51 protein-coding genes, 2 tRNA genes and 1 pseudogene are annotated in these 46,792 nt (G+C 62.4%); 24 read left to right on the top strand and 30 right to left on the bottom strand.

All coding sequences use genetic code 11. The annotated features are described in order from the left end of the window. Positions 1-10: 10 nt before the first annotated feature. Both C5J26_RS31360 and C5J26_RS31355 read right to left on the bottom strand, forming a co-directional pair. Positions 11-87 (bottom strand) — tRNA-Arg (locus tag C5J26_RS31360). 54 nt (positions 88-141) lie between these two features. Continuing rightward, entirely contained in the window at positions 142-1,305 is a 1,164-nt protein-coding gene (locus C5J26_RS31355) for a M20 aminoacylase family protein (RefSeq protein WP_105405326.1), read from the bottom strand. 158 nt (positions 1,306-1,463) lie between these two features. Here C5J26_RS31355 and C5J26_RS31350 point away from each other — a divergent pair, with 158 nt between their 5' ends. Beyond that, positions 1,464-2,561, top strand: a complete 1,098-nt coding sequence (locus tag C5J26_RS31350) for a D-alanyl-D-alanine carboxypeptidase family protein (RefSeq protein ID WP_046637196.1) — start codon at positions 1,464-1,466, stop codon at positions 2,559-2,561. 13 nt (positions 2,562-2,574) lie between these two features. After that, positions 2,575-3,762 (top strand): GTP-binding protein, encoded by a 1,188-nt coding sequence (locus C5J26_RS31345; protein WP_105405325.1) that lies wholly within the window; start codon positions 2,575-2,577, stop codon positions 3,760-3,762. Positions 3,763-3,768: 6 nt separating this feature from the next. On the opposite strand, the gene C5J26_RS31340 is transcribed toward C5J26_RS31345, so the two are convergent. The 5 genes from C5J26_RS31340 to C5J26_RS31320 form a co-directional block, all read right to left on the bottom strand. Further along, complete coding sequence (locus C5J26_RS31340) at positions 3,769-4,002, bottom strand: sulfurtransferase TusA family protein (RefSeq protein ID WP_105405324.1); 234 nt, start codon at positions 4,000-4,002, stop codon at positions 3,769-3,771. Then, a complete protein-coding gene (locus C5J26_RS31335) occupies positions 3,999-5,306 on the bottom strand; it encodes a murein L,D-transpeptidase family protein (RefSeq protein WP_105405323.1) in 1,308 nt (435 codons plus the stop codon). The genes C5J26_RS31340 and C5J26_RS31335 overlap by 4 nt, the downstream gene beginning before the upstream one ends. A 181-nt stretch (positions 5,307-5,487) precedes the next feature. Beyond that, a complete protein-coding gene (locus C5J26_RS31330; protein ID WP_105405322.1) occupies positions 5,488-6,441 on the bottom strand; it encodes an acetyl-CoA carboxylase carboxyltransferase subunit alpha in 954 nt (317 codons plus the stop codon). Positions 6,442-6,504: 63 nt separating this feature from the next. After that, the gene (gene xerD / locus C5J26_RS31325; RefSeq protein ID WP_105405321.1) at positions 6,505-7,449 is read right to left on the bottom strand and encodes a site-specific tyrosine recombinase XerD; all 945 of its coding nucleotides are present in this window, start codon (positions 7,447-7,449) and stop codon (positions 6,505-6,507) included. Between the two features lie 10 nt (positions 7,450-7,459). Then, the gene (locus tag C5J26_RS31320) at positions 7,460-7,618 is read right to left on the bottom strand and encodes a hypothetical protein (protein ID WP_037081678.1); all 159 of its coding nucleotides are present in this window, start codon (positions 7,616-7,618) and stop codon (positions 7,460-7,462) included. Between the two features lie 134 nt (positions 7,619-7,752). Here C5J26_RS31320 and C5J26_RS31315 point away from each other — a divergent pair, with 134 nt between their 5' ends. The 3 genes and pseudogenes from C5J26_RS31315 to C5J26_RS31305 all read left to right on the top strand — a co-directional run. Beyond that, entirely contained in the window at positions 7,753-8,361 is a 609-nt protein-coding gene (locus C5J26_RS31315) for a shikimate kinase (RefSeq protein WP_105405330.1), read from the top strand. Continuing rightward, positions 8,358-9,500: a 3-dehydroquinate synthase gene (gene aroB, locus C5J26_RS31310; protein ID WP_206051243.1), complete on the top strand. Its 1,143-nt coding sequence runs from the start codon at positions 8,358-8,360 to the stop codon at positions 9,498-9,500. Before C5J26_RS31315 ends, aroB begins: the two co-directional genes overlap by 4 nt. A gap of 11 nt (positions 9,501-9,511) precedes the next feature. Next, positions 9,512-10,384, top strand: a pseudogene (locus C5J26_RS31305) (HlyC/CorC family transporter); the annotation flags it as partial. 200 nt (positions 10,385-10,584) lie between these two features. On the opposite strand, the gene C5J26_RS31300 reads toward C5J26_RS31305, so the two are convergent. Next, the gene (locus tag C5J26_RS31300; protein ID WP_007753730.1) at positions 10,585-10,866 is read right to left on the bottom strand and encodes a BolA family transcriptional regulator; all 282 of its coding nucleotides are present in this window, start codon (positions 10,864-10,866) and stop codon (positions 10,585-10,587) included. Between the two features lie 103 nt (positions 10,867-10,969). Here C5J26_RS31300 and C5J26_RS31295 point away from each other — a divergent pair, with 103 nt between their 5' ends. The 4 genes from C5J26_RS31295 to C5J26_RS31280 all read left to right on the top strand — a co-directional run bounded on the left by C5J26_RS31295 (position 10,970) and on the right by C5J26_RS31280 (position 15,569). Then, positions 10,970-11,605 carry a J domain-containing protein gene (locus C5J26_RS31295; RefSeq protein WP_105405319.1) on the top strand — a complete coding sequence of 212 codons (636 nt, stop codon included), beginning with the start codon at positions 10,970-10,972 and terminating at the stop codon, positions 11,603-11,605. A 61-nt stretch (positions 11,606-11,666) separates the two neighbouring features. After that, positions 11,667-12,659 carry a cobaltochelatase subunit CobS gene (gene cobS / locus C5J26_RS31290; RefSeq protein ID WP_038546380.1) on the top strand — a complete coding sequence of 331 codons (993 nt, stop codon included), beginning with the start codon at positions 11,667-11,669 and terminating at the stop codon, positions 12,657-12,659. A gap of 14 nt (positions 12,660-12,673) precedes the next feature. Then, a complete protein-coding gene (gene cobT, locus C5J26_RS31285) occupies positions 12,674-14,569 on the top strand; it encodes a cobaltochelatase subunit CobT (RefSeq protein ID WP_105405318.1) in 1,896 nt (631 codons plus the stop codon). A gap of 10 nt (positions 14,570-14,579) precedes the next feature. After that, entirely contained in the window at positions 14,580-15,569 is a 990-nt protein-coding gene (locus C5J26_RS31280) for an esterase-like activity of phytase family protein (protein ID WP_245441341.1), read from the top strand. A gap of 24 nt (positions 15,570-15,593) precedes the next feature. Here the strand turns inward: C5J26_RS31280 and C5J26_RS31275 are convergent, their stop codons facing one another. Both C5J26_RS31275 and rpmB read right to left on the bottom strand, forming a co-directional pair. Next, positions 15,594-16,232, bottom strand: coding sequence for a queuosine precursor transporter (locus C5J26_RS31275; RefSeq protein ID WP_105405316.1), 639 nt, complete (start codon positions 16,230-16,232; stop codon positions 15,594-15,596). A gap of 116 nt (positions 16,233-16,348) precedes the next feature. Then, positions 16,349-16,648 carry a 50S ribosomal protein L28 gene (gene rpmB, locus C5J26_RS31270; RefSeq protein WP_037081685.1) on the bottom strand — a complete coding sequence of 100 codons (300 nt, stop codon included), beginning with the start codon at positions 16,646-16,648 and terminating at the stop codon, positions 16,349-16,351. Between the two features lie 250 nt (positions 16,649-16,898). Between rpmB and C5J26_RS31265 the strand changes: the two genes are divergently transcribed. The 3 genes from C5J26_RS31265 to C5J26_RS31255 are packed head-to-tail and all read left to right on the top strand — an operon-like array spanning position 16,899 to position 19,284. Continuing rightward, a complete protein-coding gene (locus C5J26_RS31265; RefSeq protein ID WP_105405328.1) occupies positions 16,899-17,672 on the top strand; it encodes a DUF3108 domain-containing protein in 774 nt (257 codons plus the stop codon). A gap of 35 nt (positions 17,673-17,707) precedes the next feature. Continuing rightward, the gene (locus C5J26_RS31260) at positions 17,708-18,595 is read left to right on the top strand and encodes a DMT family transporter (RefSeq protein WP_105405315.1); all 888 of its coding nucleotides are present in this window, start codon (positions 17,708-17,710) and stop codon (positions 18,593-18,595) included. A gap of 35 nt (positions 18,596-18,630) precedes the next feature. Continuing rightward, positions 18,631-19,284 (top strand): lysoplasmalogenase family protein, encoded by a 654-nt coding sequence (locus C5J26_RS31255; RefSeq protein WP_105405314.1) that lies wholly within the window; start codon positions 18,631-18,633, stop codon positions 19,282-19,284. Here the strand turns inward: C5J26_RS31255 and C5J26_RS31250 are convergent. Both C5J26_RS31250 and gloB read right to left on the bottom strand, forming a co-directional pair. Continuing rightward, positions 19,250-19,699 (bottom strand): cupin domain-containing protein, encoded by a 450-nt coding sequence (locus C5J26_RS31250; protein WP_105405313.1) that lies wholly within the window; start codon positions 19,697-19,699, stop codon positions 19,250-19,252. The two genes, C5J26_RS31255 and C5J26_RS31250, sit on opposite strands and share 35 nt — an antisense overlap. After that, positions 19,700-20,470, bottom strand: coding sequence for a hydroxyacylglutathione hydrolase (gene gloB, locus C5J26_RS31245; RefSeq protein WP_105405312.1), 771 nt, complete (start codon positions 20,468-20,470; stop codon positions 19,700-19,702). 88 nt (positions 20,471-20,558) lie between these two features. Between gloB and C5J26_RS31240 the strand changes: the two genes are divergently transcribed. The 3 genes from C5J26_RS31240 (at position 20,559) to C5J26_RS31230 (ending at position 23,509) form a co-directional block, all read left to right on the top strand. Next, positions 20,559-21,299 (top strand): class I SAM-dependent methyltransferase, encoded by a 741-nt coding sequence (locus tag C5J26_RS31240; RefSeq protein WP_105405311.1) that lies wholly within the window; start codon positions 20,559-20,561, stop codon positions 21,297-21,299. Positions 21,300-21,473: 174 nt separating this feature from the next. Beyond that, positions 21,474-22,583, top strand: coding sequence for a histidinol-phosphate transaminase (gene hisC / locus C5J26_RS31235; RefSeq protein ID WP_105405310.1), 1,110 nt, complete (start codon positions 21,474-21,476; stop codon positions 22,581-22,583). Next, positions 22,580-23,509 carry a prephenate/arogenate dehydrogenase family protein gene (locus tag C5J26_RS31230; RefSeq protein WP_105405309.1) on the top strand — a complete coding sequence of 310 codons (930 nt, stop codon included), beginning with the start codon at positions 22,580-22,582 and terminating at the stop codon, positions 23,507-23,509. The genes hisC and C5J26_RS31230 overlap by 4 nt, the downstream gene beginning before the upstream one ends. 6 nt (positions 23,510-23,515) lie before the next feature. Here C5J26_RS31230 and C5J26_RS31225 read toward each other — a convergent pair whose 3' ends face one another. Beyond that, positions 23,516-24,520, bottom strand: coding sequence for a DUF2125 domain-containing protein (locus C5J26_RS31225; RefSeq protein ID WP_105405308.1), 1,005 nt, complete (start codon positions 24,518-24,520; stop codon positions 23,516-23,518). A gap of 54 nt (positions 24,521-24,574) precedes the next feature. On the opposite strand from C5J26_RS31225, the gene C5J26_RS31220 reads away from it, so the two are divergent. After that, entirely contained in the window at positions 24,575-25,111 is a 537-nt protein-coding gene (locus tag C5J26_RS31220) for a gamma-glutamylcyclotransferase (protein WP_105405307.1), read from the top strand. Here the strand turns inward: C5J26_RS31220 and C5J26_RS31215 are convergent. The 4 genes from C5J26_RS31215 to ftsE all read right to left on the bottom strand — a co-directional run bounded on the left by C5J26_RS31215 (position 25,104) and on the right by ftsE (position 28,495). Continuing rightward, positions 25,104-25,904 (bottom strand): 1-acyl-sn-glycerol-3-phosphate acyltransferase, encoded by an 801-nt coding sequence (locus tag C5J26_RS31215; protein ID WP_105405306.1) that lies wholly within the window; start codon positions 25,902-25,904, stop codon positions 25,104-25,106. The genes C5J26_RS31220 and C5J26_RS31215 overlap by 8 nt on opposite strands. An 84-nt stretch (positions 25,905-25,988) precedes the next feature. Next, entirely contained in the window at positions 25,989-26,720 is a 732-nt protein-coding gene (locus C5J26_RS31210) for a YdcF family protein (protein WP_105405305.1), read from the bottom strand. A gap of 64 nt (positions 26,721-26,784) precedes the next feature. Beyond that, positions 26,785-27,735, bottom strand: a complete 951-nt coding sequence (locus C5J26_RS31205) for an ABC transporter permease (protein ID WP_172724171.1) — start codon at positions 27,733-27,735, stop codon at positions 26,785-26,787. A gap of 100 nt (positions 27,736-27,835) precedes the next feature. Further along, positions 27,836-28,495: a cell division ATP-binding protein FtsE gene (gene ftsE / locus C5J26_RS31200; protein WP_046605317.1), complete on the bottom strand. Its 660-nt coding sequence runs from the start codon at positions 28,493-28,495 to the stop codon at positions 27,836-27,838. Positions 28,496-28,702: 207 nt separating this feature from the next. Between ftsE and C5J26_RS31195 the strand changes: the two genes are divergently transcribed. The 3 genes from C5J26_RS31195 to C5J26_RS31185 all read left to right on the top strand — a co-directional run bounded on the left by C5J26_RS31195 (position 28,703) and on the right by C5J26_RS31185 (position 30,476). Beyond that, positions 28,703-29,362: a hypothetical protein gene (locus tag C5J26_RS31195; protein WP_105405303.1), complete on the top strand. Its 660-nt coding sequence runs from the start codon at positions 28,703-28,705 to the stop codon at positions 29,360-29,362. Positions 29,363-29,424: 62 nt separating this feature from the next. Further along, complete coding sequence (gene hpt / locus C5J26_RS31190; protein ID WP_038546323.1) at positions 29,425-29,967, top strand: hypoxanthine phosphoribosyltransferase; 543 nt, start codon at positions 29,425-29,427, stop codon at positions 29,965-29,967. A gap of 131 nt (positions 29,968-30,098) precedes the next feature. Then, positions 30,099-30,476: a response regulator gene (locus C5J26_RS31185; RefSeq protein WP_037081707.1), complete on the top strand. Its 378-nt coding sequence runs from the start codon at positions 30,099-30,101 to the stop codon at positions 30,474-30,476. Between the two features lie 4 nt (positions 30,477-30,480). On the opposite strand, the gene C5J26_RS31180 is transcribed toward C5J26_RS31185, so the two are convergent. The 4 genes from C5J26_RS31180 to argH all read right to left on the bottom strand — a co-directional run bounded on the left by C5J26_RS31180 (position 30,481) and on the right by argH (position 36,370). Then, positions 30,481-33,234, bottom strand: coding sequence for a TIGR02302 family protein (locus C5J26_RS31180; protein WP_105405302.1), 2,754 nt, complete (start codon positions 33,232-33,234; stop codon positions 30,481-30,483). A gap of 135 nt (positions 33,235-33,369) precedes the next feature. Next, complete coding sequence (lysA, locus tag C5J26_RS31175; RefSeq protein ID WP_105405301.1) at positions 33,370-34,638, bottom strand: diaminopimelate decarboxylase; 1,269 nt, start codon at positions 34,636-34,638, stop codon at positions 33,370-33,372. A 17-nt stretch (positions 34,639-34,655) separates the two neighbouring features. Next, the gene (locus C5J26_RS31170) at positions 34,656-34,862 is read right to left on the bottom strand and encodes a lipoprotein (RefSeq protein WP_038590638.1); all 207 of its coding nucleotides are present in this window, start codon (positions 34,860-34,862) and stop codon (positions 34,656-34,658) included. A 104-nt stretch (positions 34,863-34,966) separates the two neighbouring features. Continuing rightward, a complete protein-coding gene (gene argH, locus C5J26_RS31165; protein ID WP_105405300.1) occupies positions 34,967-36,370 on the bottom strand; it encodes an argininosuccinate lyase in 1,404 nt (467 codons plus the stop codon). Positions 36,371-36,393: 23 nt separating this feature from the next. On the opposite strand from argH, the gene C5J26_RS31160 reads away from it, so the two are divergent. Next, positions 36,394-37,062, top strand: a complete 669-nt coding sequence (locus C5J26_RS31160) for a TlpA disulfide reductase family protein (RefSeq protein WP_105405299.1) — start codon at positions 36,394-36,396, stop codon at positions 37,060-37,062. A gap of 332 nt (positions 37,063-37,394) precedes the next feature. On the opposite strand, the gene C5J26_RS31155 is transcribed toward C5J26_RS31160, so the two are convergent. The 7 genes from C5J26_RS31155 to C5J26_RS31125 all read right to left on the bottom strand — a co-directional run bounded on the left by C5J26_RS31155 (position 37,395) and on the right by C5J26_RS31125 (position 42,670). Then, positions 37,395-38,276, bottom strand: a complete 882-nt coding sequence (locus C5J26_RS31155; RefSeq protein ID WP_105405298.1) for a 3-hydroxybutyryl-CoA dehydrogenase — start codon at positions 38,274-38,276, stop codon at positions 37,395-37,397. Positions 38,277-38,421: 145 nt separating this feature from the next. Further along, positions 38,422-39,351 (bottom strand): electron transfer flavoprotein subunit alpha/FixB family protein, encoded by a 930-nt coding sequence (locus tag C5J26_RS31150; RefSeq protein ID WP_105405297.1) that lies wholly within the window; start codon positions 39,349-39,351, stop codon positions 38,422-38,424. Positions 39,352-39,370: 19 nt separating this feature from the next. After that, positions 39,371-40,117, bottom strand: coding sequence for an electron transfer flavoprotein subunit beta/FixA family protein (locus C5J26_RS31145; RefSeq protein WP_105405296.1), 747 nt, complete (start codon positions 40,115-40,117; stop codon positions 39,371-39,373). A 139-nt stretch (positions 40,118-40,256) separates the two neighbouring features. After that, on the bottom strand, positions 40,257-41,003 hold the full coding sequence (locus C5J26_RS31140; protein ID WP_046637228.1) for a rhomboid family intramembrane serine protease: 747 nt from the start codon (positions 41,001-41,003) through the stop codon (positions 40,257-40,259). A 24-nt stretch (positions 41,004-41,027) separates the two neighbouring features. Next, positions 41,028-41,600, bottom strand: a complete 573-nt coding sequence (locus tag C5J26_RS31135) for a cob(I)yrinic acid a,c-diamide adenosyltransferase (protein WP_105405295.1) — start codon at positions 41,598-41,600, stop codon at positions 41,028-41,030. Between the two features lie 15 nt (positions 41,601-41,615). Then, entirely contained in the window at positions 41,616-41,819 is a 204-nt protein-coding gene (locus C5J26_RS31130) for a twin transmembrane helix small protein (protein WP_037081726.1), read from the bottom strand. Positions 41,820-41,836: 17 nt separating this feature from the next. Next, positions 41,837-42,670, bottom strand: coding sequence for an SDR family oxidoreductase (locus C5J26_RS31125; protein ID WP_105405294.1), 834 nt, complete (start codon positions 42,668-42,670; stop codon positions 41,837-41,839). A 70-nt stretch (positions 42,671-42,740) separates the two neighbouring features. Between C5J26_RS31125 and C5J26_RS31120 the strand changes: the two genes are divergently transcribed. Further along, positions 42,741-43,715 (top strand): YihY/virulence factor BrkB family protein, encoded by a 975-nt coding sequence (locus C5J26_RS31120; protein ID WP_105405293.1) that lies wholly within the window; start codon positions 42,741-42,743, stop codon positions 43,713-43,715. Here the strand turns inward: C5J26_RS31120 and gluQRS are convergent. Next, a complete protein-coding gene (gene gluQRS, locus C5J26_RS31115; RefSeq protein WP_105405292.1) occupies positions 43,644-44,540 on the bottom strand; it encodes a tRNA glutamyl-Q(34) synthetase GluQRS in 897 nt (298 codons plus the stop codon). The two genes, C5J26_RS31120 and gluQRS, sit on opposite strands and share 72 nt — an antisense overlap. 48 nt (positions 44,541-44,588) lie before the next feature. On the opposite strand from gluQRS, the gene C5J26_RS31110 reads away from it, so the two are divergent. Then, on the top strand, positions 44,589-45,230 hold the full coding sequence (locus C5J26_RS31110; protein ID WP_105405291.1) for a DNA-3-methyladenine glycosylase: 642 nt from the start codon (positions 44,589-44,591) through the stop codon (positions 45,228-45,230). Between the two features lie 101 nt (positions 45,231-45,331). Next, on the top strand, positions 45,332-45,889 hold the full coding sequence (locus C5J26_RS31105; protein WP_007767848.1) for an HNH endonuclease: 558 nt from the start codon (positions 45,332-45,334) through the stop codon (positions 45,887-45,889). A gap of 42 nt (positions 45,890-45,931) precedes the next feature. Here the strand turns inward: C5J26_RS31105 and C5J26_RS31100 are convergent, their stop codons facing one another. Then, positions 45,932-46,447, bottom strand: a complete 516-nt coding sequence (locus C5J26_RS31100) for a disulfide bond formation protein B (RefSeq protein ID WP_105405327.1) — start codon at positions 46,445-46,447, stop codon at positions 45,932-45,934. 258 nt (positions 46,448-46,705) lie between these two features. Between C5J26_RS31100 and C5J26_RS31095 the strand changes: the two genes are divergently transcribed. Continuing rightward, positions 46,706-46,782: transfer RNA gene (locus C5J26_RS31095), tRNA-Arg, on the top strand. The last annotated feature ends 10 nt before the right edge of the window (positions 46,783-46,792 follow it).

Here is a 46,792-nt window from a genome sequence, read left to right as displayed (position 1 = left end):
TAAACGAGGGTGGTGATCCCAGATGGATTCGAACCATCGGCCTCAGGATTAGGAATCCTGCGCTCTATCCTGCTGAGCTATGGGACCACGTTAGGAATTCCATACAAAAGGCGAGGCGTTTAGCCAAGCCTTTTCCTCTCCTCATTCCGTCAACCGCTGTTCGGCGAGCCGAACCCAGTAGGAAATGCCGTAGGAAATCGCCTCGTCGTCGAAATCGTAATGCGGGTTGTGCAGCGCTGCCGTGTCGCCGTTGCCGATGAAGATGAAGGCGCCGGGGCGGCGTTTCAGCATGAAGGCGAAATCCTCGCCGGCCATGGTCGGATCGACATTGGTGTCGACGTTGGAGGCGCCGACCACTTCCGTCGCGACGCCGATCGCGTGGTCGGTCTCCAGGTCGTGGTTGAAGGTGACCGGACACTGGCGGTAATAATCGATCTCGGCCTCGGCGCCGTGGGCGCTGACGATGCCTTCGACGATCTGGCGGATGCGGTTTTCGGCAAGATCGCGGTTCTCCTCGCTGAGCGTCCGGACCGTGCCCCAGAGCGTCGCCTGGTCGGGGATGATGTTATAGGCGGTGCCGGCGTCGAAACGGGTCACCGAAATGACGACCGAGCGGACCGGGTCCGCGTTACGGGCGGCGATCGCCTGCAGGCTGCCGACCAGCTGCGAGCCGATGAAGATCGGGTCGATGGTCCTGTGCGGCTGGGCCGCATGGCCGCCGCGGCCCTTGATGGTGATGGTGAAGCGGTCGGGCGCCGCCATGATGCCGCCCTTGCGGATGGCGAACTGGCCGAGCGGAATGCCGGGCATGTTGTGCATGCCGTAGACTTCCTCGATGCCGAAACGCTCCATCATGCCGTCGTCGACCATCGCCAGCGCACCGGCGCCGCCCTCTTCGGCGGGCTGGAAGATCAGCGCCACGGTACCGTTGAAATTGCGGGTTTCGGTGAGGTATTTCGCCGCACCCAGGAGCATCGACGTGTGCCCGTCATGGCCGCAGGCGTGCATCTTGCCGGGGACCTTCGAAGCCCAGGGTTTGCCGGTGATTTCGGTGAGCGGCAGCGCGTCCATATCGGCGCGCAGCCCGATCGTGCGGCCGCCCGGCCCCTTTCCGCGAATGATGCCGACGACGCCGGTACGGCCGATGCCCGGTACGACTTCGTCGACGCCGAATTCCTTCAGCTTCTGTTCCACAAAGGAGGCGGTGTTCTCGACCTCGTAAAGAATCTCGGGATTTTCATGAAGATATCGTCGCCACTCGCTGACTTCGCCCTGAAGTTCGGCGGCTCGGTTCAAAATCGGCATAATGTTCCCTGTTGCTGGCTGGTCACGCGGTTATGACAAGTCCTCCCGCCCGGAGTGTGCCTGTCATGATTGACGTAATCAATCTTCTTTGCCATTGCTTGGCCACATAGGCCGCATATGCGCCACACTCGTTAAAGCCGCAACAACGAGGGACACCCTTGCCGACTTCAAGCCTCCGATCCGTGTCCGCCACCCGGCTGATTTCTGCCGTTACGGCCATTGGGCTTTTCGTATCCGCAGGAAGCGCCGCGGCCAATCCCAAGATGGTGATCGACGCCCGGACCGGTAAGGTGATCGCCCATGAGGACGCGTTTCTGAAATGGTATCCGGCCTCGCTGACCAAGCTGATGACCGCATACGTCACCTTCAAGGCGTTGAAGTCCGGCAGGCTTACGCTCGATACGCCTATCGTGATGAGCAAGAAGGCGACCGATCAGCCGGCGAGCAAGATGTATTTCAAGCCGGGCTCCAAGCTCACCATGGACAGCGCCTTGAAAATCCTGCTCGTCAAGTCGGCCAACGACGTGGCGGTCGCGGTCGCCGAGACGGTCGGCGGTTCGCTCGACCAGTTCGTGGCGATGATGAACAGCCAGGCCCAGGCGCTCGGGATGACCTCGACGCGCTATATCAACCCCCATGGCCTGCCCGGCAAGGGCCAGTATTCGACAGCGCGCGATCTTGCGCTGCTGACGCTGCGCCTGAAGCAGGATTTTCCGGAATATCAGAGCTATTTTTCGCTCGAGGGCATCGATACCGGCGCCAAGCAATATCCGAACTTCAATACGCTGATCGGCCGTTTCGATGGCGCCGACGGAATGAAGACCGGTTTCATCTGCGCCTCCGGCTTCAATCAGGTCGGTTCGGCGACGCGCGACGGCCGCACGGTGATCTCCGTGGTGCTGGGGTCCGACAGCCTTGCCGGCCGCGCCGACGACACCGCCAACCTTCTGCAGCAGGGATTGACCTCGCCGGCGAACCAGGGCGTGCCGCTGACATCGCTGCAGCCCTATGGGGACATGGCCGAGGTCAACGACGTCAGCGCCACGATCTGCAATCCGCAGGCGGCCAAGGTGCGCAGCGAAACCCGTGACGATGCCGGCCGGACTGTCCAGCATTCGCCCTATATCCACGAGATGGACCGCCCGCCCGTCTACAGCTTTGCCGGACTTATTCCCGGCAGCGAGCAGATCGCTTCAACCAAGGGCAAGAACGAGATCGCCAACGTGCCGATCCCGCAGCCGCGCCCGACATTCTGAACGAGAACAGGCCATGTCTTCTGCCCGCAGCCGGATTCCGGTTTCCATCCTCACCGGGTTTCTCGGCGCGGGTAAATCGACGCTGCTGAACCGTATCCTCAAGGATCCGGGCACCAGCGATACGGCCGTGATCATCAACGAGTTCGGCGAAGTCGGGATCGACAATTTCCTGGTCGAAGCTTCGGGCGACGCTTTGCTGGAGATCGCCAATGGCTGCCTCTGCTGCACGGTGCGCGGCGAGCTGGTGGATTCGCTCGCCTCGATCATGGACGGTATCCAGACTGGCCGGCTGAGGCCGATCCGCCGCGTCGTGATCGAAACGACGGGCCTTGCGGACCCGGCGCCGGTCATGCAGTCGGTGATGGGCAATCCGGTCATCGCGCAGAATTTCGAGCTCGACGGCGTCATCACCGTGGTCGATGCGGTGCACGGCGTTTCGACGCTCGACCGTCATCAGGAGGCCGTGAAGCAGGTGGCGGTGGCCGACCGGCTGATCATCTCCAAACAGTCAATGACGGACGCTTCCCAGCTGGCCGCGCTGAAAAGCCGGCTTGCGGTGCTCAACCCGCGGGCGCCGATCGTCGATGGCGACAGCGAAGCGGCCGGCACGGCGGCCATTCTGGTGAACGGCCTCTACGATCCGGCGACGAAGATCGCCGACGTCGATCGCTGGCTGCATGACGAGCTGGCGAACGATGCCGAGGCGCATCACCACCGCGATCATGGTCATGACCACCACGATGATCATCACCACGGCCATGGACATAACCATGAACACCACGGGCATGGCCATCACCACCATCATCATGACGTGAACCGCCATGGCGACGACATCCGCTCGTTCTCGATCATCCACGACAAGCCGATCGATCCGATGGCGATCGAGATGTTCATCGACCTGTTGCGCTCGGCGCATGGCGAGAAACTGCTTCGGATGAAGGCGATCGTGGCGCTTTCCGACAATCCGGAACGGCCGCTGGTGCTGCATGGGGTGCAGAGCGTCTTCCATCCGCCGCAGCGCCTGCCGAAATGGCCCGACGGCTTGGACCGGCGCACGCGCATGGTGCTGATCACGCAAGGGCTGGAAGAAGCCTTCGTCTCGGATCTTTTCGCGGCATTTACGGGCCAGCCCCGCGTCGACCGGCCGGACCGCGCTGCGCTCGAAGACAATCCGCTCGCCGTTCCCGGCCTGCGGATGTAGGCCCGCTCAACCCTTGCGGATCAAAAAACGGTGCCCCGTCTCGGTCTTTTCCGAGCGGACCAGTTGGTGGCCTTCCTGGCTGCAGAAATGCGGGATGTCGATGCCGGCGAGGGGGTCGGTGGTTTCGATCGCAAGCTCCGCGCCGCTCTCCATGCCCTTCAGCCGGCGGCGCGTCTTCAGGACGGGCAGCGGACACTTCAGGCCTCTCAGATCGTAGAGGCCTGCGGTCTCAAAGCTCATTCCTGGCTCCAGAACTTCCAGAACGGCTTCTTCTTTTCCTCGCTGATCGGCGGTGCCGCATAGGCGAGCGGGTTCTGGGCCGGGATCGGAACCGTGGTCGTCGTGCCCTGCGCCGTTGTGACAGTGGGGACCGTACCGGTGCTCTGCGCGGCATTGCTCTGGGCGATCGGGCCGGCTGCCGGCAGGCGGTCCTGTTTCATGCGGTCGGCGGCGGTGCCGGGACGAAACGTGACGGGCGCGGCGGAGGCAAGCATGGTATTGGCCGGCTTGTTCTGGGAGGCCATCCGCTTTTCCATCATGTCGCGGAATTCGGACTGGCTCAGCAGCTTGCCGGCTTCGAGGGAAGTTCCGGTCGGCGCATAGGCGATGTCGCGGCCCTTGCGCTTGCCGGCAACCACGGCCTTGCGCTCGGCTTCGGTCGGCTCATACCAGACCTTGCCGTCGAAATTCTCGAGCGCCTTGGCGTAGGCGACCTGGTAGGTCTTTTCGTAGGAGGTCAGCGCAGCCGAGAGGGCCGGCGGCGTGGACATGGGCGGGCAGGCCGCGGCAGGCGCAAATGTGCCGTTGCTATCGACCTGCTGGTTGAAGACATACTTCTTTTCGCAGACGTTGACTTCCGGCGGGCGCTTGGTGACTTCGAAATGATCGAAGCCGGTCTTCAGCATTTTCCAGAAATCATAATTCTGGCTGTCGCGGTGGCGCGCCATGTTCTCCGCGTTCATCCGGAAGGGGAGAGCCTGGAGCTGCACGGAGGTCTGGCCGCCCTTGAAGGCGTCGCGGGCGAAGGCGTAGATTTCCAGAACCTGTTCGTCGGTCATCGAATAACAGCCGGACGACGAGCAGGCGCCGTGGATCATCAGGTTCGATCCGCTGCGGCCGTTGGCGGCATCGTAGCGGTTCGGGAAGCCGGTATTGATGGCGAGGTAATATTTCGAATTCGGGTTCAGGTGCGCCGGCGTCAGGTTATAGAAGCCTTCCGGAGCCTGGCGGTCGCCTTCCTTGACCTTGGGGCCGAGCTTTCCGGACCAGGCGCAGATGTCGTAGCTCTTGATCACCTCGAAGCGGTTGTCGGCCCTTGCCTTCCAGACTTCCAGCTTGCCCTCTTCCTTGAGGATGCGGATCATGATCGGCGAAGTGCGCGGCATGTTCTTCTTCTGCATCTCGGCGAGAATGCTCGAAGGCAGGGGCTGCTCGACCTTGTTCTTGACGCTCTTCAGATCGATGCTCGCGGAATCGAGCGTATCGTTGCAGCCCGTCAGGGCGGTTGCCACGAGGAGAGCAAAAGCGATGTGTTTCAGGCGCATCGGTACGGACCACATAGACTTGGAACGACGAACGAATTCGGTACAGGACTTCTATGAATAAAGCGGTAATCTTTACATATTCTTAACCGCTTGCGCCGGCCTGTCCAGCAAAACCGCCCGGCACCCAATGTTATCAGCAATATGGCCAAATTTGGCTATTGGCGTGGCGGAGGCCCGAAGATCAGAGATTGCGGCCGATATCGAGGAATTTCTGCCGGCGTGCAGCCCGCACTTCATCGCCCGAGAGCCGCCCAAGATCTTCCAGCGCCGAAGCAATGACCTTGCCCGTCGCGGCAATCACGACCTCCGGTTCGCGATGCGCGCCGCCGACCGGTTCGGGGATAATGGCGTCGATAATGCCGAGGCCCTTCAGGTCTTCGGCGGTGATCTTCATGTTGGTCGCAGCCTCGCGGGCGCGGGTCGAATCGCGCCACAGGATGGAGGCCGCGCCTTCCGGGGAAATGACCGAATAGATCGAATGTTCGAGCATATAGACGCGGTTGCCGGTGGCGATCGCGATTGCGCCGCCGGAGCCGCCTTCGCCGATCACGACCGAGACCATCGGCACTTTCAGGCCCAGGCACATTTCGGTCGAGCGGGCGATGGCTTCCGCCTGGCCGCGTTCCTCGGCGCCGACGCCCGGATAGGCGCCTGCCGTATCGATGAGGGTGATGACCGGCAGGTGGAAGCGATCGGCCATTTCCATGATCCGGATTGCCTTGCGGTAACCTTCCGGACGCGGGCTGCCGAAATTGTGCTTAAGGCGGGTCTTGGTGTCATGGCCCTTTTCCTGGCCGATGACGGCGACGGGCATGCCGTTGAAGCGGGCAAGGCCTGCCTGGATGGCGGCATCCTCGCCGAAATTGCGATCGCCGGCGAGCGGCGTGAAATCGGTGAAGAGATGGGCGGAGTAATCGACGAAATGCGGACGCTGCGGGTGGCGCGCGACCTGCGTCTTCTCCCAGGCGCCAAGCTTGGAATAGATTTCCCGGGTGGCTTCCCTGACCCGGGTCTCCAACCTGCCGATTTCCTCGGACGTATCGATGCTTTCGTCCTCGGAGGCGAGCTTTTTGAGCTCGTGAATCTTGCCTTCGAGGTCCGAGATTGGCTTTTCGAAATCGAGATAAGTCTGCATGAGAGCCGGTTTCCGGTTGTTTTATCTCAGGAACACGGAGTTCCTATTTTATGTTTGGGGCCTCTAATCCCGGTTTTTGGCCTGTTTTGCAAGAGGGTGGTGTGTTTGAACCAGCTCTCGCAGCCTTTCTTCCAGAACATGCGTGTAGATTTGAGTGGTGGAAATGTCCGAATGGCCGAGCAGTTCCTGCACAACGCGCAGGTCCGCGCCGTTCTGGAGGAGGTGGCTTGCGAAGGCATGGCGCATCACATGCGGAGAGATTGCGGCCGTGCGAAGTCCGGCGCGCGCCGCCAGGCCCTTGAGGTCGCGGGCAAATACCTGCCTTGGCAAATACCCCTCCTTGCCGGCGGACGGGAAGAGCCAGGGACTGTCGCCTGTCTTGGCGAGCGAGGCCTGGCGGGCCTGGCCATAGGGTCCGAGAGCCGCGATCGCCGACCGGGATAGAGGCACCAGCCGTTCCTTGTTGCCCTTGCCGCGGATGATCAGGAAACGTCCTTCCTGGTCGAGAACCTTGACCGGCAGCGACACGAGCTCGCTGACGCGCATGCCGGTTGCGTAGAGAAGTTCGAGCAGCGCCAGCATTCTGAGACGCGCAAGCTGATCGGGTCCGGGTTCGGCGGCTTCCTTCGCGGCCAGGTCCAGGAGCCGCGTCACGTCGTCCTCGCTCATGATCTTCGGCAGCGAGCGGCCTTTTTTCGGTGCGTCGAGGATGGCGGTCGGATCGTCGCCGCGCAAGCCCTCGGCATAGAGGAACTTGTAGAACTGCCGCATGGCCGACAGTTTTCTCGCCTGCGACGAGGCGGCAAAACCCTGGGCGCCGAGATGGGCGAGATAGGCCGAGAGATTGGCGCTTTGCGCCGTCAAGGCCGAAACGTTGCCGGCGGCGAGGAAAGACTGCAGATCTTCCAGATCTCGTTCGTAGGATACGAGCGTGTTGCCGGCGGCACCCCGTTCGGCGCTCATCATCTCGAGAAAGGCTTCGATATGGGCTCGGGAAAGGTCGGCCATCTACCTGCCGTTACTGTTGCGGCGTTGCCGGGTTCAACCGTTCGGAAGGAATGCGCACGGTCACGTCGCGCTCGCGCGGATCCACCAGCATGACGAGAGCCACCATGCTTCCATAAACGATGCCTGCGATCGCCGCCAGCACGAAGAGGAAACGGAAAAGGGTGGGCATTAAGGACTCCCGGAGTTGCGCCGCAATATATCGATAAAGGTTTACATATCGGCAAGAACAAACAATCCCCCGCATTCTTTGAGGGTTGCGACGGCTTGACGCTGCCGATGCATTTGTCGATACCGTTTTTCGAAATGGACCTGACAATGACAGAAGTCGCAACTCCACTCAGCGAAAAGGCGCGCGCCGTCCTCGGCAAGCGCAACCTGATCTTCGTCGGGCTGATGGGGGCCGGCAAATCGGCGATCGGCCGGCTGGTGGCGCAGACCCTTTCCATTCCCTTCATCGATACGGATGCGGAGATCGAAAAGGTTTCGCGCATGACCATCAGCGAACTCTTCGCCGCCTACGGTGAGGTGGAGTTCCGGGCGTTGGAGACCCGTGTCATCGAGCGGCTGCTGAGGGGCGGTCCCCGCGTGGTTTCGACCGGCGGCGGTGCCTTCGTCAACGAGAACACCCGCCACCAGATCAAGATCGGCGGCATTTCCATCTGGCTGAAGGCGGATCTCGACGTTTTGTGGGAGCGGGTGAACAAACGCGACCACCGGCCATTGCTGAAGACCGAGAACCCCAGGCAGACGCTCGAAAATCTGATGATCCAGCGTTATCCGATCTATGCCGAGGCCGATGTGACGGTACTGTCCGAAAACGTCCGCAAGGACGTGATGGTCAACGAGGTACTTTCCGCTGTGGCCAATCTGCCCGGCGAAAGTGAATTGCCCAGCGAAGGTGAATTGCAATGAACATGTCTTCCCGATCCGAGGGCCGTAACGCCGAGCGTCTGGTGCATGTGCCGCTCGGCGAACGGGCCTATGACATCCTGATCGGTCCTGGCCTGATCACGCGGGCCGGTGGCGAGATCACCGCGCGGCTGAAGGGCCGCAAGGCGGCTATCGTCACCGACGAGCACGTCGCGCCGCTTTATCTCGAAGCGCTGATGGACAGCCTGCAGACGGACGGGATCGAAGCCGTCTCGCTGACGCTGCCGCCCGGCGAGAAGACCAAGAGCTTCGAACATCTGGCGACCGTTACCGACATGGTGCTCTCGGCCCGTATCGAGCGCAACGACGCGGTGATCGCGCTCGGCGGCGGCGTGATCGGCGACCTGGCCGGTTTTGCGGCCGGCATCGTCAGGCGTGGCGTGCGTTTCGTGCAGATCCCGACCTCGCTTCTGGCGCAGGTCGATTCGTCGGTCGGCGGCAAGACCGGTATCAACACCCGCCATGGCAAGAACCTGCTCGGTGTCTTCCACCAGCCGGACCTCGTTCTCGCCGATACCGCGGCGCTCGATTCGCTCTCCGAACGCGAATTCCGGGCCGGTTATGCGGAAGTGGCGAAATACGGGCTGATCGACCAGCCGGATTTCTTCGCCTGGCTCGAAAAGAACTGGAAGGCCGTATTTGCGGGCGGCCCGGAGCGGATCGAGGCGATCGCGATCAGCTGCCAGGCGAAATCCGACGTGGTGGTCGAGGACGAGCGCGAGACCGGCCGCCGGGCGCTGCTCAATCTCGGCCACACGTTCGGCCACGCGCTGGAAGCGGCAACCGAATATGACAGCAGCCGCCTCGTGCATGGCGAAGGCGTTGCGATCGGCATGGTTCTCGCGCATCAGTTCTCGGCGCGCATGAACCTTGCAAGCCCGGACGACGCGGCACGGGTCACGGCCCATCTGAAAGCCGTCGGCCTGCCGACGTCGATGAGCGATATTCCCGGAAAACTGCCGCCGACGGAAAAGCTGCTGGACGCGATTGCGCAGGACAAGAAGGTACAGAGCGGCAAGCTCACCTTCATCCTGACGCACGGCATCGGCCAGTCCTTCGTCGCCAACGACGTTCCGTCGTCCGAGGTCTTGAGCTTCCTGGAGGAAAAGCGGCCGAAATGACGTCCAAACAGGGCCTCAAGTCGCGTGCTGTCAACGCGGTGATCCGCGGACTTCTTCGCGCGTTCGGCGCTTCCCTGTCCGAGCAGACGCTCGCCCTTTCCAGCCATGACGATCTGCATGCCGCTCTCGACCTCGTTCATCGCGAGGGGAATTTCGACAAGCAGGATCGCGACCGGCTGAGCGGCCTCTTCGAACTCGAGGAGCTCGAAGTCTCCGACGTGATGCGGCATCGCACGGTCATGCGGGCGGTCAATGCCGACGATCCGCCGGAACTGGCGGTCCGCGCCGTGCTCGAAAGCCCCTATACGCGCATGCCGCTCTGGCGGAACTCGACCGAGAACATCATCGGCGTCGTGCATGCCAAGGACCTGCTTCGGGCGCTCGCCGAGCCGAATGTCGAGCCCGAAAACCTCGATATCGTCAAGATCGCCCAAAAACCCTGGTTCGTGCCGGACAGCACCAGCCTCAAGGACCAGCTCAGCGCCTTCCTGCGCCGCAAGGGGCACTTTGCGGTCGTCGTTGACGAATATGGCGAGGTGCAGGGTATCGTCACGCTGGAAGACATCCTGGAGGAAATCGTCGGCGACATTGCCGACGAGCACGATATCGAGATCCAGGGCGTGCGCCAGGAGGCGGACGGATCAATTGTTGTCGACGGCTCAGTGCCGATCCGCGATCTGAACCGCGCGCTCGACTGGAGCCTGCCGGATGCGGAAGCAACCACGATCGCCGGTCTCGTCATCCACGAATCGAAGCTGATCCCGGAAGAACGGCAGGCGTTCACGTTCTATGGGAAGCGTTTCACGGTGATGAAGCGGGAGAAGAACCGGATTACGCGGCTAAGGATCCGGCCGGCGGAAGATGTGACGCTACCGGCGGAGTAATCTGCCGCGGCTCCCCCTCACCCGACCTCCGCTTCGCTGGGCCACCCTCTCCCCGAGGGGAGAGGAGGAGTGGAGACGTCGCGACATATCTTCTTCTCCCCTCGGGGAGAAGGTGGCCCGAAGGGTCGGATGAGGAGGTGCCTCAGAAGAATTCGATTTCAACGTTGGCCAATCGGCCATCTCTTCCTATCTATATCCCGCTACCAGCGCGTCGGTTCGCCCGGTGCCGAGGCTTCGACCGCCAGCGCGTGGAGGCCGGCGTCGAGTTCCGGCTTCAGCAGCGCATTCACCGTCCGATGCCGGTCGAGCCGGCTCATTCCGGAAAATTTTTTCGAAACGATGCGGACCCGCATATGGGTTTCGCCGGTTCCGGTGATGTCGGGTTGATGGCCGGCGTGCTGATGGCTTTCATCGATGACGACCAGCCGTTCCGGTTCGAGATTGTCGGTGAGCGTGATTTCGATCCGGGATTTGACGGACATTTCGGTCTCCGTTGCGACGCAAAAGGGGCATCCCACAAACCAGTAAGAAAGGACTTTGTCAATTCTTGCCGCGCCCTGTTCGTCGCCCCATAATGAGGGCCTTATGAAACTAGATTCCAAATATTTCGACCGCATCCGGACGCGCAAGAACAGGCAGCAGGAAGCTGTTCCTGAAGCGCCCACCTGCCAGTGGGACGGATGCGACAAACCCGGCGTCCATCGCGCTCCCGTGGGCCGCAACGCGGAAGGCCAGTTCTTTCTGTTCTGCTTCGAGCACGTCAGGGAATACAACAAGGGCTATAATTATTTCTCCGGCCTCTCGGACAGCGAGATCGCCCGGTACCAGAAAGAGGCGATCACCGGCCATCGGCCGACTTGGACCGTCGGCGTCAACAAGGCCGCCAAGGATGCGCCGCTTCATTCCACGGCGCGTTCAGGTGCTGCCGGCGCTACCGGCACCCAGCAGCGCTTCAGGGATCCGTTCGGCTTCGTGTCGAGTGCGCGGGCCGCCGGGCCCCGTTTCCAGACGCAGGGGCGCAAGCTGAAGACACTGGAAGCCAAAGCCTTCGATACGATGGAGTTGGCGGCCAATGCGTCGGCTGCGGAGATCAAGACCCGCTACAAGGAACTGGTCAAGAAACACCATCCGGATGCGAATGGCGGCGACCGCGGTTCGGAAGAACGTTTTCGTGCCGTCATTCAAGCATATCAGTTGTTGAAGCAGGCGGGTTTCTGCTAAGCCGTAAAAATTATGGCAGTGAGGATGACGGCCGGGCGGCGGCTCGCGCCTTGGAGAGACGATGAGTAAGATTGATCTAGATATTTCAAACCTTCCCGATACCACCGTTTCGGTCAGGGAAGTCTTCGGCATCGACAGCGATATCAGGGTTCCGGCATATAGCAGCGGCGACCCTTACGTTCCGGATCTCGACCCGGACTATCTTTTCGACCGCGACACGACGCTCGCCATTCTCGCAGGCTTTGCGCATAACCGACGTGTCATGGTGTCCGGCTTCCACGGCACCGGCAAGTCCACCCATATCGAGCAGGTCGCCGCACGCCTCAACTGGCCGTGCGTGCGTATCAACCTCGATAGCCATGTCAGCCGTATCGATCTCGTCGGCAAGGACGCGATCGTGCTGAAGGACGGCAAGCAGGTCACCGAATTCAAGGACGGCATCCTGCCCTGGGCCTACCAGCACAATGTCGCGCTCGTCTTCGACGAATACGATGCCGGTCGCCCGGACGTGATGTTCGTCATCCAGCGCGTTCTCGAATCCTCCGGCCGCCTGACCCTGCTCGACCAGAGCCGCGTCATCCGTCCTCACCCGGCATTCCGCATCTTCGCGACCGCCAACACGGTGGGCCTCGGCGATACGACCGGCCTCTATCACGGCACGCAGCAGATCAACCAGGCGCAGATGGACCGCTGGTCGATCGTGACGACGCTGAACTATCTGCCGCACCAGAAGGAAGTCGATATCGTCGCCGCCAAGGTCAAGTCTTTCGGTCGTACGGCCGAGGGCCGCGAGACGGTGTCGAAGATGGTGCGCGTCGCGGATCTTACCCGTTCGGCCTTCATCAACGGCGATCTCTCGACGGTCATGAGCCCGCGTACCGTCATCACCTGGGCGGAAAACGCCGAGATTTTCGGTGACATCGCGTTCGCCTTCCGCATCACCTTCCTCAACAAGTGCGACGAACTGGAACGCACGCTGGTCGCCGAACAGTACCAGCGCGCCTTCGGTGTCGAGCTGAAGGAAAGTGCCGCCAACATCGTTCTCGGAGCCTGAGCGGAGACGAGATCATGGCAGGTCGCGGAGACAATTCGAAAGCCAAATCCGGCGGTCCGGTCGACACCGAACCGTTGCGGCGGGCGATTACCGGCTGCGTGAGGTCGATCGCCGGTGACGCGGAAGTCGAGGTTACGTTCGCAAACGAACGTCCGGGCCTTGCCGGCGAGCGCATCCGCCTGCCGGAAATCTCCAAGCGGCCGACCGCCCATGAGCTTGCGGTCACCCGCGGGCTCGGCGATTCCATGGCACTGCGGATTGCCTGCCACGATACGAACGTGCATGCGAACATGTCGCCCCAGGGTGCTGACGCACGCGTGGTCTTCGATGCCGTCGAGCAGGCGCGCGTCGAGTCGATCGGCGCATTGCGCATGGCCGGCATGGCATCGAACATCAGTTCGATGCATGCCGAAAAATACTCGAAGGCGAATTTTTCGGGCATCGAACGGCAGGAAGACGCACCGATCGGCGAAGCGGTCGCCATGTTGGTGCGCGAAAAGCTGACCGGCATCAAGCCGCCGCCGAGTGCGGGCAAGGTGCTGGATCTCTGGCGCCCGTTCATCGAGGACAAGGCGGCCGGCGACCTCGACAACCTCCGAAACGTGATCGAAGACCAGCAGGCGTTCGCCAAGCTGGTGCGGCACATACTTACCTCCATGCAGATGGCGGAGGAGTTTGCCGACGAGGACGCCGAGCCGGAGGAGATGGAAAACCCGGATCAGGATGACCAGCCGCGCAGCAACGAGACCGAGAACGACGAGGTCGAGGAAGAAGCCGGCTCCGACGCCGCACCTGCCGAGCAGAGCGATGCTTCCGACGAGGAAATGGACGACGGCGAGATGGACGGCGCGGAAATGTCCGACGACGACATGTCGGACGACAGCGACGAACATTCGGAAACACCCGGCGAAACCCGGCGGCCCAACAGCCCGTTCGACGATTTCAACGAGAAGGTCGACTACAAGATCTTCACCCAGGAATTCGACGAGGAAATCACCGCCGAAGAGCTTTGCGACGAAGCGGAACTCGACCGGCTGCGGGCCTTCCTCGACAAGCAGCTTGCTCATCTTCAGGGCGCCGTCGGCCGGCTTGCCAACCGCCTGCAGCGCCGCCTGATGGCGCAGCAGAACCGCTCCTGGGACTTCGATCTCGAAGAGGGGTATCTCGATCCGGCCCGCCTAGTGCGCCTGATCATCGATCCGATGCAGCCGCTCTCCTTCAAGAAGGAGCGGGATACGCAATTCCGCGATACGGTCGTGACGCTGGTGATCGACAATTCCGGCTCGATGCGCGGCCGGCCAATCACGGTCGCTGCCACCTGCGCCGATATCCTCGCCCGCACGCTGGAGCGCTGCGGCGTCAAGGTCGAGATCCTCGGCTTCACCACCAAGGCCTGGAAGGGCGGGCAGGCGCGCGAAAAGTGGTTGGCGAGCGGCAAGCCGCCGACGCCCGGCCGCCTCAACGACCTGCGCCATATCGTCTACAAGTCCGCCGATGCGCCGTGGCGCCGTTCACGCCGCAATCTCGGCCTGATGATGCGCGAAGGCCTTCTCAAGGAAAACATCGACGGCGAGGCGCTGATGTGGGCGCATAACCGCCTGATCGCCCGTCGCGAGCAGCGCAAGATCCTGATGATGATCTCGGATGGTGCGCCGGTCGACGATTCGACGCTGTCGGTCAATCCCGGCAATTATCTCGAACGGCACCTGCGCGCCGTGATCGAACAGATCGAGACGCGCTCGCCGGTGGAGTTGCTGGCGATCGGCATCGGCCACGACGTGACGCGCTACTATCGCAAGGCGGTGACGATCGTCGATGCGGACGAGCTTGCCGGGGCAATGACCGAGCAACTTGCCGAACTGTTTGCGGAAAATGGCAGGCAGCAGGGCCGCATGCGACGGGCCAGCTGAGGTCCGCCGCTTGAAACTTTCCCGCTTCGTCGTCTGCGCCGGCCTTTTCGGCGCCATCGCCTCCCCGGTGGCGCCTGCCACCGACAATGTCTCGGTCAGGGCTCGGGCTATCACTGAATTCAAGCGCGGTTCGTCGGAAACGCGCTTCGGTTCGCTCGAATTTCTCGGCGGGATCGAATTTTCGTCACCTGATAGCCGGCTTCAGTCGCTATCGAGCATCCGCTTTCGCGCCGATGGCGAAAGGTTCGTGTCGGTGCTCGATACCGGTTCCTGGCTGACCGGCCGCGTTGAACGGGATGCGAAGGGGCGTCTCGCCAACCTCACCGATCTCGCTATCAATCCGATCCTCATCCGTGGCGGCCGGGTCGGCTCGAAATACAATTCGGACGCCGAGGGGCTGGCGCTGCGGGACGGCCAGGCGATCGTCGGCTTCGAGCAGTTGCACCGCGTCGATGCCTATCCCGATCCGGGGTTCGAAACATCGGCGCCTCTGAAGAGCCTCGATCTACCCATTCCCCGCCACGAGTTCCGGATGAATGCGGGCATGGAGACGGTGGCGGTGTCACCTCAGACAGGTCCGCTCAAGGGGGCGCCTGTCGCGGTCACCGAGCATAGCCTCGATGACCGGGGCAACCTTTTCGCCGCGATCCTGGAAGGGCCGCTCAAGGGCGTGTTCACGGTGGTGCGGCACGATCCGTTCGACGCGACCGATGGCGCCTTTCTGCCAAACGGCGATTTCCTGCTGCTCGAACGCCGCTTCAGCTTCATCGGCGGCCTCGGCATGCGCATTCGCCTGATCAAGGGCGACAGCATCCGTCCAGGCGCTGCGGTGGATGGCGACGTGCTTCTCGAAGCCGATATGGGCTATGCGATCGACAACATGGAAGGGCTCGACGTCATCACCGGGCCGGAGGGCAAGCCGCATCTGATCCTGATTTCGGATGACAACGGCAATCTGCTGCAGCGTAACGTGATGCTGGAATTCCGCCTGACGCAGTGATGCCAGGCGGAATGCTCCTTGAGCTCAGCGGGCCGGGGCGACCTGCGGCATCGGCTTCAGCACGTTCATCAGGGCGCCATAGGGCAGGAGAAGAACGACGCCGACCAGGATCTTGACCACGAGGTCGCCGAGCGCCCAGGAGATCCAGCGCGGGGCTTCTGCGGCAAACGCGCCGAGGAGCGGTGCGGACTGGATCGCGAAGTCTTCGTTCGGGCCGATGAAGGCGAAGAGCGGGGCGAAGGCCAGCGAGAAAAATAGCAGCGTGTCGAGCGCCGAACCGAGCAGGGAGCCAGCGAGCGGCGCGCGCCACCAGGTCTGGCGGCGGAGCCGATTGAACACGGAGATGTCGAGAAGCTGGCCGACCAGATAGGCGGTGCCCGAGGCGATGGCGATGCGCGGGGCGGAGGCCAGGAACGACAGCGTCACGCCGACGACAAAGCCTGTGAGAACGACGCGTCGGGCGATCGAAGGCCCGAACTGCCGGTTGGCGAGATCGGTCACCAGGAAGGCAAAGGGATAGATAAAGGCGCCCCAGGTCAGAAGATCGCCGAGGGCGATGCCCCAGAACGTTCCGACGACCGGGAACTGGACCAGGAAGTTCGACGCGACCACGACGGCCGCCATCAGCAGGGCATAGATGAAAGTATAGCGTGAGCTCAGCATTTTTTTATCCTGGGTGATGCCACCAGTTGGAGTTCTATGAAGGCCAAGAGAAAAGGCCTGGCCGGTATTACCCGTTCAAGCCTTGTTCAAAGCCGGATGATTGGTCGTCAGGCCGACTAAGCCGCAGCAGCGACTTCGGCGGTCTTCTTGACGATCTGGCGGCGCAGCAGGCGGGCGCGCATCGACAGTTCGGTCTCATCGGACTTCAACAGGAAGGCGTCGAGGCCGCCACGATGTTCGACGGAGCGCAGAGCGTGTGCCGAGACGCGCAGGCGATAACGCTGGCCGAGAGCGTCGGAGATCAACGTAACCTGGCACAGGTTCGGCAGGAACCGACGGCGGGTCTTGTTGTTGGCGTGGCTTACGTTGTTGCCGGTCTGAACGCCCTTGCCGGTCAGTTCGCACACACGAGACATGGATACACCTTTGTTCTTCTGCAATCGGATGGTACTTCCGGACAATGCCGGTGCGCCGATCCAACTGGTCCTGAGTGGAAAGTTGCGGTTCTATAGTCAGTGGGGCTCGTCGCGTCAAGCCAAAACCTTGACCTAACCCTAAGAGAATCCGCCGCCAGTGCCGTGAAGCCGCTATTTTCTTGCCATGATGCACCGTCTATATGTCTGCGGGAAGACGCTTTTCGGCGTCCTCATCGGTCAGGGCAAAATCATGAACCTTCGCGGCAGTTTCGTCAGTGCCTTCGTGCTCGTCTTCGGGTTCACGGCCAATCCGCTCAGCTCGGCGGAAATCCGGCATGTCAGCGAATACAATATCTCGCTCGGGATCCTGCCGATCGCCAAGGCGTCTTTTGCCAGCGAATTCAACAGCAGCGACTACAAGATCACCGGAACGTTCAAATCGGCCGGGATCGTCAACATCATCAGCCGCATCTCCGCCGAAACCAGCGTCAGCGGGCGCATGCAGGCCGACAAGCTGCAGGCCGATCGCTACAACCTCGTCTACAGCGCCGGAAAACGCACGCGCATCTACGATGTCGAATACCGCAACGGCAATGTTACCGGGACGACGGTCAAGCCCGAGCCGACCCGCAATCCGGAGACCTGGATTCCGGTGACCGAAAAGGACCTGCGTGCCGTACTGGACCCGTTGAGTGGCCTCATCTTCCCGGGCGACGCCAAGGTCTGCCCCAGCCGGCTGCCGATCTACGACGGTGAGTCGCGCATGGACCTGGTGTTGACGCCGAAGGGCACCAGGCCGTTTTCGACCGACGGCTTCAAGGGCGAGGCGATCGTCTGTTCGATCCGCTACCTTCCGAGATCGGGCTTCAAGCGCGGGCGCAGCGATATCGAATACCTGCGCAAGACGCCGATGGAAATCTGGTTTGCCAAGGCGCAGTCGGTAAATGTATATGCTCCGGTCTATGCCGTCATCCCGACCAGGATGGGGCAGGTTTATGTGACGGCCGTCAAATATGGCGGCTGACTAAAGCGCCCGTCCGGGCGCCCAAGGGGGCAGGGGTGAAAATCCGGGGGACGTTGATCGGTTTTACGGCGATCCTGATGTGGTCGTTGCTGGCCCTGATGACGGCTGCATCCGGAAAAGTGCCGCCTTTCCAGATGAGCGCGATGACGTTCGCGATCGGCAGCCTGCCTGGCATCGTGCTTTTTATTGTCAGGCCCGAGCGTATCGCGCTCCTGAAACAGCCGCCGAAAGTCTGGATCACCGGGATCGGCGGCCTGTTCGGCTATCATTTTCTCTATTTCACGGCGCTCCGGAATGCGCCGGCGGTCGAGGCCGGGCTGATCGCCTATCTCTGGCCGCTGTTCATCGTCGTCGGTTCAGCCCTGCTGCCGGGCGAGAAGCTGCGCTGGTATCACGTGGCTGGCGCTGTCGCCGGGCTCTGCGGCACGATCGCCATCGTTTCCCGCAACGGACTTGCCTTCGACGACGCTTATCTCATGGGTTATGGCGCCGCCTTTCTCTGCGCTTTCACTTGGTCCGGTTATTCGCTGCTGACGCGGCGCTTCGACCGGGTTTCGACCGATGTCGTCACCGGCTTCTGCCTCGGTACCTCGCTGCTGTCGCTGATCTGCCATCTGGCGCTGGAGACGACCGTCTGGCCAGCCGATGGCGGCGAGTGGGCGGCGGTCGTCGGGCTTGGCCTGCTGCCGGTCGGCGCGGCCTTCTATGCCTGGGACTACGGTGTCAAGAACGGCGATATCCAGATCATCGGCGCGGCCAGTTATGCGGCGCCGCTGCTGTCGACGCTGATCCTGGTCGCATCGGGTTTTGCCGAAGCGAATTGGAACATCCTGCTTGCCTGCCTGCTGATCACCGGAGGGGCGGTGCTGGCGGCGCGGGATATGTTCCGGCCAAAGCCGATTGCGGAAGCCGTGGCCGAATAGGCGTTCCTTAAGGGTCGGGGACGTGGGGGGAAAAGATGTATCTGTTGTTGTGGGCGGTGCTTGCCGCCTCGATCGCGCTTGCGATCCATTATTTCCGCTGGTTGAAAAGACCGGCGGGCCATCTTCGCGCGGTGCTGAAGACCTTACCGGTCTTGCTGCTTGTGCTCTACGCCGGTCTTTCCGGCGCCCCGGCGCTGTTGATCGCAGCGCTGGCGCTGGGTGCACTCGGAGACACCTGCCTCGCCTACGAGGGAGAGCCAGCCTTCGTCGCCGGGCTCGCGGCCTTCCTCGCTTTGCATATTGCCTATGCGGCGCTGTTCTGGCCATCGATAGAACCGAGCCTGCTTTTCACCTCCGCCTGGCGTTATACGGCGGCATGGATCTTCGTGGTGCTGACGGGCATGACGTTGTTCATGCTGTGGCGACCTGCCGGACGGCTTGCCATCCCCGTCGCCGCCTACGGGATCGCGATCGTCGCCATGGCGCTTTCGGCGCTGGCGGTGAAGCCGATCCTGCCCGCGGCCGGCGCTGTGCTGTTCGTCATGTCCGACACTGCACTGGCGATCCAGAAATTCCTGGTCAAGCCGGATGCACCTGTCATGGCGAGGTTGAAGCCGTTCGTGTGGGGCACTTACTTCGCGGCGCAGCTGATCTTTACATTGGCGATTGCCGGGCTTCCTTCGGCCTAGGTGACGGCTCCCAGCCGGGCGGCGCCATCTCGAAGCTCGAAAACTGAAAGCCGGGTGCGACCGTGCAGCCGACCAGCGTGAAGCGGCCAAGCGGTTCCGCTGATTGCCAGGCGTCGGCCGGGACCACGGCTTGCGGCCGTTCTCCTGTGGCAAGGTCTGTTCCGAGCCTCACCTCTTCGACCGTCTCGCCGTTGGAAATCCGCAGCAGCAACGCATCACCGGCATAGAAATGCCAGGTCTCGGCCGCGTCGCGAACCCGATGCCAATGGGAGCGTTCGCCGGCTTCCAACAGGTAATAAATCGCCGTCGAATGGCCGCGCGTGCCGCCTTCGGCGTCCCGAAATGTCTCGACATACCAGCCGCCCTCCGGATGCCGCTGCATGCCGAGCGTGGTGATGATCTTCTCTGGCGTCATTCAGAAATTATCCTTGCGCTTGCGGATTTCGGCAAACACTTCCTCGTTGGATTTGCTCTCCATCAGGAGGTTGCGGCGGATGGCCGGGTCCGATGCGCGCAGGAAGGGATTGGTCTCCTTCTCCAGCCCGATCGTCGTCGGAATGGTGAACCGGCCGGCCGCGCGTTGCGCTTCGATCTCGCTCGCGCGCGCCTGCAGACGCCCGTTGTTCGGATCGACGCTCAGCGCGAACTTCGCGTTCGAAAGCGTGTATTCGTGACCGAAATAGACGGCCGTCTCGTCAGGCAGAACGGCGAGTTTCTGCAGCGAATGCCACATGTCGGCCGCCGGGCGTTCGAACAGTCGGCCGCAGCCGAGCGCAAACAGCGTGTCTGCCGCGAACAGGATCTTGTCGTCGGGGAAATGGTAGCAGATATGGCCGGCCGTGTGGCCCGGCGTCTCGAGGACGCAGACGAGATGATCGCCGAACTGGAACTCGTCACCATCCGCCATGGTCCTGTCGAGGCCGGGAATAGCAACCGCTTCGTTGAACGGGCCGATGATCTCCAGCCCGAACTTTTCCTTGAGCGCCAGGTTGGCTTCGACGTGGTCGCCGTGGTGGTGGGTGGTGAAGATGTGGGTGATCTTCCAGCCGCGGCGGTCCGCCGCCTCGAGGATCGGCTTTTCCTCCGGCGCATCGATCGAGGCCGTCAGGCCGCTTTCCGGATCGTGCACGAGAACGCCGTAATTATCGCTGCGGCATGAAAAAACTTCGAGTTCCAGTGGTCTCATAACATAACCCCATTGCTGAAAGTGTTTTGCGTCAGAATGTAGAGACTGGTCCCTTGAAGTCCAACCACCGTCTGGTACCAAATTACGCATGCATACGGATATCGTCGATCTTCGCGAATTCTATCACTCGCCCCTCGGCCACCTTGCCGAGCAGTCGATTACGTTCGCGCTGTCGTCGCTCTGGGCGCGGCTGCCGGAGGAGCGGCTGGTGGGCCTCGGTTATGCCGTGCCCTATCTCGACCGTTTCCGCGCCGATACGGAACGCACCTTCGCCTTCATGCCGGCGGGGCAGGGGGCGGTGAACTGGCCGGTCAGCGAGCTTTCCTCGACCGCTCTCGTCTTCGACGAGGAACTGCCGCTGCCGGACTCTTCCGTCGACCGCGTACTGATGGTGCATTCGCTGGAATTTGCCGAGAATCCGCGGGAGACCCTGAAGGAACTCTGGCGGGTGCTGGCGCCCGGCGGGCGGCTGGTCATCGTCGTGCCAAACCGGCGCGGCGTCTGGGCGCGCATGGAACACACGCCGTTCGGCTCCGGCCGGCCGTATTCGCGCGGGCAGCTCACCTCGCTGCTGCGCGAAACCAACTTTACGCCGGGCGCCAGCGCCGAGGCACTGTTCTTCCCGCCGTCGAAGATCCGCGCCGTGCTGAAGCTGCGCCAGGCCTTCGAGCGCCTGGGCCGGCGCTTCTGGCCGGTCTTTTCCGGGGTCATCGTGGTGGAGGCCCAGAAGCGGCTCTACCAGGGCCTCCCGGTCGCGGCGCGCGCCTCCCGGCGCGTCTTCGTGCCGGTGCTGGCGCCGCGGGGCGTGCCGACGACGCGGACCCGGTGAAGAAGCGATAGTCCTGCCCTTCGCTTGGCTCGGGGCGTTCGTCATTCGAAACGATTCACTGGATCGTTTCGTCGGCTGCGCCGACCAATCCTCACCACTCGACAAAGCAGAAATTCGGCTTTAATCCCACTGGATCACACCCGCCGTTTAAGGCTTTCCAAAAAGGTTGATCCGATGAGCATCGTCACGAGTGAGCCCGTTCCGCGTCCCGGCATTCTGGATATCGCCGCCTATGTGCCCGGCAAGGAACATGCTCCGGGCGTAGCGCGCGTCTTCAAGCTTTCGTCCAACGAGACGCCACTCGGCGCCAGCCCGAAGGCGATCGAAGCTTTCAAACAGGCGGCCGGCAATCTCGAACTTTATCCTGACGGTCAGGCGATGGCGCTGCGCGAGGCGATCGCCTCGGTGCACGGGCTCAATGTCGCAAACATCATGTGCGGCAACGGCTCGGACGAGCTGCTGGGCCTGCTTTGCCACGTCTATCTCGGCACCGGCGACGAAGCGATCATCACCGAGCATGGTTTCCTCGTCTACAAGATCCAGATCATGGGCGCCGGCGCCAAGGCGGTCGAGGTGAAGGAGAAGGATTGCACCGTTGATGTCGATGCGATCCTTGCCGCCGTCACCGACAAGACGAAGATGGTGTTCATCGCCAATCCCGGCAATCCGACCGGCACCTATGTCCCGGTCGCCGATATCCGCCGCCTGCATGCCGGCCTGCCGAAGAGCGTCATACTCGTGCTCGACGCGGCCTACGCGGAATATGTGCGCAAGAACGACTACGAAGCCGGCCTCGAGCTGGTGTCGTCCAACAGGAACGTCGTGATGACCCGTACCTTCTCCAAGGTCTACGGGCTTGCGGCGCTACGCATCGGCTGGATGTACGGCCCGGCCGGCATTCTCGACGCCCTGAACCGTGTGCGCGGCCCGTTCAACATGAACGCCCCGGCGATTGCCGCGGGTGCCGCCGCCATCCGCGACCAGGCTTTCGTCGAAAAGGCCGTCGAGCACAACAATCTCTGGCAGGGCAAACTCACCCATGCGCTGGAGACGGTCGGCCTCAAGGTGACGCCCTCGGTCGCCAATTTCGTGCTCATCCATTTTCCGGATGTCGACGGCAAGCGGGCGCCGGAAGCGGACGCCTTCCTCACCAGCCGCGGTTACATCCTTCGCGCCGTCCGCGGTTACGGTTTTCCGAACGCGCTGCGCATGACGATCGGCTCGGAAGAGGCCAATCGCGGCGTCATTGAGACGCTCGGCGAATTTATGGGCAAAAGCGCATGAGCACGCTGCTTTTCGACAGGATCGCGTTGATCGGCATCGGCCTGATCGGCTCCTCGATCGCACGGGACGTCAAGGAACTGGGCCTCGCCGGCGAGGTGGTGATTTCCACGCGCAGCGCTGAAACGCTCAAGCGTGCCGAAGAACTGGCGCTCGGCACGCATTACGTCTCCTCAGCCGCGGACGCGGTGAAGGATGCCGATCTGGTCATCGTCTCGGTGCCGGTCGGCGCATCGGAAGCGGTTGCAAAGCAGATCGCCGGCAGCCTGAAGGCTGGCGCGATTGTCACGGATGTCGGCTCCACCAAGGCCTCCGTCATCGCGCAGATGGCGCCGCATATGCCGGAAGGCGTGCATTTCATCCCGGGCCATCCGCTGGCGGGCACCGAAAAATCCGGCCCGGACGCCGGTTTTGTCGGCCTGTTTCGGGATCGCTGGTGCATCTTCACGCCGCTCCCGGAGACGGATACGGTCGCGCTCGACAAGCTGAAATCCTTCTGGATGGCGCTCGGCTCGCGCATCGACGAAATGGACCCGCAACACCACGATAAAGTGCTGGCGATCGTCTCCCACCTGCCGCACATCATCGCCTACAACATCGTCGGCACGGCGGACGATCTCGAAACGGTGACCGACGCGGAAGTGATCAAATATTCCGCCTCCGGTTTTCGCGATTTCACCCGCCTTGCTGCGTCAGATCCCACCATGTGGCGGGACGTCTGCCTGCACAACAAGGATGCGATCCTGGAAATGCTGGCGCGGTTTTCGGAGGACCTCGCCTATCTGCAGCGGGCGATCCGCTGGGGCGAGGGCGACAAGCTGTTCGAACTCTTCACCCGCACCCGCGCCATCCGCCGCTCGATCGTCCAGGCCGGCCAGGACGTCGACGCGCCGGATTTCGGTCGCCACGCGCTCGACGTCAAGAAGTGATCGCGCTCAGATCGGCGGAATTTCGCCGATCTGGATGAAGCCGCCAGCGAAAACCTTGCCGCGGTTGATGGTGAGGTCGAGCGACGCGCTCTTGCCGCGGCCGAGCGCGGACAGCATGTTGGCGGCGGTCTTCAGCGTCGGGGCGATCTGAGGAAACGCCTGGCTCAGACTGTCGCGCCACGCATCGATCTGTTCGATCCGGAGCTTCAGCTTGCCCGACAGATAACCCTGCTCGTCGAAGGAGAAGGGCCCGGAAACGGTGATCAGCTTGCCATCGCCGAGATCAGCCGAAATGCTGCGCATCTGGCCCTCAGTGCCATAGAGAACGGTTCCGTTCGGATCGGATCCGTCGATCATGCCGGCGCGGCCGGTCAGGGTCAGGTCGAGATTGGCCGTGAACCGCGGCAGAAGCTGCGGCAGGTCCTTCATCACCACATCGGTGTTTTGCAGCGTCATGGCCGCATCGAGGTCGGTGCCGTTCTGGCGCAAATGGATTTCGGTGTGACCGGCGCTGATATTGAAAGCCTGGCCGGTGGCCGATGACAGGATGTTCGTCCTGGCGTTCTCGATCACGGTGGAGGTGCGCTCCACCCCGCGAAACCGGGTGGTCAGGCTCGACTGGAAATTCTCCCAGGTGGTGGAGACCGAAAGTCCGTGGCCGGTGCGGAACTCGATCGGCGAATCGAGTTCCCAGACGATATGGCCGGGATTATAGACTTGGGCGGCGGACCGCAGGGATCCGAACATTGCGGAAATGCCGTTGGTGCGGTCGTCGACCGAGACCTTCGAGCAGAACAGGCCGATCCGGAACGGGTAGCCGCGATAGTCTGCGTTAGTGCATTCGGCCGAAATGCCGCGCCCTTCCTGGCTGCCGAGCAGGGCCAGCGTCCGCTCCTTCAGCATCGACGCCGCATAGAACCAGCCGGCGGTATAGAGTGCGATCACCAGCACCACTCCGCAGGCGAGTAGCCATAATTTGCCGCTGACGCCAGTTCGGCTTGACGCTGCCATGATGTTCTCCAATGGTGCTGAAAACTTGGGGCTGGATGCTTCAATTGGAATGGTGTGGCGCGGGATATGGACGAATTTTGGGTGTTTGGCTACGGGTCCCTGATGTGGAATCCGGGTTTTGCGTTCGAGGAAAGACTGCCCGCACGTGCCTTCGGCTTCCGCCGCTCCCTCTGCGTCTGGTCCTACGTGCATCGCGGCACTCCGGATCGCCCGGGCCTTGTCCTTGGTCTTGACCGTGGCGGCTCATGCCGCGGTGTCGCCTTCCGGGTGAGCGAGGAGAACCGGGCGGACGTGCTCGACTATCTGCGCCGGCGTGAACTGGTCACCAATGTCTATCTCGAGAAAATTTTGCCGGTGGCGCTCGGAGATGGGCGGCAGGCGAGGGCGGTCGGCTATATCGTCGATCGCCATCATGTCCAATATGCCGGCGCGCTCGAGATCGAGCAGGCGGCGGAAATCGTCCGCGTCTCCGCCGGCCAGTCCGGGCCGAACGACACTTACGTGTTCAACACGCTCGAGCATCTCAAGGAAATGGGGATCCGAGATCACTGGCTGGAAGGTGTCGGCGCCGCGGTGGCGGCTGCTATCTGACTTGCGCCGCAGTCTGGCCCTTCAGCTCCGCGAGCCGTTTGACCGCCGAGGGCGGCAGCGGCAGGTGCGGATTGGCGGCCACGGTCTCGACCAGCAGCTTGTCGCTTTCCCGTTCCAGCGTCTCGACCAGGTGGGCGTAGAAGGCATCCGGATCCATGCCCGGTGCGATCGGCGGCAGGATGCGGACCTTGAAATGGCCGGGATATTTGATGAGCTTGCGGCGACCCCAGAACAGGCCCCAATGGGCGACGACCGGCACGACGGGTACCTCGACGTCGCGATAGATACGGGCGATGCCGTAGCGGTATTGCGGCTCGGCGCCCGGCGGGCGGCGTGTGCCCTCGGGGTAGATGATGAGCTGGCGGTTGTTTGCCATCTCCTCCTTCGTCCGGTTCATGACGTCGACCATCACCTTGCCACGGGCGCCGCGGTTGACCGGGATCATCTTCTGCTTGGCGGCGTACCAGCCGAATAGCGGGATCCACATCAGCTCGCGCTTGAGGATATAGACCGGGTCCCGCTGCCAGGGCAGAAGTGCCACGGTATCCCAGGCGGATTGATGCTTGGGGGCGAAGATGCAGCCGCCCTCAGGCACGTTTTCCAGCCCCTCGATCTCGAAGGTGGCGCCGACGATCTTTGCCATCAGCCAATTGCAGGAGGCGGCCCAGGCTTTGGGGATGCGGTAGGCCGCCTTGCGCGGCATCAGGAAATAGATCGGGCTGAGCACGATCATGCGGACGATCAGGTTTGTGTAGAAGGCGATGTTGAAAAGAACCGAACGCACCAGCAGCATGAAAGGCTTCCTCTTGGACAGGCGTTGCCTACACGAGATCGCGCCGCGAAAAAAGCGCTAGGGCCTCATGCGGAGGGAAAAGTGTCAGGGCGCGGGCTTTGCCGCGGTCTTCGGCGGGTCTTCGTTGCGCAGTCCGGTACCGCGCTCGATGCCGAACCAATCGCGGCAGGTGGCGAGCACGACCTTGCCGTACTCGGAAAGCATGGTGCGCAACACGTCCGGCTCGGCGAACCAGGCTTTCCGGGTGAGATCGGAACTGACCACCGGATAGGCAATGAACTCCGTTACCGGATCGGCACGGCGAAGTTCGTGCAGGCTGCGCAGCATGTGATAATTGTTGGTGACGACCAGCACGGACCTGTATCCGTGGTCGTGGATCCAGCGGGTGATTTCGTTGGCATTGCCGATCGTGTCGATCGCATCGTAGCCGATATCGACGCAGCAAGCGAAAAGGTCCGGCGAGGCCTGCGTGACCTTGCGGATCTGGGTCGGGCTGGTGGACGGATGCGCGCCCGAGATCAGCAGGCGCTGGCCGGCTCCGTCCCGCAAAAGCCCGAGCGCCTGTTCTATCCTCAGGTAACCTCCGGTCAGGACGACGATCGCATCGGCCTTGACGCCGTCAGGCGTCTTCAGCGACGTCACGGCGTTTGCAAACCACAAAAAACCACCGAAAAGCAGGGCCAATCCGAGCACGCAGACCATGATGATGCGGCGCGCGGCCCATCGCAGCCGGCTGTTGCGCGAAAACACTCCCCCGAGCCACCGCCGCGGGTGGCGGTCCGCTCCATTTTCGGGTGTGGTCGGGGCCGGTGTCATGATTGTCCATAGCCGGAGATTCGTGGCGAGAACAGGGCCAACCTACAGAGGGAAGGCAACCGATTCAAGAAGCTGATAATCCGTCGGATCGCGCCGGATCGGAACGGATCAGGTCGATCTCGTCGATCGTGCGCATGACCGTGAACCGGGCCGTCAGGGTCGTCAGCAGCGCGATCACCACCATGGTCGCGAAGATGCCGAGATAACCGCCGACGCCGATGGTGAAGGAACCGAACAGCGCGCTTGCCTGGTCGCTCTCCGGCGTCGCCAGCGAATTGGCCTGCCACATGTTGGCAATGGCGAATATCGCGGCCGCAAGCGCGCCGCCGGCGGCCGAGCCCTTGATGCTGATCTTCAGGAAATGTTTCTGGAATTCGCCGGCTACGAAAGAGCTTTCGGCACCGACGAAATGCAGCACCTCGACGATATGTCGATTGCCGGACAGCGCCCCGCGGGTCGCGAAGATCACCGTCAGGATCATTGCCGTGAAAACCAGGACGAGGACGCCCATGCCGATCAGCACCGTCGTATGGGCCATGGACACCAGGCGGTCCACCCAGGTGCGGTGGTCGTCGAGGAAGGCCTGCGGGATTTCGGTCTTCAGGAGATCGCGCATCCCGGCGAAATCGGGCGGGTTCTGCTCGTCTATGGTGACGATGACGAGGCGCGGAACGGGCAGGTCGGCGAGGTTCAGCCCGGTGCCTAGCCACGGCTCCAGAAGCCTTGCGGTCGCGCTTTCGTCCATGATCGTGCCTTCGCGGGTGCCGACGAAGGTGAGCGCCAGGTCGCGGGCCTTCTTCAAAGCCGCGTTCATGTCGAGCCCGTCGTCCGGCTTGATCTGGATGGTGATCTCGCGGGAGATCTGGCTCTGCCAGCTCGATGCCGTGGCCCTCACCATGCTCACCGCGCCGAGCGTCAGGCAGGCAAGGAAGGCCATGATGGCAATCACCACCATCAGCGCATTGCCCTGGATGTTGGAGGGCGGCAGGATCGGCGCGGTCGGGCGCACCCGCATCTCGACGCGGCGCGCCTGCTTCTGGCCTGCTGGTTGAGTCTGCTGCTCGTTTTCGGGCCTCTGCGATTGGGCGCTCTTCGGCGCTTTCGGGCGGCTCAGCTCATTCATAGATGTCGAGCCGCCCTTCGGTGAGGATCATCCGCCTTGCATCCACCTGGTCCATCAGCGCCAGATCGTGGGTGGCGATGACGACAGCGGTGCCGAGCCGGTTGAGTTCCAGGAAGAGATTGAGGAGCCGGCGCGCCATCGGCGGGTCGACATTGCCGGTCGGTTCGTCGGCGAGCAGGATTTCCGGCTGGTCCATCAGGGCGCGGGCGATCGCGGCACGCTGCTTCTCACCGCCCGAGAGGACGGCGGGCAGCACGTTGATGCGCTCGCCGAGCCCGACCCATTTCAGAAGCTCGATCACGTCGTTGCGGTAGGAGCTTTCGTCCTTGCCGCGCACGCGCAGCGGCAGGGCGACGTTCTCGTATGTCGTCAAATGGTCGAGCAGGCGGAAATCCTGGAAGACGATGCCGACCCGGCGGCGCAGCATCGGCAGTTCGGCACGGGGGATCTGCGACAGGTCGCGGCCGAACATGTGGATGATGCCGCGGGTCGGATGCAGCGACATGAACAGCAGGCGCAGCAGGGTGGTCTTCCCAGCGCCCGATGGGCCCGTGAGGAACTGGAACGAGCGCTTGGGGATGTCGAAGGTCATATCCCGGAGGATTTCGGGACCCATCCCATAGCGCAGACCAACATTTTCGAAATGAATCAACGGATGACCCAGTCCTCGCTCTTTCGACTCTCTGGTGCCCGTCTATCTCTTAACGACCCGGGTAAACGAACGGTAAATCACGCGCGGAAAAGGGCTAATTTCAGGCCGTATTTGCGAAGCGTTAACCATTTCAATTTACGACTGAGCAGGATTCGATTCAATGCCCGCAATCCCGAAGAAAGGGGAAAACGGGCCGAAGAGGGCCCCATGAGCACGTTTGGCAGCCATCAGGGCAAGACAGCCATCCGGATGGACATCCTGCCGCCGGAACCTTCCAGGCGCACGACCCGGGTAAATGCGCGGCGCGGCGAGGTGGTCGATGCCCAGTTCGTCCCGGTTCGCGAGACCTTCCGCAGGAACCAGACCCCGCGCTCGCACAACGACAACCGAACCATGCGCGCGGATTCCGCAGTCGCCGCATCGTCGTTCGCTGAGCGGGTCCTCGCCCGCATAGAGCGTGGCCTGATGCGTCTTTCCGCCGACTTCTTCTCCGCGGTCGTTGCCATCGTCTTCGTTGCCGTTTTCAGCCTCGCGGGCGGCTTCACCTTCCTGTTTGCCGGGTCAGCGACGGCCGAGGCCGGACCGACGCTCGACATCACCCATGTGACGATGACGCCGCAGGATGCCAACGGCATGCGCGTGCTGCTGATCAACGGCATCGTCGAGAACCGTAGCGGCGGCAATCGTGCCATGCCGCAGATTCGCGCCGAGTTGATGTCGGGCCAGACGCTCATTACGACGACGCTGATCTCGCCGCCGGCCTCGTCAATCGAAGGCGGTCAGAGCCGTGGTTTTTCGGCACGCGTGCCCCACCCCGGTGGAAAACTGCCCGATCTGCGGCTTTCCTTCGCCGAGCGCGGCGCCTAGAGCTTTCTCTTTCCCGGCTGATTGTGGTATCGCGGTTTTTTACGGACACGCAGGAGAACCTCATGCCCGTCGTACGCGGCAAAATCATCGAGCCGCTTTATACCGCCGAACAGATCGCTGAGCGCAACCATGCGATCGCGGCGCAGATCGCCACCGGACCGACCAAGGATCTCTTGGTCATCGCCATTCTCAAGGGCTCGTTCATCTTCGCCGCCGACCTGTTGCGGGCGCTGCATGACGTGGGTCTGGCGCCGGAAGTCGAGTTCGTCACGTTGTCGAGCTACGGCGCCGGAACCGTTTCGCAAGGGGTGCGGATCGTCAAGGATATCGACAGCGACGTAAAGGATCGCGACGTTCTGTTGATCGACGACATCCTGGAATCCGGCCGGACGCTGAAATTCGCCAAGGAAATGCTCTATGAGCGTGGCGCCCGCAATGTTTCCGTCGCCGTGCTGCTCGACAAGCGCGTCAAGCGCCAGGAGGACCTGGAGGCGGATTACGTCGGTTTCGAATGCCCGGACTACTTCGTCGTCGGTTACGGCATGGATGTCGCCTACGCTTTTCGCGAGCTGCCTTTCGTCGGTGTCGTGACCGGAGACGCCTGACCGATTTGCCTGGCCCGAGCGAGACGAGGTGTTAACCATGTCGGCCCGCAATGGGCCGGCGTTTACTCCTCGACAAGAAAACTCTGTTGATTTGCTTCCCACATAAACAAAACACGGGAGCGATCACCGCAATGGCAAAAATCCTGATTACCGAAGACGAGGATTCGCTCCGCATGTTCGTTGCGCGGGCGCTTCGTCTCGATGGTCATGAGACCCATGAAGCGGGCGACGGCGCGGAGGGTCTCGAAAAGCTGAGCGAAGGGCCTTTCGACCTGCTGCTTTCCGACATCCGCATGCCGGTCATGGATGGCATAGAACTGGTGCACCAGGCGTCGGCCAGGTTCCCGGATCTCAAGATCCTGCTGATGACCGGTTATGCGGAGCAGCGGGAGCGAGCAGACGATCTCGCGGCCAAGGTGATCGATGTGGTGCAGAAGCCGTTCGCGCTGCCCGATATCCGCCGGGCCGTCGCCTCGGCGCTGGCGACCGGAAACTCCCGAGCCGCCTGATCGCTCAGCGAATATCCAGAAGCCGTTCCAGGTATTGCCGCTCCGCCTCGCCGGAGAGCGCATTGCCGAGCTTTTCGCGGATCGCTTCAAGGATTTCCCGGGCACGCTGGACGTCGATTTCGTCAGGCACCTTCACCTGATCGCCGAAATCCGGGCCTGACGTGGCGCGCGGGCGCCCGAGCGGATCGCGCCCGTTCTGGCCTCCCTGGGTCATGTTCTCGCCCGGGCCGCCGCGCTCCTGGCCTTCGCCCTGACCCTGGCCCTGCTGCTGCATGGCCTGCATCATCTGCTGCATCATGTTCTGGGCACCCTGACGAAGCGCATTGAGCGCATTGCCTTGGCCCTGAACCGCCTGGTCGCCCTGGCCTTCGCCGAGTGCCTTGCCGGCATTGCCCATCTCGCTCTGCGCCTTGCCGAAACCTTCGCCGGGCTGCATGCCGAGGCCCTTCAGCGCCTGCTGCAACTCTTCCAGCTTCTTGCCGAGGCCTTCCTGCTGGGCGCGGAGGTTCTTCAGCGCTTCCCGAAGCTGCTCCGCAGTCATCTGGTCGGTGTTCTGCTGCCCTTGCTGCCCTTGCTGACCTTGCTGACCTTGTTGGCCCTGCTGACCTTGTTGTTGCTGGCCCTGCTGCTGTTGCCCTTGCTGGCTTTGATCGCCGGGCCGCTCGCTGGGATCGCCGCGCTGCATGCGGTCGCGCAGCGCCTGATCCAGCTTGAAGGTCTGGTCCATCAGCCGCTGCTGTTCCTGCATGATCTCGCCGAGCTTGTCGATCTGCTGGCGCATCTGGCCGTTCTGCTGCTGCTGGCCCTGCTGCCCGCGCTGGGGCCTGCCGGCCTGCAGGTTGTTCATCATCCGCTGCAGCTCGTTGAGCATCTGCTGGGCGGCATCGCGATTGCCGGACCGGGCGAGGTTCTCGATCTGGTCCATCATGTTCTGCAGGTCGCGCTGCCGGATGACGTTCTGGGACTGCATGTTGTTGGGCGCCTGCGGGGCGTTCTGCATCCGCTGCGCGAGTTCGTTCATGAACTGCTGCATGGCTTCGCGCAGTTCCTGCATCAGCCGGGCGATCTCCTGGTCGGACGCCTTGTTCTGCAACGCTTCGGCGAGATTGCGCTGGGCGTCGCGCAGGCGGCGCTCCGCCTGCGACAGGTCGCCATCCTCGATGCCGAGCGCGATCTCCCAAAGATATTCGGCGGTATCCTTCAGCTGCTCCTCGTTGCGGGCGAGTTTCATGCGTTCGAGCGCCGAGCGGATCAGCAGGAAATGGCTGAGATTAGGGATGGTTTCGTCGGGGCGGATCGCCAGCGCCTCGTTGAGTTCGATGGCGCGGGGCATCTGGCGGGTGTCGAGCGCGAAGACCTGGCGCTCTTCCGCGACGGCGGCGGCGAGCGGCTCGGAGAAGCCGCGCGACGGCAACACCATTTCATGGGCCGGGCTGCGGCCGGTCTGGCCGGCGCCGTCCTTGGCGACCAGGGTGATCCTGACCCGCTTGCCGGCGAGCGGATGCTCGATCAGGCTGCGGCTCGTCAGGGCCTTGACCTCGCGGCTGTTCTGCCGCGGCAGGTCGAGCCGGTAGTCCGGGGCCGGATAGAGCGGGGTCGCGCCCGGAGCCGGCTGATCGACCGGTTCGATCAGCGCATGGGCTTCCCGAATGCCGTAATCGTCCTTGCCGGTGAAGCCGATTTCGAGCGCGCCGTTGACCGAACGCTTCGGCTGGCCGTCGAAGGCGATTTCCGGCGGCCGGTCGGGGATGACGTCAAAAGCCCAGCTCTGGCCGTTGACAGTCAGGCTGCCGCTCTCGGCGACGTTAAGCGCATAGGTGCGGGGTGGCCGCTGCTGGTTGGGCTGCTGCGGCGCAGCCTGCTGAGCCGGTGGCTGCTGGGTGGTCTGCTGCCCCTGCTGGCCGGGGGCGCCCTGCTGGGGTTGCTGCGCCGCCGTTTCCGCCGCCTTCTTGGCTTCCTCGGTGATCAATGTCGACGGTTGCCCGCCGGCCTTCGGGGCGAAGACCACGGCCTCGCCGCCTTCACCGCCGGTGACGCGCACGGTCAGCGCCGAATTCCGCGGGATCGAGACGGCAGCAGTGGTGGTGGTGACTTCGCGGCCGGTCAGGAAGACCGGCGCGCGGCCGGTATAGGACGGCGGCGTCAGCCAGGCGTCGATGCGCAGGTCCGGGTTGATGCTCGGCGCCGGCGGCGCGGGCCGGAAGGCATCGGCAGGAGAACCGCCGCCGTTCGAGAAGGAATAACCGAGCGCGACGACGAAGACGAGAGCGGGAATGGCACGCAGGGCAAACCGATCGTGCCGGGCGATATCGGGCTGCGGCAGGCCGGCATCGAGCGCCGCGATGCGCTCGGCCATGCGGATCTGGTGTTCCTTCCAGAGCGCGCGTGAGAAGGGCGTCTCGAAAGCCGGATGGTCGTCCTGGACGCCGACCGGCTGGTGCGGCAGGTTGTTGCGGACTTCGAGAAGCCGATCAGCGTCGGCCACCGCCGGCCAGCGCAGGCGGCTGAACGGCAGCAGCGCGTATACGAAGGCAAAGGCAAAGCCGCCGACCAGGACCCATCGCAGCCAATCCGGAGCGATCCGGAAAATCCCGAACCAGGCAGCCGAGAGAAAGAGCGCCGCTATAGCGAGGGGTGCGAGCAGCAGCGGCAAAATCCGTTCGAAAAACAACACGATCCGGGCGAAGGACCGTTTCAGTGCAACGCGACGCGCAAGCACAGGATGCAATTCGAAGGCACCTTTGCGGATGAAGCTCATGCGGTCCGACTCCAGTCGTGGCGGCGCAAATCAAGCTTCCAAGATAACGATGTTTGTGGCGAAGACGAGGGCAGGGGGCGATCCGCCCCCATATTTTCCGGGCTTTCCCGTAAAAGTGAACGGGGCGTTAAATGTTCAGTCAAGCCACGCCGGCACGGAATCGAGGCCGATGAGCTCTTCGTAGCTCCCGCGCGCGCGGACCACATGGAACTCCGATCCCTTCACCAGAACCTCCGGTACCAGCAGGCGGCTGTTGTAGGTGCTTGCCTGCACGGCGCCGTAAGCACCGGCGGACGAGACTGCGATCAAGTCGCCGGGCTTGGGTTCGGCCATCTCGCGGTCGAGCGCCAGATAGTCGCCGGTTTCGCAGACCGGGCCGACGACGTCGCCCTTGATGCGCGGCGCATCGGCGGCCGGCACGACGACCGGACGGATCTCGTGATAGGCGTCGTAGAGCGTAGGACGGATCAGGTCGTTCATCGCGCCGTCGACGACCACGAAGGACTTTTCGCCGCCGTCCTTCACGTAGATGACCTCGGTCACCAGAATGCCGGCATTGCCGACGATCAACCGGCCAGGCTCGGTAACGATCTTGCAGTTCAGCGATCGCAGCTGGCGCTTCACCGTTTCCGCATAAGCATCGGGCAGCGGCGGGGGATTGTTGTCCTGGCGGTAGGGAATGCCGAGACCGCCGCCGATATCGACGTGATCGATGCGGTGGCCGTCGGTGCGCAGCGTCTCGACCAGTTCGCGCAGCAGCCGGAAGGCATGCTCGAATGGCTGCAATTCGGTGATCTGGCTGCCGATATGCATGTCGATGCCCTTGACGTCGATGCCATCGAGCGTTGCGGCATGAGCGTAAACGGCGCGGGCACGCTCATAGGCGATGCCGAACTTGTTTTCCTTCTTGCCTGTCGAGATCTTGGCATGTGTGCCCGCATCGACATCCGGGTTGATGCGGAAGGAGACATGCGCTTTTCTGCCGGCTTTCCGGGCGCGCAGGTTGAGGACTTCCAGTTCCGGCTCGGACTCGACGTTGAAACAGTAGATGCCGGCCGATAGCGCCAGGTCCATTTCCTGCACCGTCTTGCCGACGCCCGAGAACATGATGCGGTTTGCCGGAATGCCGGCCGCCAGCGCGCGACGTAGCTCTCCGCCGGAGACGACGTCGACGCCGGCTCCGAGCCGGCCGAGCGTCTTCAGCACCGCCTGGTTGGAATTCGCCTTCATCGCGTAGCAGACCATTGCGTCCACATCGGAGAACGCCTTGGCGAAAACCTTGTAGTGACGTTCCAGGGTGGCTGTCGAATAGACGTAAAAGGGGGTCCCGACCGCCTTGGCGATTTCCGGGATCGACACGTTCTCGGCGTGCAGCACGCCGTCGATGTAATGAAAATGATTCACGGTAAAACTCGGAAAAATTACAGGAGCGGGTCGAGCAGGAAAGGCCGGTTGGCAACCGGCTCGGCTTTCTGTTCGCCCGGTTTGCCGCTCTTGCGGATGTTCTGCTGCTCCACCGGCGTGCTCGGGCGGTCGAGGCTGCCCTTGCGGCCGCAGCCGACGACAACGATGCCGGCGAGGCTCAGCACAAAGGCGATGCGGGCGATTTTTACCAGGGACTTCGACATTCTATTCCTTCTCCGGCACGGCTGCGGAACTTTCATAGCGAAGTTCCGCGCCCTTGTGCAGTCACTATCCGGCATCACTTCTCAAGCGTTCGTTCAGGCCGATATCAATTCCGGGCGCGCCACCAGGCGATCTGCTTCCTCACTTCCGCCGGCGCGGTGCCGCCGAAGCTGGTGCGGCTGGCGACCGAGGCGTCGACGGACAGGACGTTGAAGACCTTGTCGGTAATCGCCGGATTGATCGACTGCAGTTCTTCCAGCGACAGTTCGGAAAGATCGCAGCCCTTGCTTTCGGCCAGCGCCACGGCGCGACCGGTCACATGATGGGCGTCGCGGAAGGGAAGGCCGACTTCACGCACCAGCCAGTCGGCGAGGTCGGTCGCTGTCGAATAACCGGCACCGGCGGCGGCGCGCATCTTGTCGGCACGGATCGTCACGTCGCGCATCATGCCGGTCATGGCGGCGATCGCCAGTTCCAGGTTCTCGGCGCAATCGAAGACCTGTTCCTTGTCCTCCTGCATGTCCTTGGAATAGGCGAGCGGCAAGCCCTTCATGACGGTCAGGAGCGCCACCAGCGAACCGTTGATGCGGCCCGTCTTGGCGCGCACCAGTTCGGCGGCATCCGGGTTCTTCTTCTGCGGCATGATCGACGAGCCGGTCGAAAACGCATCCGACAGGCGCACGAAACCGAATTGCGGCGTCGACCAGATGACGATCTCTTCGGCAAGCCGCGACAGGTGCACGGCGCAAATCGCCGCGACCGACAGGAATTCCAGCGCGAAATCGCGGTCGGAAACGGTATCGATCGAGTTGCGGGTCGGTTCGCGGAAGCCAAGCGCCTTGGCCGTCATGTGGCGGTCGATCGGGTAGGGCGTGCCGGCCAGCGCTGCGGCGCCGATCGGGCTTTCGTCGAGATGGTCGATCGCGTGGCGGACGCGGGCGCGGTCACGGCCGAACATTTCCACATAGGCCATGCAGTGATGGCCGAAGGTGACCGGCTGGGCGGTCTGGAGATGGGTGAAACCGGGCATGACCGTATCGGCATGTTCCTCGGCGCGGTCGAGGAAGGCGGCGATCAGGCCGGTCAGCATCGCTTCCGTCTTGGCGAGCTCCTCCTTCACCCAAAGGCGGAAATCGAGCGCCACCTGGTCGTTGCGCGAGCGGGCCGTGTGCAGGCGCCCGGCAGCGGGGCCGATCAGCACTGCCAGCCGCGCCTCGATGTTCATGTGGATGTCTTCGAGCCGCCTGGAAAATTCGAACTTGCCGGTTTCGATCTCTGACATGATCGTGTTCAGGCCAGACACGATCAGGTCTTTATCTTCGCCCGAAATAATGCCCTTTTCCGCCAGCATCGTCGCATGCGCTATTGAGCCGCGGATATCCTGGGCGAACAGCTTCTTGTCGAAACCGATCGAGGCATTTATCTCCTCCATGATCGCATCCGGCCCTGAAGCGAAGCGTCCGCCCCACATCTGGTTGGAGGATACTGCGTCCTTCGTGCCGTCAGCCATGATGCCTAGTCCTGGAGTAATTGATGACGACCAAAAGACCTTTCGGCCTTCCGTCCGCCAGATTGATCGTGATTGCCGCCGTTGCGGGAATACTTGCCGGTGCCGTGGCGGTATACGTGAGTAGTATGGGGTCTGGCAATGGCGAGAGCGGGCTTCTCGCCCAATCCTCCGGCGCCTGCGAAGGTGCCGTCCAGACAGTGAAGTCGGTCTCGCAATTCTCCAAGGGCCAGGTCGCCGCCATGGTTGCCGCCCGGCCGCCGAGGCCGCTCGATCTCGCCTTCAAGGGGCCCGACGGAAAGGACCTCAAGGCCGCCGATTTCGCCGGCAAGACGGTTCTCCTCAATCTCTGGGCCACATGGTGCGGCCCGTGCCGGGAAGAGATGCCGGCGTTGAACGCGCTGCAGAAGGGCATGGGCGGTCCGGACTTCGAGGTCGTGGCGGTGAATATCGATACCGGCAGCGACGAGAAGCCCAAGGCCTTTCTCGCCGAATACGGCATCGATACGCTCGGTTATTACCGCGACAGCTCGATGGGCGTCTTCAATTCGCTGAAGAAGGAAGGCCTCGCCTTCGGCCTGCCGGTGACCTTGATCATGGATAAGAAGGGCTGCCTGATTTCGGCAATGAATGGCCCGGCAGCCTGGGACAGCCCGGATGCGAAGGCGCTGATCACGGCGGCGAAGGGGCCTTAGCCCGCAATTTCCAATTGAAGTAATGCACACTGCTACTTTATGCTGCGTTTGGTTGTGATGGCCAAAGCAGACGCGCCCCTGTCAGGCGCATCGGAGGAGATGGGCTCCTCCGACCCGGCGAAGGCCTCGCCATCCAATTGGAGAGTGAACTATGTGGCTCATGCCATTTAGCATCACGTTTATCTTACGGAAAACCCGCACGAGCTGGCAGGCAAGCGTGCGGGTCACATTCCAAAAATAAACCAGAGAGGCGGGCGAAAGCTCGCCTCTCACTCCGTCAATATAGTTTGAAATGCCTTTTTTGACAAGGCAAGGCGCAAAATAGCGTCCGCTTACCGCGTCGGCACCGGCACTTCGCCGCGATAGTCATAGAACCCGCGGCCGGCTTTGCGGCCGAGCCAGCCGGCTTCGACATATTTTACCAGAAGCGGGCAGGGGCGGTATTTGCTGTCCGCCAAGCCGTCGTGCAGGACCTGCATGATCGACAGGCAGGTGTCGAGGCCGATGAAATCGGCGAGCTGCAGCGGACCCATCGGATGATTGGCGCCAAGCTTCATGGCGGTGTCGATCGCCTCGACCGAGCCGACGCCTTCATAAAGCGTGTAGATCGCTTCGTTGATCATCGGCAGCAGGATGCGGTTGACGATGAAGGCCGGAAAATCCTCAGCGACGGTCGCTGTCTTTTCGAGCGCGGTGACATAGTCCTTGGCGGCCCGGAAGGTCGGCTCGTCGGTGGCGATGCCGCGGACCAGCTCGACAAGTTTCATGACCGGAACCGGGTTCATGAAATGTATACCCATGAAGCGCTCCGGACGGTCGGTGGCGGACGCGAGGCGGGTAATCGAGAGCGACGAGGTGTTGGTGGCGAGCAGGGCGTCGGGTTTAAGGACTGGACAGACCTGCGCATAAATCTTGCGCTTGACGCTCTCGTCTTCCGTCGCCGCCTCGATCACCAGGTCCATCGGCGCGAGGTCGTTGAGGTCCGAAGAACCGGCAATCAGCGAAAGAGCTGCCTTGCGCTCGTCGTCGCCGAGCTTGCCGTTGGAGACCTGGCGGGCGAGATTGCCGTTGATGGTTGCGAGCGCTGCTTCGATCCGGTCCTTGGACACGTCGTACATCTGCACCTTGTAACCGGCGAGAGCCGAAACATGTGCAATGCCGCAGCCCATCTGGCCTGCTCCGATGACGCCGATGCTTTTTATGACCAAACCCATGGTTTCGCTCCCTGGGCGTTTACGCTATCTCTAGCGTACGCCGATTTTATGAAAATGCCGGACTGCATGTATGCAGCCCGGCAGATTGTTATTCCGCTACATGTCGTTTTGCCAGCATTTTTCGCGCTTGCGAAATGAACCGGGCTCAAAGCGCCTTTTCAAGCTTAGGCAGGATTTCGAAGAGATCGCCGACGATGCCGTAGTCTGCGACCTGGAAGATCGGAGCTTCCTCGTCCTTGTTGATGGCGACGATGACCTTCGAGTCCTTCATGCCGGCGAGATGCTGGATGGCGCCCGAAATGCCGACCGCAATATAGAGCGCCGGCGCGACAACCTTGCCGGTCTGGCCGACCTGCCAATCGTTCGGGGCGTAACCGGCGTCGACCGCGGCACGGCTTGCGCCAACGGCAGCGCCGAGCTTGTCGGCCACCGGCAGGATGACTTCCTGGAATTTTTCAGACGAACCAAGTGCCCGGCCGCCGGAAATGATGATCTTCGCAGAGGTCAGTTCCGGGCGTTCGGACGACGAGAGGGCATCCGAGACGAAGCTCGACAGGCCCGGGTTCGCCGCCGCCGAGACCGACTCGATCAGGGCGGAGCCACCTTCGCCAGCCGCCTGGAAGGAGGCGGTGCGGACCGTGATCACCTTTTTGGCGTCCGTCGACTGGACCGTCTGGATGGCGTTGCCGGCGTAGATCGGACGTTTGAACGTATCCGCTGAAATCACCTCGATGATTTCCGAGATCTGCATGACATCGAGCAGCGCCGCGACGCGGGGCATGACGTTCTTGGCCGACGCCGTCGCGGCGGCGATGATCGTGTCGTAGGAACCGGCCAGCAAAACGATCAGAGCCGAAAGCGGCTCTGCGAGGTTGTTGGCGTAGTCGGCGCTATCAGCGAGCAGGACCTTGGAAACGCCGGCAAGCTTTGCAGCGGCATCGGCGGCGGCCTTGGCACCGGAACCCGCGACCAGCACGTGCACGTCGCCGCCGATCTTGGACGCGGCCGAGAGCGCCTTGGCGGTCTGGTCGTTGAGGCTCGAACCGTCGTGTTCTGCCAGAAGAAGAATGGCCATGATGATGTTCTCCCTTTCCTTACAGAACGCCGGCGGTCTTCAAGGCGCCAACCAGTTCCTCGACCGTCTTCACCTTGATGCCTGCCTTGCGGCCGCCCGGCTCCTCGGTCTTCAGGACCTTCAGGCGCGGCGCGGTGTCGACGCCGAAATCGCCAGGTGTCTTCTTGTCGAGCGGCTTCTTCTTGGCCTTCATGATGTTCGGCAGCGAGGCGTAACGCGGCTCGTTCAGGCGGAGGTCGGTGGTAACGACGGCCGGAAGCTTGACTTCGATCGTCTGCAGGCCGCCGTCGACTTCGCGGGTCACTTTTGCCGAACCGTCCGCGAGCTCGATCTTCGAGGCAAAGGTCGCCTGGGCAGAGCCGAGCAGGGCTGCCAGCATCTGGCCGGTCTGGTTCGAATCGTCATCGATCGCCTGCTTGCCGACGATGATCAGTCCCGGCTGTTCGGCATCGACGATACCCTTCAGGATCTTGGCCACGGCAAGCGGCTCGACCAGGTCGTCGGTCTCGACCAGGATCGCCCGGTCGGCGCCCATGGCAAGCGCTGTGCGCAGTGTTTCTTCGGCCTTGGCCGGGCCGATCGACACGACCACCACTTCTTCCGCCTTGCCGGCTTCCTTCAGCCGCAAAGCCTCCTCGACGGAGATTTCGTCGAAGGGGTTCATCGACATCTTCACATTCGCAAGCTCGACACCCGTGCCGTCCGGCTTCACCCGGATCTTCACGTTGTAATCGACCACTCGCTTGACTGGCACCAGGATCTTCATGGGGTCCTTCCTTGACTATCTCCAGCCGCAAATTGCGACATTTGCTGCTTCCTCATTTGTCAGTTGGCGACATGGATACGCATTTTTCGCGCGATTACAACGCGGATTTGCCGCCGGGCATTGCCGTTTTCTCATAGTTCTATTCGGTTGCCGCGGCGACCCGCGGAACGTCCGGCTTAAGCTCGACTGCCTTCGGGGTCACGATGTTGCGGTCGAACAGCGGCACGCCCTTGCGGCGCATGAACAGCACGAGGATGGCGCCCGCGATGATGCCGCCCACATGCGCGCCCCAGGAGACCATGCCGTCGAGATCGAGCGCCAGCATGGCGAACTGCTGGACGATCCAGAGCGCCAGCGGAATGAAGGCAGGCAGCGGCAGCGGAATTCGAAAGAGCACCAGCACCCAGACCCGCACGCGGGGATGCAATAGGAAATAGGCCGCAACCACGCCGGAGATCGCGCCGGATGCGCCGATCAGCGGGCCTTCCGAGCTTGACGCCACGAAACCATGGAGAGCGGCGCCCGCCGCTGCGCAGATGAGATAGAAGGCGAGGAACTTCACATGTCCCAGCGCGTCCTCGACATTGTCGCCGAACACCCAGAGGAACAGCATGTTCGAGGCGAGATGCCAGAAGTCGATATGCAGGAAGGCATAGGTGACGAAGGTCAGGTCGTCGGGCACGATCACCAGCGACGGATCGAGCGTCGCGTAGTTGAAGATTACCGCCGGAATGAAGCCGAGCCCGAGCGAGGCGTGTTCGGCCACTTCAGGTGCGGAAAAATTGGTGAACAGCCATATCAGCACGTTGATGGCGATGATGCTGATCGTGACATATTGCACGCGGATGTATTTGAGTTCGACGGCGTCGTGCAGCGGGATGAACATGCTGTGGCTCCTCCGCCGTTGCGGTTATCGGTTCTTGCCCGGGATCCAGAGTATATCGGCTTTGCCGCCGTCATTGGCAAAACGCGCCGCCACGAACAGAAAGTCGGAAAGCCGGTTGATATATTTCAGCGCCGGGGCGCCGACGGTCTCGCTTCGGGACAGCTCGACCATCAGCCGTTCGGCGCGGCGCGACACGGTGCGGGCGAGATGAAGATGAGCGGCGGCGGCAGTGCCGCCCGGCAGCACGAAGGAAGTCAACGGATCGAGATGGGCGTTGAGCGCGTCGATCTCCGTTTCCAGCCGCGTTGCCTGGGCTTCGACGATGCGGAGCGGCTCGTAGTCGAGCTTCTCGCCGGTATCCGGCGCGGCAAGATCGGCGCCGAGATCGAAAAGGTCGTTCTGGATGCGGGAGAGCATGGCATCGAGTTCGGCCATGCCGGATATGTGCAGGCGCGCCAGTCCGATCGTTGAATTTGTCTCGTCGACCGTGCCATAGGCTTCGACGCGCAGGTCGTGCTTGTCTCGGCGTGGACCCGAAACCAGCGCCGTGGTGCCGTTATCGCCGGTGCGCGTGTAGATCTTGTTGAGCTTTACCATCCGCCGTCATCAGAATCAGGTCGGGCGACCGCCGCCCGTAATCCAGAGAGTGAGCATGATGAGGACGATTGCAACCGCCTGCAAGAGAATACGCAATTGCATCAGCTTATTGGATTTGTTGGCGTCGGTGCCCTTCAGCATGTTGAACAGCCCGCGGATCAGGACGAGCGCGACGAGGCCCATGACGATCAGGGCAAGCACGGTTGTGAAAGTAGACATTGTCGGATTGCTGCCTTTCAATCCAGCCGGCGCATCAGGTTATAAAAGAGCGCGGCCGGGAGTATTCTTTTCAGGAAAGCGCCCTGCTTGGCGGGCTTCGTTACCAGATAATGTGGCTTCGGACGAGGTGCGGTCAAGGCATGCGTCAAGACGTCATAGACCGCCTCTGGCCCAAGTTTATGGCGGCTGGCCTGACCCCCTCCCTCGAGGCGCCTCAGCTGCCGCCGATACTGCTCCGCATGGACCGAACCTTCGAGGTCGACATGCTCGCGGATCTTGGCAAGAGCATTGGCCGTGAAGCGCGAGGTGATCGGGCCGGGCTCGATGAGGCTCACCCCGATGCCGCTGCCTTCGAGTTCCATGCGCATGGTGATCGTCAGGCCTTCAAGTGCGTATTTCGAGGCCGTGTAGGCGCCGCGGTAACGATAGGGCAATAGCCCCAATATCGACGAGCAGTTGACGATGCGGCCCTGGCCCCTTGCGCGCATGACCGGGATCACCCGCCGCGTCAGCTCGTGCCAACCGAAGAAATTGGTCTCGAACTGCTCGCGCAGTACGTCGGTCCCCAGGTCCTCCACTGCACCCGCCTGGCCGTAGGCGCCGTTGTTGAACACTGCATCGAGCCGTCCGCCGGTGCGATCCAGCACGGTTTCCACCAAGGCTGCGATCGTATCGGGCTTGGTATAATCCATCAGCAGGGTTTCGATGCCGTCTGCTTCGAGCGGGGTAAAATCTGCCTGCCTGCGTACCGTCGCGAACACCCGCCAGCCGTCCGCCTTCAGAGCCCGGGCGCAATGGGCGCCGATGCCGGAGGAACAGCCGGTAACGATGATCGTTCTATTTTCGGCCATTGAGTCAGGCTCCCTGTACAATCGAAAGAGTTCCTCCCATATTTCCCGCCACGTCACAACGGAGTTGCCCTTGCCCGAAGAAAACCGCCCCGTCCGGTGGTATCGCCTCGCCTTCAAGGTTCTTTGGGACGCCTACTGGCACTTCTCGGATGACGATGGCTGGGCGATGGCGAGCCATGTCGCGCTTTCCGGCCTGCTGGCGCTGTTTCCGTTTCTGATCTTCGGCACGGCGCTCGCCGGTTTCCTAGGAGCCGGCGGTTTTTCGGAAACCGCGGTGCATCTCCTCTTCGACACCTGGCCGGCGAATATCGCTGCACCGATCGCTTCGGAGATCCGCCAGGTGCTGGAAATCCCGCGCGGCGGGCTGCTGACGATCTCGGTCCTGGCGGCAGCGTATTTCGCCTCCAACGGGGTCGAGGCGCTCAGGATTTCCCTCAACCGCGCCTACCGCGTGACGGAAACCCGGCCCTGGTACGTGACCCGTCTCGCCAGCCTCGGTTATGTGATCGTCGCTGTCGTCATCTTCGCGGTGATCAGCATCCTGCTCGTCGCTGTGCCGGTCGCGCTCCGTTTTGCCGAAACCCGCTTTCCCTGGCTAATCGGCGACCTGACGCGGGCCGCGAATTGGGGCCTTTATGGCACAGCCCTCTTGCTGATGATCGGCCTGCTGCTTTCGCACAAATGGCTGCCGGCCGGACGGAGGCGGATCATCGACGTGCTGCCGGGCGTGACGCTGACCATCGTCATCTGGACTGCCTTCGGTCTCGGTTTCGCCTCCTACCTCTCGACTTTCGCCAACTATGCGGCGACCTATGCGGGGCTGGCGTCGATCATGATCGTGCTGGTCTTCCTCTACATGATCAGCGTGATCTTCATCCTCGGTGCCGAGTTCAACGCCGCCCTGATGAAATACCGGATCTATTCGGTCTTCTCCCGGTTCCGGCGGGAGCGCCGCAAGCGCGGCGAAGCGCTATCAAAAGCCAACCAGGCGACGGATGTCGGCAACGGAGAAACCCTGGCCGCGAAGCGCCGCGAGCCCGGTTGAGCCCTCGCTTTTCGAGAGCTTCCGACCATCCGCTCCCATGATCAGCCGGTGGTGGTGGTAGACCGGCTGGGGAAGGCCGAGCAGTTCCTGCAACAGCCTGTGCACCGCCGTCGCTTCGAAAAGGTCGAGCCCGCGCACCACATGGCTGATCCCTTGCGCGGCATCATCCACCGTCACCGACAGATGGTAGCTTGACGGTGCATCCGAGCGGGAGAGGATCACGTCGCCCCAGGCCGACGGATCGGCGATGATCTCGCCGCGTTCTCCGTCGCCGGTCTCGATCCAGCTCAGCGGTGCCTCGATCAGGCCAAGTGCCTTTCCCATGTCGAGACGAAAGGCATGCCGGGCACCCTCTGCGATCAGCCTTCGCCGCTCGGTCTGGCTGCGATGGCGGTCATCGTCGGGATAGAGCGGGGACCCGTCCGGATCGCACGGCCAGCTCTTCCCGTCCGCCTCGCAGGCCGCGACCCTGGCTTTCACCTCGCCGCGGGTCAGGAAGGCCGGATAGACGAGATCCATCTCGGTCAACCGATCAAGTGCCGCATGGTAGGCATCGAAATGTTCGGATTGCCGCCGCACCGGCTCTTCCCATCCAAGCCCCAGCCAGGCGAGATCGCGATAGATCGCTTGCTCGAACTCCGGCGTGCAGCGCGCAAGGTCGATATCCTCGATGCGCAGCAGGAAACGACCGCCATTCGCTCTCGCCATGTCGTGGTTGAGGAATGCCGACAGGGCGTGGCCGAGATGCAGAAACCCGTTCGGGCTTGGCGCGAAACGATAGACCGGTTTATCAGAAGGCGGAGCGGGCATGATTTCTTCTGCCATGCTTTTTGAAAAACGGCCATGGGGAGGCAACCGGTGGGGAGACAGGCGGTGGCGATCATCCGCGATCATTCCGACATCCAGGCAGGGCTCGAGGCGCTGGTGGCGCTCGATCCGCGGCTTGCCGATGTCGTCGAGGCTTCCGGCCCGGTGCCGCTCAGGCTGAACGAGCCTGGCTTTTCCGGCCTTGCGTCGATCGTCGTCTCGCAGATGGTGTCGAGGGCGAGTGCCGAGGCGATCTGGCGGAGGATAGCGGCCGCCGGCCCGGTGACCGCCGAAGGATATCGGGCGCTCGACCCCGCCGTTATCGCCACGTTCGGCCTCTCGCGGGCAAAGGCGGCGACGCTTCTTCATTTGTCCACAGCAATTTCGGAAGGGCATTTCGATCTCGCATCCGTCTGCGCGCTCGAAACGGGTGAAGCGATCCGCAAGATGACGGCACTTCCCGGCATCGGCCCATGGACTGCGGAAGTCTACCTGATGTTCTGCGGCGGACATGCCGATATTTTTCCCACGGGCGATGTGGCGCTGCAGGCCGCGGTCGGCCATGCGTTCGGCCTCGAAACACAGCCGTCGGCTAAAAATCTGGGGGTGATGGCTGAAACCTGGGCACCGTGGCGATCCGTCGCGGCCCGGCTTTTCTGGGCTTATTATGCGGCGAAAATGCGCCGCGACATCACACCTCTCGGCTGAAGCCGGGAACAAGTATCCCACTGCATTTATTGGGCTTCACATTCCTGTAACAACGGACCTAATATAGAAAGTACGGATGCCGAATCGGGTAGGAGCGTCATTTGACGATTGCAGTCTCCCCGCAGGCCCTGCCGGCGCTCGTCCTGAACGCCGACTACCGGCCGCTGAGTTATTATCCCTTGTCGCTTTGGTCCTGGCAGGACGCGATCAAGGCAGTTTTTCTTGACCGTGTGAACATCATCGCGGAATACGATCATTCGGTCTGCTCGCCGAGCTTCTCGATGAAGCTGCCGAGCGTCGTCAGCCTCAAGACCTATGTCCAGCCGACCCGCAACCCCGCGTTCACCCGGTTCAACGTCTTCCTGCGCGACCGGTTCGAGTGCCAGTATTGCGGGGAGCACGACGACCTGACCTTCGACCACGTCATTCCCCGCGCTCATGGCGGCGAGACCACCTGGGAAAATGTCGTCGCCGCCTGTTCGCCCTGCAATTTGAGGAAAGGCAGCAAGCTGCCCAAGCAGGCCGCCATGTTTCCGCACCAGAAGCCCTATCAGCCGACGGTGCAGGACTTGCACAATAACGGCCGGCTGTTCCCGCCGAACTATCTGCACGAAAGCTGGATGGACTATCTCTACTGGGATACGGAACTGCAGCCGTAAGACGGATGGGCGCAGCAGGGATCTGGAATTTGGAAGGCCGCTTCACGCGGCCTTTTTTGCGCCGAGGAATGCGATGGCGGCGAGGATCACGCTCGCAATCACGTTCCAGCCGGCAAACGAGAGGCCAGCCACGCGAAGGGCTGCCTCGGTGCAGGACGGGCCGTGGACCGTGTTCAGATCGGAAAGCAGGCTGCCGGCATTGGTGGTGACGCCAGCCCCGCCGCCGCAGCTTGCCGGACCCTCCCACAAAGCCCATTCGACGCCCGCGTGATAGACGCCCATGCCGGCGCCGACCAGCATCATCACGCCGATGACGACGAGCAGCGCCCGGGTGACCGAGGCGGGCAGGCCGATTGCCGAGACGACGATCGCCAGGATGCCGACCGGAATGCCGTAATAATAGGGATCGCGCTGCAGGAGGCAGAGTGCGCAGGGGATGTAGCCGCCGATATACTGAAATGCCAGCGCCCCGCCGACGGTCACCGCCATGCCGAGCGTCACGACGATGGCGTAGCCGATGCCGGCGCGGGAACGGGGTGTGGAAGCTGTCAGCGCCATGCGCTTCTCCTGAATGGTTTCGACCGGCCGGGACGCCATGGCCTCCCTTAGAGCAGATGTGCCGGCGCCGTAAGACAAATTATCTTGAACTCGGCGCCCGATCGGCGCCAGAGACGTTACTAGGTCTCTCCGCCATGCGGAAAATATGGGTGTCGCTTTCGGATGATTTGCGTTGACCGCAAATTGGCGATTGATGCGGGCAACATCCTGAGCTAAGAACCACCATCGGACGGAGGCGAGTCATCGCCTTACAGGTTAGCACCCGTAGCTCAGCTGGATAGAGTGTTGGATTCCGATTCCAAAGGTCACAGGTTCGAATCCTGTCGGGTGCGCCATAATCCTACG

Origin of the sequence: Neorhizobium sp. T7_12 (genome assembly GCF_002968535.1) — a bacterium.
GTDB lineage: Bacteria > Pseudomonadota > Alphaproteobacteria > Rhizobiales > Rhizobiaceae > Neorhizobium > Neorhizobium tomejilense.
This window is presented reverse-complemented; position numbering and strand designations above follow the sequence as displayed.

What these genes read in the sequence shown, in the direction of transcription:
- xerD (WP_105405321.1), bottom strand. Translation starts at nt 7,449, where the DNA reads ATGGCCGACCTTTCCCGAGCCCATATCGAAGCCTTTCTCGAGATGATG.
- gloB (WP_105405312.1), bottom strand. Translation starts at nt 20,470, where the DNA reads ATGAGACCACTGGAACTCGAAGTTTTTTCATGCCGCAGCGATAATTAC.
- C5J26_RS31180 (WP_105405302.1), bottom strand. Translation starts at nt 33,234, where the DNA reads ATGAGCTTCATCCGCAAAGGTGCCTTCGAATTGCATCCTGTGCTTGCG.
- C5J26_RS31100 (WP_105405327.1), bottom strand. Translation starts at nt 46,447, where the DNA reads ATGGCGCTGACAGCTTCCACACCCCGTTCCCGCGCCGGCATCGGCTAC.
- C5J26_RS31160 (WP_105405299.1), top strand. Translation starts at nt 36,394, where the DNA reads ATGACGACCAAAAGACCTTTCGGCCTTCCGTCCGCCAGATTGATCGTG.
- aroB (WP_206051243.1), top strand. Translation starts at nt 8,358, where the DNA reads ATGAACATGTCTTCCCGATCCGAGGGCCGTAACGCCGAGCGTCTGGTG.
- argH (WP_105405300.1), bottom strand. Translation starts at nt 36,370, where the DNA reads ATGGCTGACGGCACGAAGGACGCAGTATCCTCCAACCAGATGTGGGGC.
- C5J26_RS31185 (WP_037081707.1), top strand. Translation starts at nt 30,099, where the DNA reads ATGGCAAAAATCCTGATTACCGAAGACGAGGATTCGCTCCGCATGTTC.
- C5J26_RS31205 (WP_172724171.1), bottom strand. Translation starts at nt 27,735, where the DNA reads ATGCGGGTGCGCCCGACCGCGCCGATCCTGCCGCCCTCCAACATCCAG.
- C5J26_RS31170 (WP_038590638.1), bottom strand. Translation starts at nt 34,862, where the DNA reads ATGTCGAAGTCCCTGGTAAAAATCGCCCGCATCGCCTTTGTGCTGAGC.
- C5J26_RS31210 (WP_105405305.1), bottom strand. Translation starts at nt 26,720, where the DNA reads ATGACACCGGCCCCGACCACACCCGAAAATGGAGCGGACCGCCACCCG.
- cobT (WP_105405318.1), top strand. Translation starts at nt 12,674, where the DNA reads ATGGCAGGTCGCGGAGACAATTCGAAAGCCAAATCCGGCGGTCCGGTC.
- C5J26_RS31315 (WP_105405330.1), top strand. Translation starts at nt 7,753, where the DNA reads ATGGACCTGACAATGACAGAAGTCGCAACTCCACTCAGCGAAAAGGCG.
- C5J26_RS31215 (WP_105405306.1), bottom strand. Translation starts at nt 25,904, where the DNA reads ATGCTGCTGGTGCGTTCGGTTCTTTTCAACATCGCCTTCTACACAAAC.
- C5J26_RS31145 (WP_105405296.1), bottom strand. Translation starts at nt 40,117, where the DNA reads ATGAAGATCCTGGTGCCAGTCAAGCGAGTGGTCGATTACAACGTGAAG.
- hisC (WP_105405310.1), top strand. Translation starts at nt 21,474, where the DNA reads ATGAGCATCGTCACGAGTGAGCCCGTTCCGCGTCCCGGCATTCTGGAT.
- C5J26_RS31265 (WP_105405328.1), top strand. Translation starts at nt 16,899, where the DNA reads ATGAACCTTCGCGGCAGTTTCGTCAGTGCCTTCGTGCTCGTCTTCGGG.
- C5J26_RS31295 (WP_105405319.1), top strand. Translation starts at nt 10,970, where the DNA reads ATGAAACTAGATTCCAAATATTTCGACCGCATCCGGACGCGCAAGAAC.
- C5J26_RS31320 (WP_037081678.1), bottom strand. Translation starts at nt 7,618, where the DNA reads ATGCCCACCCTTTTCCGTTTCCTCTTCGTGCTGGCGGCGATCGCAGGC.
- C5J26_RS31250 (WP_105405313.1), bottom strand. Translation starts at nt 19,699, where the DNA reads ATGACGCCAGAGAAGATCATCACCACGCTCGGCATGCAGCGGCATCCG.
- C5J26_RS31275 (WP_105405316.1), bottom strand. Translation starts at nt 16,232, where the DNA reads ATGCTGAGCTCACGCTATACTTTCATCTATGCCCTGCTGATGGCGGCC.
- C5J26_RS31125 (WP_105405294.1), bottom strand. Translation starts at nt 42,670, where the DNA reads ATGGCCGAAAATAGAACGATCATCGTTACCGGCTGTTCCTCCGGCATC.
- C5J26_RS31300 (WP_007753730.1), bottom strand. Translation starts at nt 10,866, where the DNA reads ATGTCCGTCAAATCCCGGATCGAAATCACGCTCACCGACAATCTCGAA.
- hpt (WP_038546323.1), top strand. Translation starts at nt 29,425, where the DNA reads ATGCCCGTCGTACGCGGCAAAATCATCGAGCCGCTTTATACCGCCGAA.
- rpmB (WP_037081685.1), bottom strand. Translation starts at nt 16,648, where the DNA reads ATGTCTCGTGTGTGCGAACTGACCGGCAAGGGCGTTCAGACCGGCAAC.
- C5J26_RS31225 (WP_105405308.1), bottom strand. Translation starts at nt 24,520, where the DNA reads ATGGCAGCGTCAAGCCGAACTGGCGTCAGCGGCAAATTATGGCTACTC.
- C5J26_RS31230 (WP_105405309.1), top strand. Translation starts at nt 22,580, where the DNA reads ATGAGCACGCTGCTTTTCGACAGGATCGCGTTGATCGGCATCGGCCTG.
- cobS (WP_038546380.1), top strand. Translation starts at nt 11,667, where the DNA reads ATGAGTAAGATTGATCTAGATATTTCAAACCTTCCCGATACCACCGTT.
- C5J26_RS31155 (WP_105405298.1), bottom strand. Translation starts at nt 38,276, where the DNA reads ATGGGTTTGGTCATAAAAAGCATCGGCGTCATCGGAGCAGGCCAGATG.
- C5J26_RS31140 (WP_046637228.1), bottom strand. Translation starts at nt 41,003, where the DNA reads ATGTTCATCCCGCTGCACGACGCCGTCGAACTCAAATACATCCGCGTG.
- C5J26_RS31255 (WP_105405314.1), top strand. Translation starts at nt 18,631, where the DNA reads ATGTATCTGTTGTTGTGGGCGGTGCTTGCCGCCTCGATCGCGCTTGCG.
- C5J26_RS31135 (WP_105405295.1), bottom strand. Translation starts at nt 41,600, where the DNA reads ATGGTAAAGCTCAACAAGATCTACACGCGCACCGGCGATAACGGCACC.
- C5J26_RS31335 (WP_105405323.1), bottom strand. Translation starts at nt 5,306, where the DNA reads ATGCGCCTGAAACACATCGCTTTTGCTCTCCTCGTGGCAACCGCCCTG.
- C5J26_RS31340 (WP_105405324.1), bottom strand. Translation starts at nt 4,002, where the DNA reads ATGAGCTTTGAGACCGCAGGCCTCTACGATCTGAGAGGCCTGAAGTGT.
- C5J26_RS31195 (WP_105405303.1), top strand. Translation starts at nt 28,703, where the DNA reads ATGAGCACGTTTGGCAGCCATCAGGGCAAGACAGCCATCCGGATGGAC.
- C5J26_RS31330 (WP_105405322.1), bottom strand. Translation starts at nt 6,441, where the DNA reads ATGCAGACTTATCTCGATTTCGAAAAGCCAATCTCGGACCTCGAAGGC.
- C5J26_RS31130 (WP_037081726.1), bottom strand. Translation starts at nt 41,819, where the DNA reads ATGTCTACTTTCACAACCGTGCTTGCCCTGATCGTCATGGGCCTCGTC.
- C5J26_RS31355 (WP_105405326.1), bottom strand. Translation starts at nt 1,305, where the DNA reads ATGCCGATTTTGAACCGAGCCGCCGAACTTCAGGGCGAAGTCAGCGAG.
- C5J26_RS31240 (WP_105405311.1), top strand. Translation starts at nt 20,559, where the DNA reads ATGCATACGGATATCGTCGATCTTCGCGAATTCTATCACTCGCCCCTC.
- C5J26_RS31345 (WP_105405325.1), top strand. Translation starts at nt 2,575, where the DNA reads ATGTCTTCTGCCCGCAGCCGGATTCCGGTTTCCATCCTCACCGGGTTT.
- C5J26_RS31150 (WP_105405297.1), bottom strand. Translation starts at nt 39,351, where the DNA reads ATGGCCATTCTTCTTCTGGCAGAACACGACGGTTCGAGCCTCAACGAC.
- gluQRS (WP_105405292.1), bottom strand. Translation starts at nt 44,540, where the DNA reads ATGGCAGAAGAAATCATGCCCGCTCCGCCTTCTGATAAACCGGTCTAT.